A 57,671-nucleotide genomic window follows, 5' to 3' on the forward strand; every position below is an offset into this window, starting at 1 on the left:
TCCGTAATTCTCTCGGTCTGATAATTGAAGCCGCTATCTACGCGCTGCGCCAGCAATTTCAATTGGCACGACAAGTCGGCATTTTCTTTAGTTGTTTCTACAACCTCCTCCAATGGTTGCGTCATACCAGCCTCCCTGCGGTTATGCCTTATTGTTCGCCTTCTGGCGTGGGACCGGTTTGACATGGCGCCAAGACTCCGTGGATCGACACATTCTATTTGACCGCACTACTTGCCAAAGGTTCCCGAACGGATGCTATATAGTGGCTATATCAACATATTGCGGGGAAAAATTGAAACAGAAAGCGCTAGCTTTTGGTGCCGCTTTTGTCGTGGCGGCGATCGGATCTTACTGGTATCTCTCGCCTTACCTCACGCTTAATCACATGCGCACCGCCATCAAAGAACGGGATGCGGACGCGTTCAATGATTACGTCGACTATCCGAAATTACGCGAAAGCCTGAAAGGCGAAATGTCCGTGCGCCTGGCGGATGTGACGGAAAAAGCCCGCTCAGGAAACAGCTTCGAGCAAGCCGGCGCCGCCCTGGGCAGCATGCTCGGCATGGCCGTGATGGATCACATGGTCGACGCGCTGATGCGTCCCGAAATGGTAATGCGCGCCATGGAACGCGGCGCCTTCGATCACGAGAAGCGCCACCGCTCCGACCAGCCAGCGCCAGTCGACGCGCCCCGCGAACGTCCCACCTGGCACACCGAACGCAAGAGCGTCGACAAGCTCCTCGTCTACGCCGCCAAGGATGGCGAGGACGCTTCGGAAAACACCGGCTTCCTCCTCCAGCGCGAAGGCTTCGCCAGCTGGAAGCTGACCGCCATCCGCTTCCCGGCCCTGAAATAGTCCCGCCGTTCGGCCGCCGCGCCGGCTCACCAAAAATTCACGATCTTGCCTACCACAGCAGCAACCAGGGCGCCGCCGAACCCGAGAAATACGCGAGCATAAAAATCCACTTTCTTGATAAGCAAATCAATCCGCTTCGAGACATCGTCAACGCGCTTGGATAGATCAGTCTTCACTTCGGAGATTCGCGCGTCCTGGCGCTGGATGGCCTCATTGGTCTCGCGAAAGCCTGTCTCGGTACGTTGCGTGAGCAGCCGCACCTGGCAGGACAATTCCGGGATCGCTTTTGCCTGCTCATCCTGTCGCGCAACGATGTCTTCCGGCGGCTGCTCCATATAAGCCTCCCTGCGGTTATGCCTTATTGTTCGCCTTCTGGCGTATGGCCGGCTTGACATCGCGCCAACATTCATCTGTCCATCGAACCCGGTCAGACCGCGCTCCAAGCAACAAGTTCCCTGCCCAGTTTTTGAGCAATGGCCGAAACAGCTTATAATGTTGGCTGTTCCGGTTTCTATTTCCCAACGCAACATGCAAGAAGCATCGACCCTGAGCGCGCCCGCAAGCGCCGGCGCGGCACTGCCCGTATACGTCAACATCGCCGCCTACAAGTTCATCACGATGGACAAGCTGGACGAGCTGCGTCCGCAATACCAGGACATCTGCGAGCGCCTGAGCCTGCGCGGCACCATCCTGCTAACCCCGGAAGGCATCAATATGTTCCTGTCCGGCACCCGCGAGAACATCGACGAGTACCTGCAATGGGTGCGCAGCGATGCCCGCCTGGCGGATCTGGAGTGGAAGGAAAGCTTGTCGGTAGATCAATCGCACCGCCGCATGCTGGTGAAGATCAAGAAAGAGATCATCACGATGCGCATGCCGCTGATCAAGCCGGAAGAAGGCCGCGCGCCGCACGTGGATGCGCAAACGCTGAAGCGCTGGCTCGACCAGGGTCATGACGACAACGGCAAGCCGGTGGTCATGGTCGACACCCGCAACGATTATGAAGTGGACGTGGGCACCTTCGTCGACACGGTCGACTACCGCCTGACCAAGTTCACCGAATTCCCGGAATTGATCGAGAAGCATAAGGCCGATTTCGACGGCAAGACCGTGGTGACCTTCTGCACCGGTGGCATCCGCTGCGAGAAAGCCGCGATCCACATGCAGAACATCGGCTATGACAATGTCTACCAGCTGGAAGGCGGCATCCTGAAGTACTTCGAGGAAGTCGGCGGCGCGCACTACACGGGCGACTGCTTCGTGTTCGACTACCGCACCGCGCTGAATCCGCAGCTGGAGCCGACCGAGACCAAGCAATGCTTCGCCTGCCGCGCGGTGGTGACGCCGCGCCAGCAGCTGGCGCCGGAGTATGTGCCGGGCACGTCTTGCCCGAGCTGCGCCGGTAAGCAGTAAGAAAACCCACGGCGGACCCAGGTGTCAGGCACGATGTGCCTGACACCCAGCCACCGCCGCGGAACAGGTGTCTGGCACATCGTGCCTGACACCAGCCCTTCAGGTTCAGGTTTTACCGGCCGCAGCCGAAATCCGCCGAACCTTCCCGCCCCACTCTCCCCGCACACCACCCAGCCATCCCGTCCCGCCGCCTTGGCAGCGTACAGCGCCTCATCCGCCATCGCCAGCAGCGACTCCGGCGTCGTGTTATCCCCTGCAGCCACCGCGATGCCAACGCTTGTCGTCACGCGGATACTGCGTTCCGAACACTCGAAAGGCGTGCGCATGGCCGCCATGATGTGTTCGCCCAACTGTGCCACCTGCGCCTCCTCGGCCAGTTGCTCGAAGACGATCACGAACTCATCCCCGCCCAGGCGCGCCACCAGGTCCGTGCTGCGCACCGCGCGGTGCAGGCGCTTGGCGAATTCAACCAGCACCTCGTCGCCCCCGCCGTGGCCCAGCGTGTCGTTGATCGACTTGAAGTAATCCACATCGAGATAGGCCAGCGCCAGCCGCTGTCCTGAGCGCGAGGCGCGTGCGATGGCCTGCGGCAGCGATTCTTCGAACTTGCGGCGGTTGGCGGCGCCCGTCAGCGGATCGCTGAGCGCCAGCGCAGCCAGCTTGTTCTGCGCCGCGGCACGCTGGCTGGTGAGCGCATAAAACGCGCGGCTCAGGTCGCCGAACTCATCGCGGCGGTCGGTGTCGAAGACGTGGATATCGTCCAGCCCCGCCGTCACCCGCGAAGCGCGCCGGCGCAGGCGCAGCAAGGGACGCATCAGCACGCGCGTCGCCAGCAGCCCCAGCGCACCGCAAGCCACCGCCACGATCACGGAGGACAGCATGGCCTGCCGGCGCAAGCCCAGCACCGGTGCCAGCGCTTCCTGTTCCGAATAGACGGCGCCCACGATCCAGTTCGATTTGTTCAGGCGCTTGTAAGCCACCAGCATGCGTTCGCCGGACGGCTTCGTGCCCACGGCCCGTCCCTCCGTACCGCCCTGTGCGGCAGCGAGCGCTGTCGCGGGGGCGTTTTGCGCAGGCTGCAGGATCAGGCTGGCATCGGGATGATGCGCGATCATTCCATGCTCGCTCAGGATGAAGAGAAAACTGCCTTTGCCCGGATGCAGGGCCGCGATCTGTCCCGAAAAACTCGGACGGTCCAGGTCGATGGCGCCCGCGAGGATGTAGCGCAGCTCGCCGCGCGCATCGAACACGGGCTCCGTCACCAGCACCACCGGCTTTCCGGACAGCGCACTGCGGAACGGTTCCGAAATCAGTCCCTCGTGCTGCGCCACGGTCTGCCTAAAATACCCGCGATCGGCCACATTCAGATGGCTCACATCGCGCCGGTCGCGCAGGCTCGCAAACAACAGGCCGGACGGGTCGATGGCCACAACATTGAAGAAGGCGCTGCGCAGGCTCGCGCTGCGCTCCATCATCGTTTGCAGCTGCTGCGGCGTGACGTTCGGTCCGAAACGCTCGGCCTGTGCCTGCAGCAGTTCACGCTTCGAGGCAAGGTCCTGGTCGATAAAGGCCGCGGCGCTGGACAGCAAAGCCGTCTGCTGCGTGGCGAGGTCTTCCCGCAAGCGGCGCTCGGCCTGCCAGGACAAGGTCAGCGCAACCAGGCCGGAAGCCAGCAGCACCAGTCCCGCCACCAGCACCGCCATGCGCAGGCGGAAGGTGGATGGCATCACGGATGCACCTCATGCAGCGGAATCACGTCGGCCGGATGCATGCCCGAATGCGCAAGGATGGCGCCGGCGATCACCTGCATCACCGACGCCGCACCAACCGGATTGCACACGACCGCGTGGCCATGCTTGCCCGCTTCGGCGGCGTGCGCCGGGTCCGCCAGCAGCAGGATCAGCACTTCGCTGAAGCCGCGCAGCCGGCGCAGCGCCTTCAGCGCGGCCAACGCATCCGTATCGCCGGGTTCATAGGCATAGAGGACGATGTCCGGGCTGAAGTGGCAGGCCACCTGCAGGTCATCCAGGTGCGGATCGAGGCGCACCACGGCATGGCCGGCAGCGCGCAAACTGCCCGCAAGAGCGTCAGCGGCAGCAATATTGGAATCGAGGATAAGTACACGCAGTGCCAGCGCAATCATGATGTCTCCGGAATTGTGGCCAGGTGCTGGCCAGCTTTTCCGGCGGATATGAGGCCGGTACTGTTGGGAGGGGTGCGCCGGGGGCGGAGGCGCGGACCTTAAAGGTCAGCCAAATTCTAGCAGAGTACGACAGGCTGCGGTCAATTGGCATAGCCGAATGTTGGTTTTCCGGCGAACATTACTGGCCTCCTGAACTACCGACGCACGGCTGAATAAAGGTTCACATCAACGCTACGGACGGAACATCCAGCGAAACATTTCTGCAGGCGTACTGCAGGCGTACAATTGCTAGAACGATGAAAGACGCCAGCCAATGACTGGCGTTTTCTTTAACGGCAAAGCTATCAAAGTTGACAAGCGTTTGGTGCAGTTAGTTGGGTAGCTGAATTCAATCCTGCCGCCATTTCCATTAGCTTGGCATCGACTGTTGCCTGGAATGTCGTTGGGCTGGTGGACCGCGTGACCGGTGCGATTAGATTGTAGCCAATTTTCTGTGCGGCACTGCCCGAATAACAATTCACCCAAGCGGCCGTATTCAAGCTGCCAGTGAAGGTCTTCGCCGCGTTGGATTTTGCTCGGAACGTTTCCGCGTCCAGCAGGTCTTGCGCGCTGTTCCCGGCCAAAATGGCAGCAATGATACTCAGTGGTGCGCGGTTACGCTCGAGGTTGCCGCTATTGATCTTGTTGGCCCAAGAATTGATCTCTGTCGGTGTGGCCGTACGGTTGAACGCGACCTGGTGAATTTTGCTCACCAGCACGTTAGTATCGTTGTAGTTGTACAGCACGTGCGATTCGGCACTCGTTGCCAACACGTCCAGCATGGTGCGTGTGTCCAGGCTGATGTTATAGGTGTTATCGAGCCCTTGGGCGGTCAGAACTGGTGCCGGGTTTCCTAGCGGGTCAATCTGAAGGAGCGTGTTAGTGACATTTGCCAACGCCCCTGGATCCATAGGGCGCCCCAAATAGGCCAGGTACAATTGCTGCGCAAGCGTGTGGTGCGCCGCCCGCGCCACCGCATCCGCTGCAGGCTTGAACGAGGCGTCCGGCCTGAGAATGGAATGGCTTTGTTGGTTTTCATCGGCCGACAAGGACATTGACCAGAGCAAGCTGCCGGTGTTTTTTGCGCCAAGTCCCGCGAGGAATTTTTCGAAGTAATGTCCTTTGTCATCATCAGTGACGTTTGGCACATTAGATAAAGTTGTATCGATACCCCATTCGCCAATGATGACAGGACGTGCGCCGAAGGCCTTTTTCAGCTCAGTGATGGTAGCCCCTTGAACATAACTAATCTGGTCGAGGTTAAGCGTTGGAGTACGGTTCTCGTAATTCTGCTTTACAGACAAGTACAGGTGTGGAGTCGCGAAAGAGGAAATATCTTTCCAATATTGCATGTACGGAGTCTGTGCTTCGCCGACAGTAGTCATATGAGTGCTGTCCAGGCTACGCACAAGTTGGTACATTGCGTGCACGCCTTTTACCACTTCGCCAATGTCCGTTTTCGTATCTTGCGTGTTTTGCAAACAACCAAAGTGACCCGCATTCCAAAGTGGTTCGTTCATCACATCCCACGCCAGCAGCGCGGGATGAGTCTTGAAAGTATTGATGATGGTGGTCGCATTTTGCGCAACTTCGTTGTAGCTCGCTTTCCAATAGCAACGCTGCGTAAGCTTGGTGTAGCCGTCGAGCAGAAATACCACCTTGATATCGCGAGCTTGCGCCGCATCCATCACCGCCTGGGCCTGCGCAATAACGTTATTCACGTTCAAGTTATTGTCGGTCATTGACCACCATTCCGAATGCTGAGGCTGCGTACAGATTTTCGGATCATTCACGCTGGGAAATGGAATAACAGGCGGAATAATCACCGGGAGTCGGACATACTTCAGCCCCAACCTCACGGCCTGATCGAGAATCACTGCGGCTTGGGTTGCATCTGGCAACATATTTGTGTGCGCGCACATTTTTCCATCCTCGTAAACCTGATTCAGGATGTTCGCGCCACGGAAATTGCTGCCGAAAAGCCCGGCGCTCGCCGATATCGGGGCTGGAATCAGGCCTGGGACCGCAAACGCTGGATCAACTGTCACGCCGTCCGCCAAGAGGTAGGGCGGCGCATAGAAAACATCGACGTTAACGCTCGGCGCGAAATCACCAAACCACTCGACACCTTCCTTCACCATCAGCCAATTGAATGGATATGATTGCAAGTCACCAGGAGTGCCCTGATGTTGGGGTGCTGTGACTGTGAAAGTGAATTTCTTGACTTGACCGGGGGCGATAGTTTCGCCGGGAGCCAATGCCACCCGGCCAAGCCCCCAATTCGTATTGTTTTCGGGGGATCTCGACGCTAAGAAATACTGGTCGGCAGTCCACGGTTCAGTTCCAGTATTTTTCATTACCACGGAGACTGGGTAAGGCATGCCTGCAGTCATCGTATGTGGCACGCTCTGTGAAATGAACCTGGCGCTGTTGGTGGCCTGCGCAGTCAACGCCCATAAAATACCCGCAAAAAGGAAGATTCTTCTTAAATATCTTGTGATCATGTATACAAGTGAAAGGGGATTCAAAGCTTGGAGTGGTGAAGCACGTGCCAGGGTGCGGCACTGTCAGACAGTGTTGATAATCGGAAACTGCAGGTTTAAACATCCTACTTGGGATAGGCGTTCACGATATGCAAGAAAAAGTGCAGAAGAGCATCATAGTTATTTTTGTCAAAACGTGTCAATTAAAATAATTTCTTTTTGGAATGTTATAATTTGATAGTATTTCCGCGCGTGATTTCGGTTACGGTTGGGCGGAAAGAATTGCAGAAGGCTTTTCGCACGCGTTTGGGATGGCGGGCTTTGTCCGTAAAGACATGTCGCTGAAATCGGATCTCGCCGGCTCTCTGCTCGGGTGACGGCCAAAGACACCGGCAAGTAAGACCGATATTTGGAAGTGAGTCAGTTTGCGTCGGCCTAATACGCGACTTTTGCTGCAGTAGGAGTGATGGCTGCCAGATCGTGCCGCGCGCGCCAACTCTTTATCAGTTTCCTCAACCCAGACGGCTGGAAGACCCTAAGTCGGCTCGCGAGTCTCAATACCTTGAATCGGCTTGGCGTCGTTACTCGCGCGAATGGCTAGCGTGCGGTCGGACATGATTTCACCGCGACCTGTAACAACGCCAAAGATCTGCAGCTCGTAAGCGTTCGCCCCAATTTGCGAACCTTCACGGAAGCGCACGCGCGGCAGCGACTCCAGCGCGAACTGCTTGCGGATTGCTGCGATGCGCTCCATGAAGATCGTCGTCTCACCGCTTACCAGCGGCACAAGGTTGACGCCTACCAGCACTTCCACCGGCGCCACTTTCAGCATGTCGTAATTGTCCTGCTGGCCCTTGTCTTAGGCATCATCGCCCTCCTCTTCCTCAGGTTTGTCGGTAGTCAAGTCCCCCTTCGATGTCGAAGGGGTTAGGTTACGTCCTGCCAGCGGGATTGCTCCTCTGTAGCACCCCGGCCTTACGGCCGTTTCAGGTGTTCATGGGTGGGGGAATTTGACCCGGCCAGAAGTGAAGGAATTTGCCTGGCCAACGGGGCTTGGAATACGGCACACAAGCTGATTTCGTCACCAATGATGAGCTCCGCATACTCGCGGATGCTGCGGATCAGAACGGCGGCATTTTGCCGCGAGCTACCGATTTTCATCCAGCTCCGGACATGACCGTAGCGATCAACTGCGGCAGGATGGTAGGTTCTTCACCACACTGCGGCAGCTGCCTGGACTTTGGGCTCTTACTTCGCCAGCGTCAACTGCATCAGGTGCCCCTTGCCGTTGTACTCCTCGTTCACAGTCAGCACCAGTTGGCCTTGCGGACCTTCCACCAGCTCCGTCACCTGCCCACCAGTGCGGGCAGCGAAACCAGGCAGCTGATCCGAGATATCCGTCCAGGTATCGCCGCCATTGGACGACCAAGCCAGATAAGGCCGCGTATTCGGCTTGTCGAAGCCCGCCACCACGATCACGTTCGGCTGGTTCGAAGGCGAAACAATTTTCCAGATATACGGATAGGTAGCCGAGGCCTCGGAACCCACGCGCACCGGAATAATCTCTGGCTGGCTCAGCGCGTGATGGATCACATACTTGAACGACTTGCCGCCGTCCTCACTGCGCATCAGGCCACCTTCCACGCCGACGAACACGCGATCGGTACCTGCAATGCGTTCGATGAACTGGATATTGCGGTTCTGCAGATCAGGCAATTCGATTGGCAGTGCCGTTTGCGACTTCATGTACAGAGTGTATGGCTCGATAGGAAAAGCGCGGAGATAAGCCGAATCGAGTGGGCATTCGCCGCCAATCAGCAAACGGTCGCCGATAATCTCGAACTTCGCCTCGTAGCAGGCCTGCGCCTTCAACTCTCCCATCAGCACACGCCAGGTCGAGCCAGCTGTCTCTGAGAGCTGCACATTCCAGCCGCCGCCAGCGTTGCCGATCAAGCGGTTACGCAGCCCCTTCAAATCAGTTGGCGACATCGTGATGCAATGGATGGAATTGCATTCGTGCAGACCTTCGTCCTTCGGCACAAAGCTCGCGCCCTGTTCATCGATTTCGCACAACGAATGCTCGTCGTTGCCATCGTAGTGCTGCATCATCCACAGGCTGCCATTCACCTGTTTCAGCGTAGGCCAGCGCGCGCCCGGGCTGCTCTCACTGATCTTGCCAATGGCGCACTTGCCCAGATTGACGGGCGTCCATTTGGCCGCCGATGTCAGCGACTCGCTTGCCTTGACCACGGCCGTACCTTCCGTCTCAGAATTAAAGTAGGAAACGAACGCGGAGCCCTTATGGAATGCGATGCTTTGCATGGCTCGTGGTGAGCTCATTAACTCCGTCACCTTCGTCACTGGCGATGCTGGCGGCGCAGTCGGCGGCACAACCGGTGGCTGTGGCGACACAGTGGGCGGCGTGACGGTTGGCGGCGGCGTCACTGCTACTGGTGGCTGCGGCGCGGGCTGACCTGCAGTCGGGTTATCGCCACCGCCGCAACCTGCCAGCGCGACCGCAGTCAGCACGGTCAACGAAGTCAATCGAATCATGAAAATCTCCAGAAAAAGGCGCTGGCGTCAGGAGTTGGCGGCCAGCTAACAATCCATTTGGGCGGTATTCTATGGACGCCGCCGCTGGAGATCTGCACGTGGATGTCTGTTTAGTGTCGGGAATTTGTATGGGATTGAGCTGCGAAACCTACACTCGCCGCGCGCTCATAAACTGCTTAAACAAATAGAAAAGCCCGTGCACCAATTAGCGCACGGGCTCGTGGTCCTGCTATGTCGAATTACTCGAAGTATGCCGCCAACATTTTCACGTCGTCGGCCGACAACGTGCCGGCGAAGGCACGCAAGCGTAACGATGCCAGCATGTAGCCGTAACGCGCTTGCGCCAGATCACGTTGCGCTGTGTACAGCTGGCGCTGTGCATTCAGCAGGTCCAGATTAATGCGTACACCGCCTTTGATACTTTGCTCCGTCGCGGTGATCAAAAGCTTAGCCGAATCGACCGCCTTGATGAGCGCATCGATCTTTGGCGCGCTGCTGATTACCTGGTTATAGTTGCGGCGCAGCTCAACGAGCACTTTGTCGGTCTGTGCTTCCAGGTCCTCGCGCGCCTTCTCTTTGTTTGCTGCGGCCTGACGAGTCGAAGCACTGACCGCGCCGCCAGCATAGATCGGGATATTCATCTGGAACCCGATGCTTCGCACCACCTGATCCTGCCCCACGGTAGACACTGTTTCCGAGGCGGTCTTGCCATACGTGGCAACGACGTCCAAGCGAGGGAAGTGTGCAGAGCGTTGCTTATTGACTTCTTGATTGGCAACTTCCACGCCTTGAGTCTGGGCTTTGATGTCCGGGTTCTGCTCCATCGCGATGTTCTTCCACGCATCGAAACTCTTGTAATCGCGTGCATCGATACGGAAGCCAGGGCGAAGGTGGTCGAGTTCACCCGGCTCGGCGCCGACAATAGCAGCCAGCGTATCCCTGGACGAAGTCAGGTTATCCTCCGCTTCGAGCAGGCTTGCCTCCGCGAGATCCAGACGCGACTGCGTTTCCAACACGTCAGTTACCGTGCCCTCGCCCTTCTTGTAGAGCAATTCATTAACCTTCTTCTGCTCCACATAGACTTCGCGCTCGATTTTGGCCAGCGCCAGCTGCTCCTGCTTGAACAGCACTTCGAAATAAGCTCCTGCCATGCGCAGAATGACTTCCTGCGACTGGCTCGCAAACTGATATTCGGCGTAGGCGCTTTGGGCCTTCCCCTGCTTGTAGCGAGCAATACCTTCCAGATTAATTACGCCCTGGCGCACCTGCACTGTCGCGGTGCGAGATAGGTAATCCTGCGGTATCTCGCGACCCAAATACGTAATCGTATTGCGGTTCTGGCTACCGCTATAGCTGCCGTTGACCGAAGGCAGCAAAGCGGATCGTCCAAGCGCAAGGCTCTGTTTACCAGCTTCCCCGCTATAGTAGGCGGCACGATACGTTGGATCGTTCTTCAGCGCGGCTTCATAGGCTTGCATCAAGCTCATGGCGGAAGCCTGGTGTCCCTGACACAGCAGGGCTGCGCCAATAGCCACAGGCAGCAGCCGCCTGGCAATCTTCACGGTCGTCACGCTTACTCCTCCGTCATCGAAGTTTTGGCGCGGTCAAAAATCGGCTTCAGCAGATAGCTCATCATCGTGCGTTCGCCGGTCTTTACGAATAGCTCAACCGGCATGCCGGGAACAATATCAAGCTTCTTTGCTGCGATGAGCTTCGCCCCTTCCGGCGTAACTTTCGCACGAACTTTGTAGTAAGAGTTTCCAGTGCGCTCGTCAACGGTGCGGTCAGCGGCCACTTGAATTACCTGGCCCGGGATGTGAGGGGTTTTATTAGTATTGAACGCGGCGAAAATCAACTCAACAGGCAGCCCATGATGTACGCGGTCCACCAAGTTGACCGCCAATTGCCCCTCAACTACCAACGCATCGTCCGAAGGAACAACTTCCATCAGTTTGGAACCTGGAGATACTACGCCGCCCTTAGTGAACACGTTGGAACCGACTACAACGCCGTCAACGGGAGCCTTCACATCAACAGCGGCCACGTCAAATTTCTGACCTTTCAGACGAGCGGCCAACGCTTCAGCTTCTTTGTGCACTTCGGCCAGCTGGGAACGTACTTCTTTCTGATAGTCCTGTGTACGTTGTGCGCGGCGTAGCTTCAGTTCGGCAATTTGACGGCGTGACCGGCCGATGTTGCCCACATCCTCGGAAATAGACCCATTAATCTGAGCGAAGGTTCGTTCAAGCTCCAGTAGGCGGGCACGGGGAATAAAGCCTTCCTTCGCCAAGTCACGGCTGTTGTCCAGCTGCTCCTTCAGGAAGCCGAGCTGGGCCTTTTTGCTATCACGGGATTCTTCAAGACCCTGTGCCTGCGCAACCAAGCCAGCGATGCTCTCGTCCAGCGCACCCAGCTCGCTGCTCAACGACATCTGACGCGAGATCAACAGATCACGCTGCAAAGCTACGTTCTCTTTCACGCGCGGATCATCTTTGTATTCGCTCAAATCCTCGGGGAAAACCAAGGATTTCGCACCCTGCAGCTCTGCCGTCAGGCGCGCTTCAGCCGAGCGAGAAACGATGTATTGGGCGAGCGTGGATTGCAGGATCGAGTTTGCCTGAACATCGTTCATGCGTACCAATACCTGACCGGCCTTCACCACGTCGCCATCATGCACCAAAATGTCCTGCACGACACCGCCGGACAGATATTGCACGGCCTTGCGGTTGCCTTCCTTTGCCACGAAGCCTGGGAGGGGAACACCCTTGTCCAGGGGAGCGAATGAGGCCCACAGCAGGAAGCCGATCACGCCAAAGAGCACGATGAACCATCCCACCTTGGCATATGCACCTGCATCAGTATTTACGTTAAGTGGCGTCACGTCATGCGAAATGACTTCCGCAACAGATTCCGTTTGTTTCTTGATGATGTTCGCCATTGATTACTCCTTGCCGCTTTGCTCAGCTGCCATTTGCTGCTGCGCTGCGATTTCCTCAGCTTGATGAGCCGGCTGTTCTGCCGCGGCCCTTTGTGCAGCTGCCTGCTGTGCGGCGGCTTGGTGTGCAGCTGCTTTTTGTGCTGCAGCCTGTTGCGTGGCCGCCTGCTGTTGGGCCGCACGCTGCGCCTCAACCTGCTTCTGGTTGGATTCTTGCAATGCTTGCAGAACCTGATTAGTTGGGCCAAACGCCGCAACCATGCCGTCGCGCAGCAACAGGAGCTTGTTGGTTGCCGCGATCGCGGAAGTACGGTGCGTAATCAGAACAATGGTCTTGCCGCGTTGACGCAAATCCTGCACTGCCTGCACCAGAGCCGCCTCGCCCACATCATCCAAGTTTGAGTTCGGCTCATCCAGCACGAGCAACGCCGGGTCGCCATACATTGCTCGGGCCAAGCCCAGTCGCTGCTTCTGGCCGCCAGAGAGGCCTGCGCCGCCATCGCCTAGCAGCGTGTCATAGCCTTTAGGGAAGTGCAGAATCATCTCGTGAACGCCCGCTCGCTTAGCGGCTTCGACTACCTTTTCCGCATCTACCTCCCCGAAACGTGCAATATTGTCAGCAATGGTACCGCTGAACAGTTCAATATCTTGCGGCAGATAACCAATACTCGGCCCCAGTTCTGCTTTATTCCATTGATACATATCGGCGCCATCGAGGCGCACCTTGCCCATCACCGCCGGCCACACCCCAACCATCAGACGAGCCAAAGTAGATTTTCCGGAGCCGCTCGGTCCAATCACACCCAACACATCGCCGGCCTGAATACCAAAGCTAACACCACGCAGCACAGGCGCAGGAACACCTGGCGGCCCTGCAGTCACGCCCTCCACCGACATATTTCCCTGCGGCTTTGGCAGTTCCATGCCCGCTTGACGCGCCGGATTCTTCTCGAGCAGTCCGGTCAGTCGCTCATAAGCGCTGCGAGTTGTAGCCCAACTCTTCCAAACAGCGATCACCTGCTGCACGGGCGCCAATGCCCGGCCTACCAGGATAGACGCAGCAATCATCATGCCGGCGGAAATCTTGTTCTCCAGTACCAACAGTGCACCAAAGCCGAGCACCAGGGATTGGAGCGAGGCCTGAACAAACTTCGTCACGCCATTGATGATGCCGGCCTTCTCGCTCGCCTGAGCCTGCAAGTGCAAGAATTTGCTGTGCAACTTGAACCAACGGCTCATCAGGTTCGGAAGCATGCCCATCGACTCGATCACTTCCGCATTGCGCAGATTATTTGTCGCCAAGTTGCCGGACACTATCGCCATCGAATTGGCCTCGGCCAGCGGCTTCTTCGTTACGCGCTCATTGATAATGGCCAATGCAATCAGAACAAGCGTACCGCACACGGAGAACAAGCCCAGCGTTGGTTCAAAAATGAAGATCACGATCAGGTAGATCGGGAACCATGGCGCGTCGAAGAAGGCAAACAGTGCATTGCCGGTCAAGAATTGGCGCAGATTGGTCAGGTCGGAGAGGGATTGGCCCGCATTGCCGCCCGCCGCCTTCAGATTCTGTTCAAACGCTGCAGTGTAGACGCGCTTGTTCAGTTCCATGTCAAACTTGGCGCCAACACGCACGAGCACGAAGCTACGTACCATTTCCAAGACAGACATCAGCGCGTAGCCGCCGAGCATCATGAGGGTCAGCATCAGCAGCGTGATCTCGTTGCGACTACCTAACACGCGGTCATAGACCTGCAACATATACAGCGACGGCACAAGTGCCAGCAGATTGATAATCGCGCTAAACGCTCCTACGGTGTAGAAGGTGCGCTTGAAGGTCGACAAGACCAGTTCGATCTCGTTCTTGTTGGTTAGGAGTTTTTTCATAAACTTGAAGGATTGGGCGCCCGGACAGCAACGCAAAGACTCTTCTTCTCAGGAAAGACGAGACATTATCCCTCAAAGTGAGCAAAAAATGTGATGCGCATCACATATATTTTGAAAATTGCCTGTTTCTTGTGCAGACGCCACAAACGCGGCTGATGAAGAATCCCTAAACAGGCTGCGGATGGCCTAAAGGGGGAACGCAGTGACATTATGCTTCAGGAAGCACAAAATATGTGACGATCATCACTCTTGAGGGATTTTTCTTAGTGCAACGCTAAAGCGCTGACCGAGTCTTGATGCCCTGCTGGGCCGGCAATCCAATCAGGCCATTGAGATAACTGCCAGTCAGCTGCGCAGTCAGCTTGGTGCAGCATTTGAAGCCACTGCCGCAACGCCTGATTATCCAAAGTAAGTCTGAACGAACGCACGCCCTCATCACGAAATGTTAATGCCACATGACGCTCATCGTGAGCCACATCGACAGAAGTTGGCAAAATAGCCTCACATTCTGGTCCAGCCTGTACTGGCGTTGGGGCTTCCATAGAGTCGCGCGCGGCCTGCTGAGCAAACTCTTGTAGGATCTGCCGATGCTCAGGTGAAACCGATGCGGACAACTCGTCAAACCTGCGTAATACCACTGGCAACAACAAAGACAACATGCGCCTGGTTAGCCAGATGACCACTTGCTTACCGCCATTCGTCATGCCAGCCATGCGCATACGATCTTCCGGTGGACAAAATTCCGTAGTCACCCGTTCCAATACCTGCGTCATTTATCGCGCTTTCTGCATCAATCAGCCAAAGTCCAGATCGCCATCTTCGGCAATGCCTTGTGTTATTCCGCCTTCGCCTTCGGCTTGCGCGGGGCGCGCGGCTTTTTGGGCTTCTCGGCCGCAGCACCGACATTCTTGCCCTTTATTGCATCAATCAGCGCATTTACGTATGTATTCCTAGCGGTCTGCACGATTGCGATCTGTTGCTGCAAGCGAGCCAGCTCAGCATCGACGACTTGGATATTAACCGCCTGCATTTTTGCGGTCTCATTCAGGTTTTCGGATGCATAGTTCGTTCCGTTAATCGTGATGTATTGAGGTAAAGTCATTTTTTTCCTTGTAAATTTGTTCGCATCGCCGCGCTGCTTCAGCGGCGAGGAAGCCGATCTGGGCGGCGTGATTGTATGTCCAGCGACCGCAAGGCGCAAATCCTAAGCCGAAAAGCCCTTACGATCGAAGCGACAGCATGCTTTATTGCCGTGCTGCAGCCGCCCCCAGCACTGTGCGCTCTGCCGAGGCGCCATCAAATTGCCCGCGAATTAAATTCTGCACAGGTAGCTCGAAAAGGCGGTAGATGAAATAAGCCGACAGCATGGTTAGGCCCATGAACAACAGGAACAACTTCGTGCTGTGGTAGGGGATTGGCTTGCCCACAGCCGCAAAATACCAAGCAAGGGCGAGCTGGATCGGGAAGTGGATCAAGTAGCTGGAATAAGTCATATTCCCTGCGGCTTCCATCATCGACTGCAATCGCGCCGGAACCGACAGCTTGCGTGCACAAAGGAGCAGCATTGGCGGAAGCCAGAGTAATAGGAACAGGTGAACCACTGGTTCCGTGTTCGGCACGCGGCCATACACGGCCAACGGCGTCAGAACAAGAAACGCCAAGAGCAAAGAGTTCAGCTTCGCTTGGTGCTCAGAGTTCCTCCAATTGCCAAACGCAATGGCGCTGAGTCCACCCGCATAAAAGAACGCGATGCAGTCAACAATTTGTGACGGCACATGCGCCCATTTGGCGACAGCATAGGCAACCAATACCGCCAAATTGACCAGCACAGAGCGCCCGACATGGCGTAGCAGAAGGAAGAATACGACATAAGCAGCAACTTCCACGGAAATCGACCAGATAGGACCGTTGAAGCTGTAGCCCGCCTGGAAGCCCCAGTGGCTGGCTAATAAGAATTGAAGAAGGAAATGCTTCAGGTCGTTGGCCTGATAGACAAAATAATAGCCTTGCTGGTTGTAATATCCAATTTGCAATGCCGCGACTAACAGGAGAGTTATAACATGCAATGGATAAAGTCGCGAAAAACGCAATAAGAAGAACCGGCTGGCGCCAATGCTACCGGCATCAATCGACTGGCGATATTTCCAGAAGAAGATAAAGCCACTCAGGCACCAAAACACCTGAACACCGTAGAACCCATAGTCATAGAACACGCTGAAGTGGCTATACAGCGGCTGGCTTTCCCTTACAAAGTCAACCGGATGGTCACCCACGAACCAGAAGTGCTGATAGTGCCAAAACAATACGGCCAAGGCCGAGATGAAACGGATGACTTCTAGGCCCACCAATTTGTTGGTGTCCCGGATCGACGATGAGGACGGCATTTGCGAAAATGACTTCGGTTTAATTCGGACAATTTTACTATAGGGTACGCAGACGATCCAAAGCAAAGGAGCGGCTGCCCTGAACACTTCCGTGCCTCAAAAAAAACCCGCCTCCGAGGAGGCGGGTTTTGCGCTTACTTTCAGCTATGCAGAACCGAAGCTCTGCGTTGTTTCAACATTAAGCGAAGATCAGCAGAGTGTTGCCGGTATCGCTGTACGAACCTACATTGCTCAGATCGACCAGACCGGTGATCTTCACGATGTTGTCGGTACCGTTCACGAAAGCGGTTACGGCGCCGCTCAGGTGCTCAACAACGTAGGTGTCGCCTTGGTACTGGAACCAGCCAGCGTCGTGGAATGCCGACTCCTTGATGAACTTGTTCACCAAATCCTGGAACACAGCGGTGGAACCGGTAGCAACGCCTGCAGCAACAAACTTCAGGTTACCAGCTTCCAACTTCAGAACGTCGCCCTTCGAGAAGTCGGTGATGGTTGCGTAGTCGTTGACGGTAGCAACAACGCTGCCTGCGCCGGAGATGTCGAAGATGTCGTTACCAGCACCACCGGTCAGGGTCACGCCGTTAGCATACACCGGAGTGCCAGCATTGCTTGCACCACCCAGCTTCAGGGTGTCGCTACCTGCGCCACCGATCAGCACGTCACCCGTGTGGTTCGCGGTGAGGATGTCGTTGCCAGCGCCGCCAGTGATGGTTGCAGCAGCGGTTGCGGTGGTCAGGCTGCCTGCGGTCAGCGACAGGGTCAGCGCGGAACCGTCGATCGAGGTCACAACGTTGGAGTTGTGGGTTACGATGCCACCTGCATCACCGGTCAGAACCAGCGACTTCAGAGCGGCGTCAGAGATGTTCAGGGTATGAACAGCAGTGATCGCCGAAGCAGTAGTATCGGTATCGTCCAGTTGAACCTTCAGGGTCTCGACGCCAGCTGCAGCGACAGTGCCCACGTTGATGCTGGCTGCGTTGGTGATCTTGACGTTCAGGCTATCAGCGGCGCCGGTAGCATCGGTCATGGTCACGGTAACACCAGCACCAGCACCGGTCAGCTCAAGGGTGCCATCGTTAGCCATGTGGGTCAGAGCCAGGCTACCTGCTGCCGCAGCAGCACCGTTAGCGGTTGGCGTTGCGTAGACAGCAGAAATAGTATCTACAGTACCACCACCGGCATTGGTAATCGTGATAGCACTTGGCGCCGCAAATGCAGTACCAGCCACCGCTGCCGTAACCGTGATCGTGTTGTTGGTTGCATTGTACGCAGCAACATACGCCGGATCAGCATCAATCAGTGCTGCGAGCGCGGCACCAATTCCATCTTCGGTCATGATGCCTGCGGCGGTCGTGAACACAGTGCCGCCAACAGTGATGGATGCGGTATCGCCAGCATCAGAAGTGCCGGTGGAGGTGATTACTGCGGTGCTAACTTGTGCCACTGCAGCAGTTGCTGGGCATTAGCCGAAATCACGTAGCTAATGTCGTCCAGATTTGCCAGATCAACAGCGTTGGTTGCGCCAGCAACAACCGCACCCAGGCTCAGCTTCTGGAAGTTGCTGATAGCAGCTTCGAAGTTTGCGTTCAGAGACAGGGTTGCAGCGTCAGCAGCCGCCAGAACCAGGGTGTTGGTGCCTGCGCCGCCGTCGATCTTGCCGTCAACGGTAGGAACATTGGTACCAGTGAAGGTCAGGGAGTCGTCGCCAGCGCCCAGGTTGACTGCCTTGGTGATAGCAGCCGAAGCAACCAGGGTCACATTATCTACGCCAGCGCCGCCGGTGTAGGTAGCCTTGGTGCCGTCGATGGACACAGTCACGGTGCCAGTGGTGCCAGTGGTGTCAACCGACTTCAGGGAACCCGAAGCGGTAGCACCCATGTTCAGGCCAGCGGTGCCGTTCACTTTCACGGATTCCAGATTGCCGAAGGTGGTAGCTACACCGGTAGCGCCGGAGATGTTGGCGGTTGCAGAGCCATCAACAACCAGAGCCTTTGCACCAGTTGCAGTCACGCCGAAGGTCGAAGCGCCAGCAACGTGCATGTTGATGGTTTCGTAGGTCGGAGTGGTCACGGATGCGCCGGTAGCCAGACCGTTGACGGTCAGGTCCAGAGTCTTCTGAACGGTGTTGGTCACAGCCAGGGTACCCGCGCTGTTGGCGATGTTCAGGGTGGTCAGCGCGTCGGAAGCGATGGTCGAGCCCGTAGCATAGCCATTCAGGTTCACGGTAGCGATCTTGTCGACAGTACCGGAGTCGATGATGGTCACTTGACCGTTAGCGATGCCAGCGACGCCGGTCACAGCATCAACGTTGGTCAAGCCAGCAACGGTTGCGCCGGCGGTCGGCTGCACCAGGGTAGCAGAACCAGTACCTTGTGCGGTGGTCGGAGCCAGTGCCGAAGCGGCTGCGGTAGCAGCGGTCTTAGCAGTGAAGGTCACGGTTGCACCGTTCGCAGCTGCGGAAGTCCAGTCGGCAGCGAAGGCGCCGGTGTAGGAACCGTTAGCGACCTTGCCCTCGCCTTGTGCGGCGCTAGCAGCCAGATTTGCGAAGGCGGTAGCTACTTCAGCAGCGGTCAGGTCTTTAGCGGCGGTGAAAGTCAGGCCAGCAACAGTCATGGTCTGGCCTTGCAGCAGCACGCCGAAGGTGTAGGTTGCAGCCTGCTTTACGCCTGCAACAGCGGCAACGCCATCCTTGGCGGTAACAGCCTTGGATTGGTTGACGGTCACGGTGGTAGCAGTGCCAGCACCATCGATGGAAACTGCGCCCTGGGTGCGGGTCGACACGGTGGTGGTGTCGGTAGCAGCATTAGCAGTAGAAGCGTAAGCAACTTGGTCCACTTCGATGGAAGTACCGCCCTTCACGGTGATACCGCCCATGGCTGCGGAAGCAGCAGAAGCGCTGTAGTTACCGCCGGTCACGGACACTTTTACAGCGCCAGTTGCCTGCTGGGTGCCTTGGCCGATGTTAATGGTGTTACCCGTGGTGGCACCGGTGGTGGTCACATTAACGTTTGCGCCGCCGGTGACAATCACGTCATGGCCAGCAACTTGAGCAACGGAGATGGTTACATCGCCAGCGGTGTCGTCACCAGCGGCACCAACAGTTCCGGAGGTCACATCGGCACCAGTAACGGAGATATTCTGGGACTTACCGCCATTGATGTCCACGACGCCAGTGGTCCCGGACACGTTCACAGCTGCGGTGCTGGAAGCGGTCAGGGTAACAGCCTTGCCTTGGGTCACATTCACAGTGGAGACAGACCAGTCAGACACGTCTGCAGTGATGTCAACAGCAGCACGGATGTTTGCGGTTTCAACGTTGGTTACGGTAACACCTGGCAGTTCGGTCAACGGATCGCCAGCGGTCGTACCACCATTCAGGATGTTCAGGTTCAGGGTGTCGTTGCCAGCCTTACCATCGATGGTATCCAGCGAGGTGAAGGTGTTGCCGGTTGCGCTGGTCAGGTCGATAACACCGTTGATGATGTCATTGCCGTTGCCGCCGTTGATGGTGTCAACACCAGCAGTCAGCGTGAGGTTTTGGGTTGGGATAGAGCTGGTAACAACTGCGTCAACGGCAGTAACCACATCAGCGTGGTAAGCGGTCACGTCGGTGTCAGCAGTTACTCCCTTCAGCAAACCAGAAGCGGTTGCCACAGCAGCAGCCGTAGAGTAAGCAGCTTGTTTGGTTGGGGTATCCAGGGAATCGGTGAAGTCGGTAGCCACAGCGCGCTTGTTCAGCACGGTCTGTGCGTCCAGCAGGCCTTGTGGGGTGGTGTTCGACAGAGCACCTTCGGTGATTGCCATTGCAGCGTCAGCGCGACGCAGGTGGCCGGAGGCCAGGGCGTCGAACCAGAAATCGAAGCCTGGGCCAGCTTCTGGCTCACGGCCCAGAACGTTCTGGAATACGGAGATCAGGAACTTGGTGATACCCAGAGCGGAGTTGTCGGTGCCGTACAGGGCTTTTGCTTCGTCGGAAGCGTTGAAGCTGTTGACCAGCTTGGACAGCGCGCCGGTGCCGGCTTTGTCAGCCTGCACTGCAGCGTTCAGCGCCACGAAATCGGTAGGAGCTTTCAGTGCATCCAGTTGTTCGGTGAAGTTCTTCAGGCCGAAGGTGTCGGCCGGACGGCCGAAGTACGAAATGTACAGTTGCTGTACTACTGCGACGTAGTCTTGTGCTGCCATGATGTATTCCTTATGTAATGATGGTGGTTTAAACCAAGTATTCTGCAATCCATGAGCAAACAGCGCTGTCTGCAAATGGACGCTTTTTTTGCAGAAGTGCGAGTATATTGCCATACCCCTAGGCAAATGTTGTGACGGGCGTCACAAACCAACACTTTTTGTGGTAAAAACCGCTGTTTTTTACAGAATGTTTCATGCGAATGCGGCTAACTGCCAATTATTTAAGCAAATCGCTGTGTGATTTGGTGAGAATCGTGCCGCTCGAGTGTTGTACTGCATGCGAAAAAAAAACGGGCGCAAACTCGTCAGTCTGCGCCCCTTATTATTAATTCGAATTAATTTAGATTATTTTTTCCAGGTCGTCGCACCAGTAATCGTAGTGCTTGGGTACGACATGTTTTTGAAGATGTAAGCCGCCTCTTCCGCGCTTGTTCCGCTGAGATAGCCACGGATAGCGGAGGAAGAACTGGAGCTGCTACTCATCAGGCCTTTGTTGTCCACGACGCCCTTGCCATTAACGTTGAAGTGATCGCTATCCGACGATACTACCAAGGCAGTATTAAAGGTGCGGTCAACGAAGTTAATGTCCAGTTTGCCTGAATCGACAGTCGCCAGTTTTTCCGCACCGCCATTCTTTTGAACATACGCCTCGCTATTTTGCAGAGTAAATGCCACCGTACCTTCAGTTGGCATTACCAGTTTTGAATCCTTGAGTCGGCCGATGGCATAGTTGCCGACAAAGCTCGTTTCGAGATCTTTTCCCTTCATCGAGTCCGGCATCACGGCAGCGTTAGCGACAGTCTGCCAACGGCCCCAGAAGATTTCCTGCGGTTTAGGTACAGCCGGCGTCGGATCGACACCAACTACCGGTGGCGGCGTGATAACGGGCGGCGGCGTTGGTGTGGTCTCTGGCGTCGTCGAAGGAGTAGTTGGATTCGACGGCGCGGCTGGACGAACGGCAGCCAGCGACAGCTCGGAGCGTTGCGGATCCAGGTTCACCTGCGTTGGAGCTACCGAACTGCCCTGGCTTACCTTGCCCACTGGCTCATCCGCCCGTGGCTTTTCCGTCTGATCCGGCGCCAGCGTCGGATTATTCAGCAGCTGCGGTGCAGTCTGGCCGCGCTGCACCTGCAGCAGCATGCCTGCCTGGCCGGCGAACAGTTCGCGGCTGGCGTTGCCTTCGCAGGGACCTGCGCCGTCTGCCGAGCAGGCGGCTGTGAATGGGCTCATCACCACGCCGCCGGACACCACCGAAACGCGGGAAGTCAGGTTATCTGTATAGACGATGAAGTCGGTACCGCGCACGCCGATGGCGGCCACGGGAGTATTAAAACGGAAATTCTGGCGGGCCTGCTTCACGCCCTCGCCGGAGATCGCACGGGCCACGCCCTTCTCCAGTTCCAGCTTGACGCGGGTGTTCGCGGGATTCTTCTTGTCGATCTGATACGCGGTCACGCGCGCCTTACTGTTGGGGCGAAGTATCAGAAAGCCGTTATCGACGGTTTTAACGTAGACATAGCCGTCAGCACCGGTGACAATCTCGTCTCCTTCGTTGACCGTCGCATCGAGCACGGCTGCGCGGTTGGCCAGCTGAGCCTGGCCGGTCACAAAGACCACGCGGCCAGCATCGCCGGCCCATGCGAGGGACGTCGAAATAAGCAGGCCAGTGCCGATGATATAGTTGCGTAGCATAAATTTCTCCTTATGCCGTATTGTCCGTCCTGACGGTTAAAAGTCTGTGACTTGCGTCACATCTTACAATTGTTACAGACGCTTACACCCTCTGTCGACATTTAACGCAACACCCGAACGACCCGTTATACTAGCAAATTATTCACTTTTGAATCCTTGCCGCAACACTGCTCCGGCGCGCCGGCTTAAATCTCAATGACGAAACCGGTTCCTCTCAGCGCCCCCTTTTCCCTCGCTTCACTCTTGCGAAGTCTGATCGCCACCGCTGCCGTGGCGCTATGCGTATTGCCGCAGTGGCAAGGCTCGCCTGCGTGGATGCATGTGGGGGATGAGTGGCTGCGTGACCAGTTCGTCAGGTTGCAGGCAAACAACAACTTCGAAGATAGGATCCTCGTCGTCGATATCGACGAAGCAAGCTTGGCAGATCAGCCATGGCCGTGGTCGCGCGACCGCATCGCTGAAATGATCGAGCGCTTACTGGCAAACGGGGCCAAGGGCGTAGCGCTGGACATCCTGCAGGAGAAGCCTGCGGACGCGGGCGGCGATGCCCGCATGGCCATGCTCGCCATGCACGGCCCCGTAGTGCTGGCGCAAATGTTCGACTATGCAGCGCGCACGCCCGCGCTGGCGACCGGCAAGCTGGGCGGCGGCACGCCAACCGCAACCCCGGACGGCGCCGTGCCCGCCACGGGCTACATCGCCAATCACCCCGGCCTGGCGCAATCGCGCTATTTTGGCAATATCGGCATCGTGCCGGACCCGGACGGCGTGCTGCGCCGCGTGCCGATGTCCACTTTTTACAACGGGCAACTTTACCCCACCCTGTCGCGCGCTTTGCTGGATTGCTGCAGCGGCCAACCGCCCCAGCCGCTCACAGGCGGCCATGTTCGCGTACCCTATTCGCGCACTTGGGAATCTTATGACGTTGCCAGCGCACGCGAGGTACTCTCGGGCGCGGTCGGCCAGAAGGATGTGAACGGCCGACTGGTTCTGATCGGCTCTTCCTCGCTGAGCATCGGCGACCGCATCGCCACGCCGTTGGGCGAATCCACGGCGGGCTTGCTGGTGCACGCGGCCATGCTCAGTTCGCAACTGGACGCACAGGCCGGCACGGCGCCGCACCTGTGGCCGGGCCGCGTGATGGCCATTTTGTTCACCCTGAGCGTAGTGCTGCTGGCGAGCTATACGCTGCCGCGGTTCTCGGCGGCCTTGAATACTGCCCTGCTGGCGGGCACGTCGCTGGCCTGGATCACGCTGGCTTATGCGATTGCGCCGCACGATCCGCTGCTGGCGCCGGCGGCGCCGCTGCTGTCGAACCTATTCCTGCTGGCGGTGGCTGTGCCGTTCCACTGGCAGCAGGCGCAGGTGCGCTCGCGGCAACTGCTGGGCACGCTGCGCCAGTACGTTGCGAAGGCGGTGGTGGACGAGCTGCTGCGCAGCGATATGAAAGATCCGCTGGCGCCACGCCTGCTGCAGGTGACCACGCTGATTGCGGATATGGAGGGCTATACCTCGCAGGTGGAATCGCTGTCGCTGGAAGAAGCTGCGCGCCTGACCACCGATTTCCTCGACTGCCTCACCCGCCCCGTGCTGGATAAGCAGGGCACGCTGGACAAGTACACGGGCGACGGCCTGGTGGCCTTCTGGGGCGCCCCGTTGCCCAACGAAGAACACGCCGACCTTGCGCTGGACGCGGCCTATCAAATCCTGAGGGAAGTCTCGCAGTTCAGCGAACGCCGTGCCGAGAAGGGCTTGCCTCCGCTGCGCGTGCGCATCGGCATCGAGAGCGGCGCGGCGATGGCGGGCGACTATGGCACCAGCTTCCGCAGCATCTATACCGCCGTTGGCGACAGCGTGAATACCGCTTCCCGCCTGGAGCAGGCGGCGCGCGATTATTCACATGACGTAATCGTCGGCGAAGGCACGGTGGCGAATTCGCGCCGGCATCGGTTTATTCCTTTGGGCGAGCGCCAGTTACGCGGCAAGGAGAAGCCGATTCGCGTTTATACGCTGGAGTTGCAGGCATGACCGTTGTGCGCCGATTGCCTTCGCTTTTAGTGGCCTTGCTCGCGGTGGCGGTGATGCCTGCTGCCCTTGCTCACGGCGCGTCTGACGCCAGCATCGCTGCTGCGCCGGCGCAAACCGCTGCCCAGCAAGATGTAATGACACTGACTGTGACGAAGCCGGACACGCAGGGGGCGGACGCTGGCGTCGGTGTGCATAAGCGTGGCGGCAAAAAACGTATGCGGGCAAAGACGCCGGACGGCCTGTTGGCCGCCGCTTCGGCGCCCGGAACCGCTGGCGCGCCGGCCGAGGCTGGCGCGGCGCGGGCGGTGGTCGCGGCTGAAGCTGCCGCGGTGCCGGCGGCGGTCGCAGCGGAGGCGCCAACTGCGGCGCCAGGGACGGATGCTGGGACCGGGGCGGACGCAGGGACAGGGGCAGCCGAAGGGCCAGCGACGCACTACGAGCCGGTGAAGCAGGAAGAGCTGTACCGCGCCGCCCTGCGCGCCGTGGCCGAGGGCCGCCTGCAGGACGCGGCCGAGCTGCTGGAGCGCTTCATCGCGCAGGAGCCGCGTCACGCCGGCGCTTTCCTGGAGTTGGCGATCACCCAATGCGAACTGGGCAACGCCGCCGAAGCGGAAAAGCTGTTCAAAACAGTGGAAGAGCGTTTCGACCCGCCGCCGGGCATCAGGGAAGTGATCGCCTCGCACCGCGCGGCGGGATGCGACCGTCCAACGGTCCGTCCGGCCTCCTGGCTGCTCAGCGCCGGCCGTGGACGCGATTCGAACGTGAACCAGGGCGCCAGCGATTCAACCTTCACCATCGGCACGGGCAGTAACCAGACCGATCTGGAACTGTCGCCCGAATTCCTGCCGAAGGCGGACAATTACAACGTGCTCACCGGCTCCTATGTGCGTCCGATGAACACTTACGGCACGCTGGGCATCATCCAGGGCTACGTGCGCCGTAACGACAATATCCACGAGCAGGACACGGCCACCGTGCTGGTCGGCGTCGAGCACTCGCTGAACATCGGCCGCTGGCGCACGCGTGCGACAGCTGCCTTCGGCGCGGCGATGCTGGACAAGCAACTCTACCAGCGCCAGCAGCAACTTCAGCTGCGCGCCTCGCCGCCGATCGGTTTGCCGGCCGGCATGGACTTCGCTGTTGCAGGAAATATCAGTCATGTCGCATATCCGACACGCACCGCCTACGACGCCACAACGCTCGAACTGAGCAGCCTTTTCACCTATCGCGCCAAGCGTGATCAGGTGCAATTTACCGTGAGCAAGTTGCGTGATCACGGCGTCGATGCGCGACCGGGGGGCGATCGCAGTGGCTGGTTCGGAAGTCTGCAATGGTATACTCTGCTCGGTTCCGGCTGGTATGCAGAAGCCGGACTGACGCACCAGCATTGGCAAAGCGATAGCATTTACTCGCCGGGCCTGATCGAGGTGGCGCGCCGCCAGAACCTCTCCAGCGGACGCGCCGCAGTGCAGTGGTATTTCCGTCCGAACGTGAGTTTGCACCTGGAAGGGCGCGTGGTCCGCAACCGCGAGAACATTTCGCTGTTCCAATACAGCAGCCACGCCCTCCAGCTCAGCGTACGCTGGGACAACTTCTGATCGGCCGTTCTGCATCAAACTCGGATTTTGGCTTTATGGCTTGGGAACTGCTTGTCTTTTTGTTAGCGCTGGGCGCTGTCTCGGTTGGATGCCTGCTGCCAGCGGCCTGGTTGCCGCCGCTGCCGAACGATAAACTGCTGCACTTCCTGGCCTTCGGCGGACTGACGCTGCTGGCCTGGCGCGTGGCGTCCGGCTGGGGCGAATTGCTGTACTGGCTGGCGGGACTGGTGATTGGCGGCTGGCTCATCGAGCTCTTGCAAAAGCTGGTGCCCGGCCGCAATTTCAGCTGGCGTGACCTGGGGGCCAATGTTGCCGGAATTGCAGTGGCGGCAGTAGTCATCCTGCTTATACAAGCTATTTGAACAATGACGACGAGCAAGAAAAAACTTCAGGAAGCATCGGAGAAGGACTTGATCCCGCCGGCGGAGGCAGCCCAGGTTGCCGCCGTGGCGGAGGTCGCGGCTGCGCCGGAGCCGCAGCAGGTCAACCTGCAAATCCACCTGCGCAAGATTCCCCTCCTCTCGCAACTGAGCGACGAGGAAATGCAGCGCGTGAAGACCGACCTGCGCATCCGCCAATATGCCAAGCGCGACATCGTCCTGCAAAAAGGCGCGCCGGGCGATTCCCTGCTGTTCCTGCTGACCGGCTCGCTGCAGGTGATCGACATTACCGAGGACGGACGCGCGATCGGCCTGCGCATGCTGCAGCCGGGCGACTTCTTCGGCGAGATCGCCGTGATCAATGGCTCGCTGCGCTCGGCATCCGTGGTTGCGCTGACGCCGGTGCTGGTGGCGCTGCTGCCGCGCGCGACGGCGCTGCACCTGTTCGCGCATTCGCCGTCCGTGGCTAATCAGATGCTGAAGTTTTTGGCTGAGAAGGTGCAGCGGGATTCGGAGTTCCGGGCGCTGCTGTCGATTCATAATACTTCGCGCCGGATCTATACCTTCCTGGATCTGATGAAGAAGAAGGATGATGGCGGCGATGTGCATGTGGTCGAAAACCTGCCTACGCACCAGGATATTGCCAATATGATTAATACCAGCCGCGAAACCGTCACCCGTACGCTGCTCACGCTGGTGCAGCAGGGGATTATCCAGAAGGGGACGCATAAGTTGATTATCATTAAGCCGGATGCTCTTCAGAAGCTGGTCCAAGGCTGAAAACCCACCCCAACCCCTAGTGTCAGCCACGATGTGGCTGACACTCTAGTTAGCGCCAACTTAAGTGTCTGCCACATCGTGGCAGACACTAGCCTTTCCCGGTTTTCACAATTTCCGCCCCGCACCTGCAAACCTGTCCAGCTCCGACGCTGACCTGGCTCAACCCGACGCGCGGAACCCAGCCAGCGCCATCTCATCAAACTGGCATGGCTCATCGAACCTGCGATTACGACAATTCCTGGAAAAGCGCTTTGATGTGCTACTTCCAGGATTTCATGTCGCTCTACTTTCCATCGGCGAGCAATGCGATTGACTGGTCACGCGAGCCCTCTTTCCTGGACCAGGAGTTAGCCGAGGCGTGTCCCGCGTCCGTGGTGGGGAATCGCCGCGTTGATAAGCTAGTCCAGGTCACGGGAATATGCGGCAGAACGCATCTGATCTATGTGCATATCGAAGTCCAGCGCACTCGCGAACGAGATTTTTGTGAGCGGATATTCACCTACCATTTCCGCCTCTATGACCGCTTCCGCTGCCCGATCGCCAGCATGGCCGTCCTTGCCGACAGGCACTTCAGCTGGCGGCCGGACTGCTTCCGCTATGAGTCGCTAGGCTGCTGCGCAAGCCTTCAGTTCCCAATTGCCAAGGTCATCGACTTCGCGCCTCACATCCAGACACTCCTGGCCAGCGACAATCCGTTTGCCCTGTTTACCGCCGCAAATCTGTTAACTATGCAAACCTGCAAGGCTCCTGAACAGCGCCTTGCCAGCAAAATTAAGCTCGTTGCCCTGATGTATGAACGCAAGTGGTCCGAACAGAGGATTCTGGAAATGCTGGACGTCTTGAATTGGTTAATGCGGCTGCCGCGGGAACTTCAAGCCCGTTTCATCGTCCAAATCGAACAACTGGAAGGGAGCAATGCCATGTCCATGTCATTCGTCGAATCACTAAAGCGCAATGCCCAGAAACAGGGCTACCGCGAAGGCCGAGAAGAAGGCTTTCAGGCAGGCCGCCGGCAAGCCATGACGCAAATGCTGAAGGCTCGATTCGGCCGGATACCAAACGCCGTACAGCAGCGGCTTAATGAAGCTAGCATTGCTGAACTGGACCAGATAAGCGCAGCCGTTCTAAAGGCAAATTCACTGGCTGAGATATTTGGTCAATAATGATAAATAACTCACAACCTGCCTTACCATTGGACACAATTTCGAGACCTTTGGAGAAGGTCTAAATAGTTGCAGATGCTATAATTTCGCCTTTTGTCAGCACGCGAAACTATGAGCAAGCCGCCTACGTCCTCCGCCAGGGAGACCGCATGATCTCCCGCAATATGCTGGGTGGGATCTGGCGTTACCGGGGCTTTATCAGTGGCAGTGTGAAACGCGAGTTCCAGGCCAAATACCGCAACTCGCTGCTGGGCGCCGCCTGGACCATCCTGAACCCGCTGGCCATGATCGTGGTGTACACGGTCGTCTTCAGCCAGGTGATGCACAACCGCCTGCAGGGCATGGACTCAACCTTCGCCTACAGCATCTACCTGTGCGCCGGCGTGCTCACCTGGGGCCTGTTCGCCGAGATCACCTCGCGCAGCCAGTCCGTCTTCCTCGAAAACGCCAACCTGCTGAAGAAGCTGCAGTTCCCGCGCATCTGCCTGCCCATCATCGTGGTGCTCAACGCGCTGGTCAACTTCGCCATCATCTTCGGCCTGTTCACCGTCTTCCTGATCGTTTCCGGCACCTTCCCTGGCGTGAGCTTCCTCGCGCTGTTCCCCGTGCTGGCGATCCAGATCCTGTTCGCCATCGGCCTGGGCATGATCCTCGGCGTGCTGAACGTCTTCTTCCGCGACGTGGGACAGTTCTTCTCCATCCTGCTGCAATTCTGGTTCTGGTTCACGCCCATCGTCTACCCCGTCACCACGCTGCCGGACACCGTGCGCGAACTGCTGGTGTGGAACCCGATGGCGTCCGTGGTCGCGGCCTACCAGAACATCCTGGTGCGCGCGCAGATGCCGCAGTGGGGCACACTGATTCCCGTTACCGTACTGGCGCTGTTCTTCTGCGCCGTGGGCCTGCAACTGTTCCGCAAGCGTGCGGGTGAAATGGTGGATGAACTGTAATGGGCAGCATTATCGTCAGAGGCCTGGGCAAGGCATACAAGCAGTATCACAATCAGTGGGGCCGGCTCGCCGAGTGGGTCCTGCCCGGCAAGCATCCGCGCCACAACCTGAAGTGGGTCCTGCAGGACATCAATTTCCAGCTGGCGCCCGGCGAAGCCGTCGGCATCATCGGCATCAACGGCGCGGGCAAGAGCACGCTGCTGAAAATGATCACCGGCACCGCGCAGCCGACCACCGGCAGCGTGACCATCACAGGCCGCGTGGCCGCCCTGCTGGAACTGGGCATGGGCTTCCACCCCGATTTCACGGGACGCCAGAACGCCTACATGGCCGGCCAGCTGATTGGCCTGAACGTGGACGAGATCACCAGGCTGATGCCGCAGATCGAATCCTTCGCCGAAATCGGCGACTACATCGACCAGCCGGTGCGAGTGTATTCGTCCGGCATGCAGATGCGCCTCGCCTTCAGCGTGGCGACCGTGGTGCGGCCGGACGTGCTGATCGTGGACGAAGCGCTGTCGGTCGGCGACGCCTACTTCCAGCACAAGAGCTTTCAGCGCATCCGCGAATACCGCCAGCAAGGCACCACGCTGCTGATCGTGAGCCACGACCGCGCGGCCATGCAATCGATCTGCGACCGCGCCATCCTGCTCGATCGCGGACGCTTGGCCAAGCAAGGCACGCCGGAAGAAGTGATGGACTACTACAACGCCCTGATCGCTGAACGCGAAGGCTCCACCGTGCAGCAGACCGTGACGGAAGAAGGCCGCGTGCAGACCAGCTCCGGCACCGGCGAGGCCACCGTCACCGAGATCGCGATTGAGAACGAGGCCGGCGAACCGCAGGAAGTTCTGAACGTGGGCGTGCCCGTCACCCTGCGCGTCAAAGTGCGCATGAACAAGGCCGTGCCGCGCCTCGTGCTCGGCTACATGATCAAGGACCGCCTGGGCCAGCAGATCTACGGCACCAACACCCATCACATGGACCAGCCGCTGAACGACCTGCGCGCCGGCGAAGAACTCGAATACCGTTTCCGCTTCCCGCTGAACCTGGGCGCCGGCAGCTATTCGATCACGACCGCGCTCACCAGCAGCGAAACCCATCTGGCCGATAATTACGAATGGCGCGACCTGGCCGCGCTGTTCATCGTCATGAACATGAACCGGCGCGAGTTCGTTGGCAGCAGCTGGCTGGAACCGCAAGTGGAGATTGCAAGATGAATCAACCCTTCTATCGCGCTTTCGAGGACCGCTACCGCGGCTCGCGCGACACCATCAAGCAGCGCCTGCGCGCCTATGCGCCTTTCCTGGCCGCCCTGCGCGGCGATGCCGCTGCACCGCGCGCACTGGACCTGGGCTGCGGCCGCGGCGAATGGCTTGAGCTGCTGGGCGAGGAAGGCTTCGCGGCGCGCGGCATCGACCTCGATGAAGGCATGCTGGCCGCCTGCCACGAACGCGGCCTGGACGTTGAACTGAAGGATGCGCTGGCCGCCCTGCGCGAAGCGCCGACCGCGAGCCTGTCGCTGGTCTCTTCCTTCCACCTGGTCGAGCACCTGCCCTTCGACCTGGTGCGCGAACTGATCGCCGAAGCCCTGCGCGCCCTGCAGCCGGGCGGCCTGCTGATCATGGAAACGCCCAATCCGGAAAACCTGACCGTGGGCGCGACCAGTTTCTACATGGACCCGACCCACCTGCACCCGCTGCCGCCAAGCCTGCTGTCCTTCGCGGCCGAGCATGCGGGCTTCGAGCGCGTGAAGGTGGTGCGCCTGCAAGAAGACCCGCGTCTGCACACGGATGCGCAGCTTGGCCTGATCAATGTGCTGGAAGGCGTGAGCCCGGACTATGCCGTCGTCGCGCAAAAGGCCTCCGAGCCGGCAGCGCTGGCCGCCTCCTCTGCCGCCTTTGACCGCGACTTCGGCATCGGCCTCGGCACGCTGGCCCAGCGCTATGAAGAACAGGGTGCCGCGCGCCATGCGGAGATCCACCACGTGCTGGGCCGCCTGTCCAATGAAAGCGGCCAGGCCGGCAAGGCCCTCGGCGAGCTGCGCCAGCGCCTGGATGCGCACGACCACCGCTCCGGCGTGATCGAGCAGCGCGCCAATGAACAGGAACAGCGCGCCCACGCCCTGGAGCAGCGCATCGCGGCCGCCGAACAGCGTGCCGACGTCTACGCGCAGCAAGTGATCGCGCTGATGAGCAGCAGCTCCTGGCGCATCACCGCGCCCTGGCGCTATGTGGGCGGTGTTGTGCACCGCCTGAACGCCGCGCGCCGCGAGCGCCGCATCCTGCGCGCCGTGAAGAACCGCGCACGCCGCACGCTGCACCGCACCGGCGGCTACGTGCTGGGCAACCGCCGCCTGAAGGCCATCGCGCTGTACGTGCTGCGCTTCATGCCGGGCCTGCGCACCCGCCTGTTCAATCTCATGCTGTCCCATGACGCCGCGCCGGCGCAGCCGCTGCTGGTCGAAGGCGGCTCCGGCCTGTCACCGCGCGCCTCCCGTGTGCTGCGCGAACTGCAAGCGTTACAAGCAAGGAAACAAGATGCGCATCGTCATTGATCTGCAAGGAACCCAATCGGAAAGCCGCTTCCGCGGCATCGGCCGCTATTCGCTGGCACTGGCGCTGGGCGTGGCCCGCAACGCCGGCGAGCATGAAATCTGGCTGGTGATGAACGGCGGCCTGCCTGCCGCCATTGAGGACTTGCGCGCCCAGTTTGCCGGCCTGGTGCCGCCGGAGCGCATGCGCGTGTTCGACATCCCGCAGCCTTGCGCCGAACGCAGTGAATCCAACAGCCCGCGCGCGCGCGCCGGCGAGCTGCTGCGCGAGCACTTCATCGAACAGTTGCAGCCGGACGCAGTGCTGGTCACCAGCCTGTTCGAAGGCTATGTGGACGATTCCGTGGTGTCTGTGGGCACGCTGGCCGGCGCCGACCACACCGCCGTGGTGCTGTACGACCTGATCCCCTTCCTGAATCCGGCGGCCTACCTCGGCCACCCTACCCCAGCGCAGCTACTACGAGCGCAAGATCGCTTCGCTGCGCCGCGCCGGCCTGCTGCTGGCCATTTCCGACTACTCGCGCCAGGAAGCCATCGACGCCCTGGGCCTGGAACCGGACAACGTAGTGGCAATTTCCACCGCCGTGGACGACACCTTCCAGCCGGGCGAGCCGGATGCCGCGCAACTGGCCGCGCTGCGCCAGCGCTTCGGCATCGAACGCGAACTGGTGATGTACGCGCCGGGCGGCTTCGACCACCGCAAGAATATCGATGGCCTGATCACCGCCTTCAGCATGCTGCCTGCGCCGCTGCGCGCACGCCACCAGCTGCTGGTGGCCAGCAAGATTTCGGACAGCGAACGCATCAAGCTGGAAGACCACGCGCGCTCCTGCGGCGTGAAAGCCAACGAAGTGATCTTCACCGGCTATGTCAGCGACGAGGACCTGGTCACGCTGTACCGCAGCGCCGCCCTCTTCGTGTTCCCGTCCAAGCACGAGGGCTTCGGCCTGCCGGCGCTGGAAGCCATGGCCTGCGGCGCCGTGGTGATCGGTTCGGATGCGACCAGCGTGCCGGAAGTGATTGGCACGCCGGACGCCCTGTTCGATCCGCTGCAGCCGGCCGCCATTGCGGCCAAGATTGAGCAGGTTCTGGAAAGCCCGGACCTGCAGCAGCGCCTGCGCGCGCATGGCCGCGTGCAGCGCGAAAAATTCAGCTGGGACCATTCCGCACGCAAGGCTATCGCCGCGCTGGAGGTGCACCATGCACGCTCCGTGGCGCAGCAGCAGGCCCAGGACGCAGCACTGCGCTCGGCCGGCGGCATCCCGGCCGGCACGCCGAAGCGCCGTGTGGCCTTCGTCTCGCCGATGCTGCCGGAGCGCACCGGCGTGGCCGACTACTCGACCCGCCTGCTGCCAACCCTGCTGCCATGGTTCGACATCGATATAGTGGTGGACCAACCGGAAGTGAGCCTGCCGCCGGAGCTGAAGCACCTGCCGGTGCGCGATATCGCCTGGCTGCGCGCCCATGCAGACGAAGTCGATCACATCGTCTACCAGATCGGCAACAGCCCATTCCACAGCTATATGGTGGACCTGCTGCGTGACCATCCGGGCGCGGTGGTGCTGCACGACTTTTACCTGAGCGGCATGCTCTCCTACGAGCAGATGACCGGCCGCTCGCCGGATGTATGGACGCGCGCCCTGCTGCATTCGCACGGCTACGCGGCCGTGCGCGACAGCGTGGGACAGGACGGCTACGATATCGGCCGCCGTCTCTATCCGTCCAACCTGGATGTGCTGCGCGACGCCTCGCACGTGATCGTGCATTCGGACTTCGCGCGTACGCTGGCCAAGCGCTGCTATGGCCCGGAAGCCGCGCGTGACTGGAGCTACGCCCAGCTGCCGCGCGCCGTGCCGGCCGAGCATGACCGCGCCGCAGCGCGCGCAGCCCTCGGCATCGGCAAGGCCGATTTCGTCGTCGCCAATTTCGGCTTCGTAGCGCCGACCAAGCGCTGCCTGGAACTGTTGAAAGCCTGGCTGGCCTCCTCGTTGCACGACGACCGCCAGTGCCACCTGGTATTTGTGGGCGAAAACCACGGCGGCGACTATGGCGCCGAACTGACGTCCATCATCAAGGCCGCGGGCAGTGGCCGCATCAAGATCACCGGCTGGACCTCGGACGAAGACTACCTGCGCTACCTGCAGGCGGCCGACGTGGGCGTGCAGTTGCGCACCGATTCGCGCGGCGAAACCTCGGGCACGGTGCTGGACTGCATGATCTACCGCCTGCCGACCGTGATCAACGCCAACGGCTCCATGGGCGAATTCCCGCACGATGCGGTGTGGATGCTGCCGGACAGCTTCAGCCAGGAGCAACTGGTGGAAGCGCTGGACACCCTGCGCCACAACACGGCGCGCCGCGAGGCGCTGGCCGCCGCGGGCTTTGCGCTGATGGGCACCCGCAATAGTCCTGAACGCTGCGGCTGGCTGTACAAGCAGGCGCTGGACCGCGACCTGGCTGCCCGTCCGGCGGGCCGTCGCGCGCTGCTGCAAGCACTGCTGGACGTGCCGGGTCTGCCGCAGGACGAGCCGACGCTGGAGAATCTGGCGCGCTGCGTTGCGCGCTCGCCGGATCCGCTGCAGCAGCGCCAATTGCTGGTGGACGTGACCAGATATAGCCCGTCACGACTTGAAGACCGGCATCGAGCGCGTGGTACGCCATCAGTTGCTGGAACTGCTGCAGCTGCCGCACACCAGCGGCTGGCGCGTGGAAGCGGTGTACTTCAGCGACGAAGGCGGCGTGCCGCACTACCGCTATGCGCGCCGCTACGTGACCGAACTGCTGGGAATCAGCAATGTGCTGCAGGGCGAAGATCCGCCGCTGGACCTGCAGGCGGGCGATGCCTTCTACAGCGCGGATCATGTGCCGAATAAGGTCATGTCGGCCGCCAAGGCGGGCGTGTACGCGGCATGGCGCGCGCGCGGCCTGTCGGTCAACTTCCTGGTGCATGACCTGCTGCCGGTGCTGCGTCCCGAATTCTTCCCATCCAATACGGACATCGTCCATGGCGCCTGGCTGCGCTGCATGGCCGCCGAAGCGGACAGCATGATCTGCATTTCGCAGGCGGTTGCCGATGAACTGGATGGCTGGCTGAGCGAGCATGAAGTCGTCCGCCGCCCCGGCCTTCGCCTCGAAGTCCTGCACCACGGCGCTGACATCAGCGGGCCGGTGCCGGATGCGGAGCAGGATACCGACCTGCTGAAGCAGATCGCATCCCGCCCCAGCTTCCTGATGGTCGGCACCATCGAACCGCGCAAAGGCCACCTGCAGACGCTGGACGCGTTCGAGAAGCTGTGGGCGGACGGCGTGGATGCGCAACTGGTCATCGTCGGCAACGAGGGCTGGAAGCCGCTGCCCGAGAACGAGCGACGCACCATTCCGCGCATCGTGCAGCGCCTGTCCAATCACGCCGAGCGCGGCAAGCGCCTGTTGTGGCTGACCGGCATCGACGACGCCACGCTGCAGCAGATTTACCTGGCCAGCGCCTGCCTGCTGTCGCCAAGCGAAGGCGAAGGCTTCGGCCTGCCGCTGATCGAAGCCGCCCGCTACGGCCTGCCGCTGCTGGTGCGCGACATCCCCGTGTTCCGCGAGGTCGCGGGCGAACGCGCCGCCTACTTCGGCGGCATGTCCGGCGACGATCTCGCGCGCGCGATCCGCGAGTGGCTCGCCGCCCGCGCCGAGGGCACGCATCCGCAGTCGGTCGGCATGCCATGGCGTACCTGGCAGCACAACGTGCTCGATCTGCTCACGCTCGTCCAGCCACCAGCCTCCCCAACGGCCCTGTCCCTCGCCGGCACCGCCGCTCCCGCGTCCGCCACCGCGTCCTCCACCGCGCAGGAGTCCACCGCCGTCCCAGCGCAGCCGCGCGCCTTTGATGCGGACGCCGCGGCGCACGCGTCGGCTGGCGCTGCGGGCTCGACGTCCGCTGGCCCAACGGCTGCAGCTTCGGCCGCCACCAGCCCGACATCTGCTAGCCCGATGTCTGCCGGCGCTGCAGGGACGACTGAGGCCGCAGCGTGAGGGATGACCGCCCGACAGCGTCCGCGCCAGCCACACAGCCAGCGCGGACGCCGGCAGCAGCGAGTCCGTCCCCACGAGCCGCGGGAAGCCGCGCGCGTGGCAAACGCCGCCGCGCCGGCCAGCTGGCCATGCTGGCGGCCATCTTCACGCTAAGCGCCGCCCCCGCAGCAATGACCTGGCTGAACGCCAATCCGGAGCTGCAAACCAAGCTGCAGCAGCAACTGAGCGCAATCCCCGGCTACGACGAAGCGGCAGAAGCCTACAAGCACGCCAACACCCCAGTCGAAGAACTGCGCAAGATGGCTGAACTGCCGACCGCCTGGGAAGGCAAATGGCACGCGGTAGACAAGAACTACGCCCGCTTCGAGCACTGGTTCGCCGACAACCTGGGCATGCGCAGCCTGATGATCCGCACCAAGAACGAGCTGGATTACCAGCTGTTCGGCTGATCCAGCCGCGTCTACTTTGGCGCCAATGGCGAACTCTATAGCCGCCGCCAGACAGACGTCGAACTGCCGGCCACCGAATTCGTGCTGGCCACGCCCGAACAGCGTAAGGGAGTCGTGCAAGGCCTCGCCAACTACGCGCGCAAGCTCAAGGAGCAAGGCGTGACGATGGTGCTCGTGCCGCCGCCGTCCAAGCACTACTTCACCGGCGAGCGCCTGCCCTGGTTCGCGCCGCGCCTGCCGCAGCCATCGAGCTTCATGCAGTTCTACGGTGAACTGGTAAAGACACAAGAACTGAATATGATCGACGTGAACGCCATCCAGCGCGCCCACGAAAAGGAATTCCCGATCTACTTCCGCGAAGACTTCCACTGGACCGACGTGACCGCGATGACCGTGGCTGCCGCCGCCGTGGAACGGATCGCGCAACTCGAAGGCTCGCCGCTGCGCTGGAAGCACGAGCGCAAGTTCGAGTTCAAGCCCTTCATCGGCGTCGAGTCCCGCTTCGCCAGCCGCTTGCAGGAGCGCGAGGGCACGATCGAACCACAACTGGTGAAAACCTGGGAAGAGCGCGAACGCCACCAGAAGGATCCGGCCACCACCAGCCTGGAATTCGACATCGCGCCAAGCAACGACGCCAGCCTGCTGCCGTCCACCTGCCTGTACGGCAACAGCTTCAGCGACGGCATGCTGCGCGCCGGCCTGCCCGAACACTTCCAGCAATTCACCAAAATCAGCCGCAATGTCACGCTGCCCGCCCTGCCCGCGCTGGCGCAGGGCAACCATTGCAAATACCTGATCGTGCAGGTGCTGGACACCCAGACCGGCGTCTGGCTGCTGCGCTAAGGATTTTCAAGCATGGTCTTTTCGTCCCCCGCATTCCTGTTCCTGTTCTTCCCGGCCTTCTTCGCCATCTACTTCCTGATGCCGCGCGGCTGGCGTAACGCCTTCGTGCTGGCCGCCAGCACCGCCTTCTACGTGCTCGGCGCAGGCGTGATGACGGCCGTCGCCGCCTTCATGCTGGTCGCGAACTGGAGCCTTGGCTTCGTGCTGGCGAAGCTGCGCGAACGCGCGCCGGACCGCGCGAAGCTGCTGCTGATCATGGCCGTCATCGCCAACCTGCTGCCGCTGGTGTTCTACAAATACCTCGGCTTCCTGGCACAGATCGCCGGCGACCTGCTGCACCTGCAGCTGACAGACAAGGTGGCGCAACTGGGCCTGATCCTGCCGCTGGGGATCTCGTTCTACGTGTTCCACTTCCTGTCCTATCTGTTCGACGTCCACTCGGGCAGCATCCGCCCGGAACCGCGCCTGCACAAGTTCGCGATCTACATCTTCCTCTTCCCACACCTGATCGCTGGGCCCGTGGTGCGCTACGCCGAAGTGCGCGAGCAGCTCGCTCTGCGCCACCGCCGCCTGGTGCGCAGCGATATCTTCTGGGGCTGCGTGATCTTCGTTCTCGGCCTGGCCAAGAAAGTGCTGATCGCCGACCCGCTGGGCAGCGTGTCCGACCAGTTGCACCAGCCGGGCGTCACGCTGAGCACTTATGCCGCCTGGCTGGGCGCCATCTGCTACTCCTTCCAGATCTACTTCGACTTTTCCGGCTACACGGACATGGCGATCGGCATGGCGCGCATGATGGGCTTCCGCTTCCCGCGCAACTTCAACCGCCCTTACGCCGCAAGCACCATTACCGAATTCTGGCAGCGCTGGCACATGACGCTGTCGCGCTTCTTCCGCGACTACCTCTATATCCCGCTGGGCGGCAACCGCGCATCGAACCTCGCCACCTACCGCAACCTGGTGATCGTGTTCGTGCTGTGCGCCCTGTGGCATGGCGCCGCCTACACTTTCCTGATCTGGGGCATTGGTCACGGCCTGCTGCTGGTGGCCGAACGCGCGGGCTGGCTGTCCATGCAGCGCTGGCGCCTGGGCAGCCTGCCGCTGTTCCTGTGCGCCACCCTGCTGTGGGTGCCCTTCCGCGCCACGGACCTGACGCAAACTACTCACTTCTGGCGCGCCATGTTCGGCAACGCGCCCCTGTGGCAGGACGACAACCGCGCCCTGGCCGATCCCAAGGTGCTATTCCTGCTCCTGCTCGCCGGCGCCATCTGCCTGCTGGGCGACCGACTGTTTGGACGCCTGCGCGGCAAGGTGCTGCGCCGTCCCCTGTGGCTGGGCGGCATGACCGCAGGCCTGTATCTGCTGGCGTGCGTGTCGGTGGTTGAACATGGGTTCAATCCCTTCATTTACTTCCAGTTCTGACGACTCATCTTATAATCTTTGCACCATGAACGACCTGTCCATCCCCGTTAGCCCATCAGTAGCAGTGGTCCTGCCCTGCTACAAGGTGACCCGCCACATCCTGGATGTGATCGCGGCGATCGGCCCTGAAGTGACCCACATCTTCGCGGTGGACGACTGCTGCCCGGACGGTTCCGGCAAGCTGGTACAGGAAAAGTGCCGCGATCCGCGCGTGCGCGTGGTGTTCAATGAGCAGAACCAGGGTGTGGGCGGCGCCGTGATGAACGGCTACCGCGCCGCCATCGAAGCAGGTTGCGATGTGATCGTGAAGGTCGATGGCGACGGCCAGATGGACCCTTCGCTGATCCCCGACTTCATCGAACCAATCCTGTCCGGCGAAGCCGATTACACCAAGGGCAACCGCTTCTTCGACCTGGAGCAGATCGGCCAGATGCCGCCGATGCGCCTGTTCGGCAACGCCATGCTGTCGCTGCTGACGAAACTGTCGTCCGGCTACTGGAACCTGTTCGATCCGACCAACGGCTACACCGCCATCCACGCGGACGTGGCGCGCCACCTGCCCTTCAACAAGATCAGCAAGCGCTACTTCTTCGAGACGGACATGCTGTTCCGCCTGAATACCCTGCACGCCGTGGTGATCGATGTGCCGATGGACGCGAGCTACGGCGATGAAGTGAGCAACCTGAAGATCTCGAAGATCGTCACCGAGTTCGCCTTCAAGCACATGCGCAATTTCTTCAAGCGCGTGTTCTACAACTACTACCTGCGCAATATGTCGCTGGCGTCGATCGAGGCGCCGCTGGGCCTTCTGTTGCTGCTGTCCGGCGGCGGCTACGGGCTGTGGAACTGGATTCATCACGCCCGCCTGAATCAGGCCACGCCGGCCGGCACGGTCATGCTATCCGCGTTGCCGGTGCTGATGGGCGTACAGCTTCTGCTGGCCTTCCTGGCGCAGGACATCGCTTCCGTGCCGCGCCGCCCGATCCACAAGACCAAAAAGCGCCGCCAGGCTGCGGTGGTGCGCAATGGTTAAGCTGCTGATGCGCCAGCACCAGCTGCTGAAGTACCTGATTGGCGGCGGCCTGAGCGCCGTGATCGATGTCGGCCTGCTGCAAGGGCTGGTCTGGCTGGGCGCGCCGCTGGTGGTCGCCGTGTCGGCCGGCTTCCTCGGCGGCCTCGCTTTCAATTTCCTGTTCCACGCCCACCTGACCTTCCAGCGCGGCGCCGGCACCGCCGTCTTCGTGCGCTATCTGTGCGTGGTGGCTGCCAACTATGTGCTCACGCTGCTGTGCGTCAGCGCTTCCGTGTCCCTGAGCGGCTCTCCGCTGCCGGGCAAGCTGCTTGCCCTCGTGCTGGTGGCCGCCAACGGCTACCTGCTCGGCAAGCGCTGGATCTTCCGCTAAATCCATGAAAGACTATTTGTCGCGACTCCCCCGCCCCTCGTTCGGGCTGGCCGCACTGTCCGTGCTGGCCCTGGCCTTCCTCTACATGACGCTGCGGAACATGGGTATTTATCCCAGCATCTTCGGCGACGAGTGGACCTATAGCAGCGCCGCACGCCTTGAGCCATTCAGCGCGGCCATCATTCCGAACTACCTGTATTACAGCGCCTACGCCGTCACCGGCCAGTGCGGCACCGCATCGCTGGAATGCGCGCGCAGCCTGAATGCGCTGTTCTATATCGCTGCCGCTCCTTTCATCTATCTGATCGCGCGCCAGCTGGCATCGCGTCCGGTCGCCGCGATCGTGGCGCTGCTGGCCGTGGTGCGTCCGGCCAACAGCTATACCGCCTACTTCATGCCGGAGGCGATGTATTACGCCGGCTTCTGGCTGCTGACGTGGACCTGCTTCAACTACCTGCGCCGCCCATCTGCATTCGCCATGTTCGGCAGCGCGCTGGTGCTTGGGCTGCTGACGATGGTGAAGGTGCACGCGCTGTTCCTGCTGCCGCCGTGGGTGGTGTTCATGGTCTACGCCTCCTGGTCCGCCAGCCGCGCCGCCACCTTGGGCGCTTCGCCCGAGTTGGCGCCCGCCGCGTCGCGCTCCGCGCCTCACGCTTCCGGCCTGCTGCTGCGCAGTTTCGGCTGGCTAGCCGCCGCGTTGCTCGCCGCCGCTGTCGTGCGATTTGGCGTTGGCTACCTGTTCGCTGGTAAATCAGGCCTGCATTTACTCGGCGTAATGTACTCCGGCCAGTCGCAGGGCAAGCCCGCGCTGATGTCCGTGATCCCCGCCGCACTGCAGAACCTGGAAGGCCATATGCTGGGCATCGTCCTGATGCTCGGCCTGCCCTTCGCTGCGCTGTTGCTCGGCGTGAGCCCCGCCCTGCGCCGCACGCCGCAACAGCGCACGCTGGCGGCCATGGGCGTGTACACGGTGCTGATGTTCGGCGCCCTGCTCGCCATCACCACCCTGTTCACCGCCAGCGTGGCGGGCCACGGCGCCGAAAGCAACGCCCGCCTGCATATGCGCTACTACGACTTCGTGCTGCCCCTGCTGCTGCTGATCGCCGCCGGCCACACGACGCCCGGCCCCGAGGCATGGTCCTCACGCCCCGCGCAGGAGCCGAGCTTCGTTGCGCGCCTGCTGGCCGCTGCACCGGCTGTCGCAGTGGCTTTGTACGGCGCCACCTACCTGCTGCCCGCCTTCGTGCCAAGCTATATCGACAGCCCGGAACTGTTCGGCATGACGCGCGATCCGCAAATCCTCGATTTGCTGGCCACCGCCAGCCTGGCCTGCCTGCTGCTGTGGACCGTGTCCCGCCGCTGGGGCGCGCTGCTGTTCCTGTTCGTCTATGCGCCGCTGTTTGCCGCGCTGGCCGGTGCGCAACTGAATCAGCGCGTGCGCTGGGCGCAGCAGAGCGACCCTTATGTCCGCGCCGGCCTGTTCGCGCGCGAGTACCTGAGCCCCGACGAAATCAACAACCTGACCCTGGTCGGTCGCGACGCTGGCGATCTGTTCAAGACGCGCATGCTGATCGATAACCCGAAGGTCAAGCTGATCGTGCTGCCGCACGAAACGGCTATCGATCCGGATTCGCTGGGCGGTCCGCGCAGTTATGTGCTCACGATCGGCAACTACCGGGCGCCCGAAGGCTCGGACCCGCTCGTGCACCGCCGCGAATTCTCCCTGCTGCGCCTGCGCGCGGAGGAGGACCGCAATGTCGTGCGCTTTGATCGTCCAGAACACGAGTGGGGAACCACGTATGTGCAGGGTCTGTCCGGTCCCGAGCCCTGGGGACGCTGGTCGGACAAGCGCGAAGTCGTGATCGAGTTCGCGGCCCCGCTGCCGCCAGCCTTCACGCTGCGCATGGACGCAGCCGCCTTCGGCCCCAACGTCGGCAAGCCTTTCGTGATCCGCCTGGGCAAGCAGCAGCGCACCGTGGTGCTGCCTGAGAAGCATGGCGAGGTGGCGGTGGAGTTCGACGGCGATGCCGAACAGGTGATGACCATCGAAGTTCCGCAGCCGATTTCCCCGCGCGAAGTCGGCGCCGGCGACGATGGCCGCCAGCTGGGAATTGCTCTATACCGCATGCAGATCGAACCGCGGCCGTTTTCGCGCGCCGGGGGGCACCGTACGCACGGCGGATCAATGATCCGCCCTACAGCCCCTTTGGGGCCAGACCGCGCGCCGTAAGCATGGACGCACGGCGGAGCAATGCCCCATCCCACAGCGCCTCCGGGGCCAGATCCGCGCGCCGCGGGCACCGCACGCACGGCGGATCAATGATCCGCCCTACGCGGCGTTGGTGGTCCTTGGTTCGGGTGACGCCGCGGACGGCACCCACATGGCGGATCAATGCCCTCCACAGCCCCCTTGGGCGAGATCCGTCGACGCAGCGTAGGGCGGATCATTGATCCGCCGTCTATCCGCCGCCAGGGGCGTGTCCGTCAGTCGGCCTTATTGGCATACGCAGTCAACTCCCAGGCATCGCGATTAAAAATCTTGCCCGTCCAATCGGTATCCTGGTATTCCAGCTTGACGAAATTGTGCACGGCCGGCGAATACCAAAGTGTCTCGATCAGGTTTCCGCTACCGCCATTGGTTCCGACTTCCCGCCCCTGGTAAAACGCCGTCACCACAATCTTCATCGTCTCGAACTCGCCGGCCTGCACTCTGATCTTTTCCCAGCCAAGCGCCTTGCCTTTGATCTGATAACGCCAGCGCTTGCCCGCCGCGGCATTTTCGCCGGTCGCATCACTGCGCCATTCCTTGCCTGCCTCAAGCGGAAAAGCGTACCGCGTGAACGAAGGCGCGAAGTGCATTTTGCCGCGCTCGATGGGATTCATGTCCCGGCTGAAAAGCTGATGCAAGACCAGCGCCCCGCTGGCGGCGCGCTTGACGTCAACCTCGATGCCACGCTCGTTGATGGCCGTGACTTCCAGCCGATTCAGGTTTCCGGGCTGGTTTTTCCAGACGTCCGTGTACTGATAGGTCCAGCTGTCACCTACCGCCACAACCGGTGCAGCAATGGGCGCGTGCCCGTCCGCCGCCGCAGCGAGGCCGGAAACGAGCAGGCCCAGGACCATCACGGTCCTGTTCAGAAAATGCTTCATACGATAACCGCCGCAGTAACGGGCGAAACCAGCGTCCACCCAATCGCCTCGTAAAGCGCGCGCCCCTGCTCCGTGGCGACCAGCACGCCAACTCTTGCGTCCTCAGCGACTGCGAGGTTGCCAAGAGCCGACATAACGACCCGTCCCAGCCCCTTTCTCTGATGTGCGGGTTCCGTCACAATCTGGTCAAAAGTGGCGATGCCATCGGCGTGCGCCACTCGCCCCTCGCTGCCACGTTCCCCTCCAGGTCCCTGAGTTCCGCGTCGGCGACTTTGCCAGTTGTGGACAGAAACAGCCGGTAGCCGTCCGGTGTGACTGCTGCGGTTTCATTCACGGGCGCCGCCATCAGATATTCCGGCGCCTGGACCTGCCAACGCTCATGCAAGAGCGGGGCGACCTGTTCCGGGTGCGCGCACACTTTGAGCCACGTTCCCCGAGCCTGTAGGCTATCGGTCAGCTCGCGCAGGATTTCCGCGTCATAGTCGAACACCACATGACGTACCAGATGCTCGGGAAATCCCAGGTCAATCGTGCAACCGTAGGGTTGACAGACGGGGGATGCTTTGTTTCTGGTAAGGGCCCAACCCGCAGACCATGCTCTCACGACTGGAATAGTGCTCAATTTCGTCCTTTCCATCAATTGTTGTCCAGCACTCTACAGCAGTAAATTGCGCGGAAACACGCACTTTGTCACGGCGGCGTCTTGCATGTGAAAAGCCTTCGGGCGCACCGCGATAGCGATTGCCTGTATAGTTAAGCAATCAGAACGCCGCGACAACAAGTCCGGCGACATCGGCACCTGACCAAGGAGCAATCGATGGAAACAGAACTGAAACTGAAGGTTGCGCAGAGCGATCTGGTTCGGCTGCGCCAGCATCCACTGCTGAAGGACCTGGCAATCGCCATCCCCCAGGACAACCAGCAGTTCGATGTTTATTACGACACACCCAAGCTGGATCTCTGGAACAATGGCCTGACGCTGCGAGTACGAGCGGAAGGCGGCAAGTGGGTCCAGACCGTGAAATCGGCTGCGGAAGGATCGGCAGCCCTGCACGAACGCTGTGAATGGGAGTCGGAACTGAGCAGTTCCAAACCCGATCCCGCATCACTGGCGCGCCAGATCAAGCCTGAGCACTACGCGAAGCTACTGCGCTCACCCGAGGTTGTCGATGGGCTGGGTCCCATCTTCAATAACAAGACACGGCGCACAAGCTGGAACATCCAGATGCCCGACGGCCAGATGGTCGAATGCGCGCTGGACGCCGGTGAAATCCACGCCGGCAGCCGCAACACTGCAATCGGCGAGCTGGAATTCGAATTGAAACAAGGCGATCCGACGCAACTGTTCGAACTGGCCCTTGCGCTGCATGAAGAAATCCCGCTGGAGATTGCCAACGACAGCAAGGCCGCGCGCGGTTATGCGCTGCTTACCGGCGAACCGCCGCAACCGGTGAAGGCCAGCCCGGTCGAGCTGAGGAAAAAAATGCGGCTGGAAGATGCGTTCCAGTGCATGGGGCTTAACTGCCTGCAGCAATTGGAGGCGAACGTGCCCGGTGTGCTGAAACAGAATGTGGAAAGCCTGCACCAGATGCGCGTCGGCCTGCGGCGCCTGCGGGCGCTGCTCGACATGTTCGAGGAGCTCGCTCCCCTGCCCGCGCCGCTCAGCGACAATGTCGAATGGCTGGCCGGCGAGCTGGGTTCCACACGCGACTGGGACGTGCTGGCTGGTTCAACGATCCCCGAAATCAAAGGGCCGGACCTGACTGCGCTGCGCAGCGAAGCCGAGAATCGGGCGCATGTGTTGCACGTTCATATGCTGCAGACCTTGCACCAGCCACGCTACACGCAGACGATCCTGCAGCTGAACGGCTGGTTCCACGGCCGGCATTGGCGCGATACGGCCAAACTGCCGAAAGATTCGCAACTGGCGCGGCGTGCCGACGCCACCATGGGCCCCTTGTTGCGCAAGGCGCAGCGCCGCCTGCAGAAACGCATCGATGCCCTCGACGTGAGCGATGCGCCGGGGCGCCACCGGGTGCGCATCGCTGCCAAGAAGGCGCGCTACGCCGCTGAGTTCTTCCGCGACCTGCTGCCGGCAAAGCCGGTGCGGCGCTATATCCGGTCGCTTTCGGGGCTGCAGGATAAGCTCGGGCACTTGAATGATCTGGCAGTTGCGGAACGGCTGCTGGCGGAGTTGGAGGATGGCGGGACGTCACACGATGCTGTTTATGCACGAGGGTATGTGACGGCGGAGTCGGAGGTGGAGAGCAGGCATTTGAGGTCGTCGTTGAATGCGATGGAGCATTTGAAGATGACCAGTTAGGGCCGCGGGCGGCGCATGCACGGCGGATCAATGATCCGCCCTACGCTGCGCTGGGAATTTTGAATTTCGGAGGCGCCGCGGACGGCGCATGCACGGCGGATCAATGATCCGCCCTACGCGGCGTCGACGGTTCTGGCCCCGCAGGGGCTGTAGGGCGGATCATTGATCCGCCGTGTGAATGCCGCCTGCGGCTTTATTGCGGCCGGCGCAATGTGCAAAGCTGGTACGGCGCCTTGTCCGTGCCAATCGCCGCGCGATACTGGCGGCATGTGGACACGTCGGCTTGCAGGCCATAACGCCCCAGGGTCTCCTGCCCGCGCGCCAGCGCGTCGGGGACCGGGTTGCAGCAGCACATACCAGCCAGCCTTGCGCTCCTCCAGCATCGCCTGCACGCGATTGCGGTAGCCATCCGACTCCGGGAATCCGGCGCCAAGCGAAACCACGGCCATCGAATCCGGGAAGAAGGACGCCAGCCAGCCGGACGGCGGCTGCACCATCACCAGCATGCTGCGCTCCGGCGCGGCGAGCGTTGGCACTTCCACGTCGAAGGCCTTTGTGGTCCAGCGTCCATGACCCCAGTTGCCGTGGCCCGCCTTGAACAGGAGCACGCCAGCCAGCGCGGTGAAGGCCAGCACGCGGCCGACGAGCCGCGCGTTCCATCCCTGCAGCAGCAGGAAGAACATCAGCGGCCCAATCAGCTCCAGCGGCACCAGGTAGCGGTAGATGCTGAACAGTTTCAGCCACAGCAGATAAGACAGCACGCCGAACGCCAGCACCAGCCGCGCCCCCGGCGCGAGAAGCAGCGTTTGCGGCATGGGGCGCCGGCGTGCCAGCGCCAGCAGCGCGGCCACAGCCGCCGCGATCACGGCCACGTACAGCAAAGGCCACAGAAGGTGGCGTAGCGGAATCTCGCAGACGCGCTTCGGATCGAGGGTGAACAGGAAGGGCCAGAGCCAACTTTCGAGAGCGGACTTTGGCAACCAGCCAGTGTCACCGATGCCGATCGGCGCGGCCATCGGACTCTGGAAGCGGTCGTTAAATTGCGGGAAGAGCGGGTTGGCGAAGACGGTCCACATGCGCCAGTACCAGTGTCCCGCGCTCACAGCGATGCCGGCCAGGACGCCGATGCCGAACAGCCAGCCGGCGCGCACGAAGGCAAGCAGCCCGCGTCCCAGTGCGAACAGGGCGAGGCAAAGGGCCAGCGCGTAGGTAGCGTTGGTCAACTTCAGGCCTGTGCCGATGCCCATTACCAGGCCGGCCAGCAGAAGTGGGCCGGCAGCTGCGGCTTTTTCACGCAAGGCGCCGCCGGGCAGCAGCGTGGCGCGCACGATCAGCAGCAGGCTGACCAGCACGCACAGGGCGGTCATATTGTCGCCCATCGTGTTGCCGACTTCCGACAGGAAGGCAGGACCAAGCGAGCCGGCGGCCGCGAGCAAGAGCGCAACGCGATACCGCGGCCGCGCGCCCACCGCGTGGGACGGTGCGGCGCCCAGCTCGCGTCCGAAGGCATGGGCCGCGTCGGGCGTGGAGCTGGCCGCTGCGGTGCGCCGCGACGGCATATGCGACGCAGATGCCCCCAGGCCAGCCAGCGCCGGCGCGGCCGTGGCGGATGCGCTCGCAGTGGCGCGCAGCGGGGGCAGCCACTACGGGCGCGGTGACGGCACCCGGCAGCGATGCGCGTGCGGGCGCGAGGCTGGCAACGGCGCGGCGCGGCAGCAGGTGCAGCGCGATATAGGCGATCAAGACGAAATTGAGGCCGTGCAGCGCGCCCATGATGGCGCCCACCAGGCGCGCGGGCAGCGTGGTAGCCAGCCCGTAGTAGAGCAAATCCAGCGTGGGATTGAAGTAGCTTTGCCACACGCCGGGCGCGAGATCGAAGCCGATCTTGCCGTGCAAGAGGGCGAAGGGGTTATAGAGGTGGTAGTTCTGCAGGTCCCAGTTGCTGTCCTGCCCGTAGGACAAGGACAGCAGGGCAAAGAACAGCGGGCCGGCAAACAGGGCAATGCGCCAGCCGCGCGCCGTATCGAGTGCGGCCCAGAAGCGCGCCCGGCGCGAGGCCGACGGTTTAGTCATGGCCCGGTGCGGGCAGGGACAGGTAAGCGAAACGTTTCTGCTCGATGCGGCCGCGCGTGACCGTGTCGAGGATCAGGCCACAGGACAGCAGCACCGCGCCGAACAGGGTCAGGCCGGTGCACAGCACGGCGGTCGGCATGCGCGGCACCAGGCCGGTTTCCAGCCAGGTGCTCACCAGCGGCACGGCCAGGCCGAGCGCGGCCAGTCCGCACAGCACAGCGCCGATCGAGAAGAAGTGCAGCGGCTTCTCGTTCTTGAACAGCTTCAGGATCATCCACATGATGCGCATGCCGTCGCGGTAGGTATTCAGCTTGCTGAACGAACCTTCGGGACGCGACTTGTACACGGTCGCCACCTCGGCCACCGGCATGCGCAGCTCCAGCGCGTGCACCGTCAGCTCGGTTTCGGTCTCGAAGCCCGCCGAGTGCGCGGCGAAGGACTTCGCATAGCGGCGCGAGAACACGCGGTAGCCGGACAGCATATCGGTAAAGGTATCGCCAAACACCATGGCCACGCAGCCCGTGAGCATGCGGTTGCCGAAACGGTGGCCGAAGCGGTAAGCCTCCTGCTCCTCGGTCACGCGCGTGCCGACGACCATGTCCAGCCCCTCGCGCACCAGCTTTTCAGCCAGCTGCGGCGCCACGCTGGCGTCGTAGGTATTGTCGCCGTCGACCATGATGTAGATATCGGCATCCACGTCCGCGAACATGCGGCGGATCACATTGCCCTTGCCCTGCAGCGGCACGCGGCGCACGATGGCGCCGGCCTGCTGCGCCACCTCCACGGTGCGGTCGGAGGAATTGTTGTCGAAGATGTAGACCGGCGCCTGCGGCAGGCAGGCATTAAAGTCGCGGACGATGTCCGCTACGGTCAGTTCCTCGTTGTAGCAGGGAACGATGATGGCGATGCGCTTGTTGGCTAGGATGGTCACGGCGGAATTCACTTGCAAAGGTCAGGGCAGCGGTATGCTGCCGGGCGGGCAAATATTTTACCAATTAACAATTATCGTAATTGTCACCCATTGTCTCCCTTTGTCACAAGAAAAAAATGCCCGCTGGCAGCGGGCATTTCTTCTGATCAGGATTTTGGCAATCCGCCCAACAGGGCCGCCACCTTCGGCTTCGGCTTGCTGACCGGCGCCGGGGCGGCCTGGACCGCTGCGTTCGCGCTACGCGAAGGCTCATATGGCTTCAGGAACCACGGATCGACCTTGTCGCGGCGCGGCAGCGGCGGTCCGTCGCCACGGCCGGAACCGGACGGAGCGCGGCGCTCGCGGTCGCCGCCACGGGCGTTGCGCGCATCGGACTCGGTGCGGTTGCGGCGGCGGTCGCCGTGGCGCTCGTCGCCATGGAAAGTCGCCGGCGCGAAGCCATCCAGCTGGCCGCGGGTGATGTTCTGCTTGATCAACTTCTCGATATCGATCAGCAGGCGCTCGTCCTTATCCGAATAGATCGAGATCGCGTCGCCGGATGCGCCGGCGCGGCCGGTACGGCCAATGCGGTGCACATAGTCTTCCGCGTTGTACGGCAGGTCGTAGTTGACCACGCAGGGCAGATCCGAAATATCGAGGCCGCGGGCGGCCACGTCGGTCGCCACGAGGACATCGATATCGCCCTTCTTGAACGCGTCCAGAGCGGCCATGCGCTCCTGCTGGGTCTTGTCGCCGTGGATGGCAGTGGCCTTCATGCCTTCCTGCTCCAGGCCGCGCGCCAGGCGGGAGGCGCCGATCTTGGTGTTGGAGAACACGATCACCTGCTTCAGCTCGCGCTGGCGCAGGATGTGGGCGACAGCGTCGCGCTTGTGTTCTTCGGCGACCTTGTAGACGACCTGGGTCACCTTGTCGGCGGTGGCATTGCTGCGCGCCACTTCGATGGTGACCGGCTTGTTCAGGAAGCTGCCGGCCAGTTTCTTGATCTCGGGCGAGAAGGTGGCCGAGAACATCAGGTTCTGGCGTACCTTCGGCAGCATATTGATGATGCGCTGCAGGTCCGGCAGGAAGCCCATGTCCAGCATGCGGTCGGCTTCGTCCATGACCAGCATTTGCACCTGGCCCAGGGAAATATTCTTTTGCTCGACGTGGTCCAGCAGGCGGCCCGGCGTGGCAATCACGATTTCCACGCCGCGGCGCAGGATTTCCGTTTGCGGCTTCATGTCCATGCCGCCGAACACGACGGTGGAACGCAGCGGGGTGTGCTTGGAATAGGCGGCCACGTTTTCGGCCACCTGCACCGCCAGCTCGCGGGTCGGCGTCAGTACCAGGGCGCGCACCGGATGGCGCGCCGGACTCATGCTCGAGCTCGCCTGCGGCAGCAGGTTCTGGATAATGGGCAGCGAGAAGCTGGCAGTCTTGCCGGTACCGGTCTGGGCGGCGCCCATTACGTCGCGTCCCTGCAACACAATCGGGATGGCCTGGGCCTGGATCGGAGTGGGATGGGTATAGCCCTGCTCGGTCAGCGCGCGCAGAATGTCCTGCGACAGGCCGAAGTCGCTGAAGCGGACTTCGCTTGGGGCGGCAGCTGGGGTAGCGGGGATGATCTCAGTGTCAGACATAAAATCTTTTTCAAAATGCAGAGCGGCCAGAATTCCGGCCAACCATGGATGATACCTGTTTCAGCACCACTGCGCACGGAAACAGCGAGTTTTGGAGAGAAACTATTGCAGAAATGGAATGTATAATGTAACGATATGTATTGTTCCCGCCAGCCTATCCGCTCCCTGATCCGCCTGTTTACGCTGCTCATTTTGATGGCAGTGGCCGGCGCTTGCCTGGCCGCGCCGCCCTCCCTGCGCTTCAAAAAGCTGGGGCCGCTGGGCGGCGATGAACCGTCCATGCTGTCCTTATTGCAAGACCGGCAGGGCTTCGTGTGGATCGGCACGCATACCAACGGTCTGTACCGCTACGATGGCTACCGCGCCATTCGCTACAAAGCGAACAAGCCCGGCTCGCTGCCGCATGACCGCGTTTCGGCACTCTTTGAGGACCGCCAGGGCAATATCTGGGCCGGCACCCAGGATGGCCTGGCCCGCTTCAATCCGGTGGGCGGCGATTTCACCGCGTTCGCACCAACGGGCGGCCCGAACAATGCCCGCGTCATCAAGAACATCATCAGCGACGGCCGCGACGGCATGTGGTTGGCCACCTGGGGCGGCCTGCAGCACTTCGATCCCGCCACAGGCCACTTCACCATCTACGCCCACGACCCGGCCAAGCCGGGCAGCCTGGCCAGCAATGACCTGAACGCACTGGCGCGCGACGACGAGGGCGGCGTCTGGACCGGTACCTGGCCGGGCGGCATCGATTACCTGGCGCCGGGCGCCAAGGAATTCGTCCACTACCGCACGGGGCCGGAAAACGACCCGCGGGCCCGCAGCAATATCGTGCGCGCGCTGGCCTTCGACCGCCAGGGCCGGCTGTGGATCGGCACCGAGGCGGGCGTCATGCGCTGGGATCGCCGCCAGCCGTGGCCGGCGCGCGACATCATCCCTTCGCCCAACAGCCGCGTAACCAGTTTCTTCATCGACCAGTCCGGCACACTGTGGGCCACTACTCTGACTGCCGGCCTGCTGCGCTGGGATGAATCGTCCGGCCGTTTCGACCAGTTCCTGCACCAGGCGGACGATCCCTACTCCCTGCCCGGCGACAACCTGCGCGCCATGATGCAGGACCGCGGCGGCATGCTATGGCTGGCGTCCTTCACGGAGGGCATCGCACTCGTCAACCTGAACAGCAGCGGCTTCGAGCGCACCGTGCCCTACCGCATCGACGGCAAGATCGCGCCTGCCAGCAACGCCCTGCTCAGCCTGTCCACTTCGCCGGACGGCAAGCTCTGGCTGGGCGGCAATTCCGGGCTGGGGCTGTACGATCCGGCCAGCGGCAAAGTGCTGCGCCGCTACATGGGCGACGGCAAGTCCGGCTCGCTAAGCCACAGCATCATCTACAGCCTCTACCAGGGCGCCAGCGGGCCGCTGTGGGTGGGGACGTCGAGCGGACTGAACCGGCTGGACCGGCCCGACGGCGAGTTCAGCGTCACCCACTTCGGCAACACGGCCAGCGACTTCATCAACGCCATCGCGCCCGGCAAGGGCGGCGTGCTGTGGCTGGGCACGGGCAACAGCCTGATCCGCTACGACATCGCGGCGGACAAGTACCAGACCTACCTGAACGATCCGAAGAATCCGGAAAGCCGCGGCGTGAACGGCACCACCACCGTGTTGGAAGACCGCAAGGGCCGCGTGTGGATGGGCTCGGAATGGAATGGCGGCGGGCTGGACCTGCTCGATCCGTCCACCGGCAAGTTCCGCCACCTGCGCGCCAAGCCGGAGGGGCTGCCGGACGACAACGTCACCAGCCTGCATGAAGACGCCACCGGCCGCATCTGGGTGGGCACCGCGCGCGGCCTGGCCCAGCTGGTGGAAGGTCCGGACGGCAAGTACAGCTTCCGCTCGCTGGCCGCGGCCACCAACAACCTGAAAACGCTGGCCATCCAGAGCGACCAGGAAGGCCGGCTGTGGGTGAGCACGATTGCCGGCCTGTTCCGCATCGATCCGGCCGAGAGCTCGGCCCAGCTGTTCACGCCGTCCGACGGGCTGACGGATGGCTTCGCCGCCAACTCCTCCGCGCGGGCGGACGGCCTGCTCTACTTCGGCGGCGTGCACGGCATGACGGCGGTCGATCCCAAGGCGGTGAAGCGGGTGTCGGTGGCGCCGCAGATCGCCATCACGGACATCAAGCTGTTCAACCACTCGATCAATGAAGGCCAGTTGCCGGAAGGCGTGCAGCTGGCCGGTGCGCCGACTGCGCCCACGTCGCTGACGCTGTCGGCGCAGGTGCCCACGTTCTCGCTGGAATTCTCGGCCCTGCACTACACCGAGCCCATGCACAACCGCTACGCCTACCAGCTGGAAGGCTTCGACCGCGAATGGGTGGAGGCCGACGCCGAGCACCGCGTGGCGACCTATACCAACCTGAATCCCGGCCATTACGTGTTCCGCGTGAAAGCGTCCAACCACCGGGGCACCTGGAATGACGAGGCCGCCTCCTTGCGCATCACGATCACGCCGCCGTTCTGGCAAACCTGGTGGTTCCGCCTGGCGGCCACGGCGGGCGTGCTGGGCGGTCTGTGGGGCCTCTACCACTGGCGCATCCGCCGCCTGACGCGTCAGCAGGCCGAGCTGGAAAAGCTGGTGGCCGCGCGCACGGCGGAACTGGAAGAGTCGAACCGCAAACTGGCTGCGCTGAGCACCACCGACGGGCTGACCGGAGTTTCGAACCGCCGCGGCTTCGACCTGGCGCTGGACGAAGAATGGCGGCGCGCCGCGCGCACCGGTCAGTCGATTGCGCTGTCGATGCTGGACGTGGATTACTTCAAGAAATACAACGACCGCTACGGGCATATCGCCGGCGACGCCACCCTGCGCACCGTGGCGCAACTGATCACCTCGCACGGCCGGCGCAGCACCGACCTCGTCGCGCGCTACGGCGGCGAAGAATTCGCGCTGCTGTCCGCCGCCACCGACGTTTCCGACGCCTTCGGCGTGGCCCAGGCCATCTGTTCCGAGCTCGAGCGCCTGGCGCTGCCGCATGCCGACTCGCCGTTTGGCCACGTCACCATCAGCATCGGCGTGGCCGTGCTGGTGCCCACCGATGCCAGCAGCCCACAAAAACTGATCGAACTCGCCGACCAGGCCCTCTACCGCGCCAAACAGCGCGGCCGCAACCAGGCCCTCCTCGCCGTCCCCGAGCAATAATATAACCATGGGGTCAGATCCGACATTCAGACACGAGCACAGCCGTAGCAAGGGCGAGGGCGGGGCGCGTCCCTCTGTGGGGTCAGATCCGACATTCGGACACGAACTCAGCCGCAACACCGCCTACGGCAAAGCTCGTGTCCGAATGTCGGATCTGACCCCGGACCTGGCCGTCCCTCTGGCGCATTTCACCTCTGCCCCAGACAAGCGCCGAGCTCGTGTCCGAATGTCGGATCTGACCCCAGGGTTGGACCCGAAGCCGGTGGCGCCAACGCCGCCGGGGCCGGATGATTGCTGCCACAGCGGCTGCACCTGGTGCGTGCTGGATCTTTACCAGGAGGAGCTGGAAAAATACCGGGAGGCGCTGAAGCAGTGGGAGGCGCGCCAGAAAACCCGGCAACGCTAAGTTCGTCAGCGAACGGACGCCCACCCGCCCGCCGCCTAGCATCGGCGAATGGATCAGCAAACCACACTGCCCAAAGCCGCACCGGACGACGCCGGCAAAGCCACCGATAAAGAGGAATCGTGGCTGTCCAAACTCGGCCCTGGCCTGATCACGGGCGCTGCCGACGATGACCCGAGCGGCATCGCCACCTACTCCCAGGCCGGCGCCCAGTTCGGCTTCGGCCTGCTGTGGATGGCCTTCCTGACCTATCCGCTCATGGTCGGCATCCAGGAAGTCAGCGCACGCATCGGACGTATCAGCGGCCGCGGCCTGGCCAGCAATATCCGCCGCCACTATCCGCCCTGGCTGCTGTACACGATGGTCGGCCTGCTCCTCATCGCCAACACCATCAACATCGCCGCCGACATGGCCGCCATGGGCGACGCCCTGCGCCTGATCGCGGGCGGCAAGCCGCAGCTGTATGCGCTCGGCTTCGGCGTGCTGTCCATGCTGCTGCAGGTGTTCATTCCCTACACGCGCTACGTGAGCATCCTGAAGTGGCTCACCCTGGCCTTGCTGGCCTACTTCGCCACGGCGATGGCGGTCAAGGTGCCGTGGCTGCAGGTCGTGAAGAGCACTTTCGTGCCGCACATGCAGTGGAAGACGGAGTACCTGACCACCATGGTCGCCCTGTTCGGCACCACCATCAGTCCCTATCTGTTCTTCTGGCAGGCGGCGCAGGAAGTGGAGGAACTGAACGCGGACCCTGAGGCCCAGCCCCTGAAAAAGGCGCCGGAGCAGGTCCGCCCCCAGCTGCGCCGCATCAAGGTGGACACCGCCATCGGCATGGGCTTCTCCAACCTCGTGGCCTGGGCCATCATGCTGACCACGGCCGTGACCCTGAACGCCCATGGCATTCTGGACATCCAGTCGTCCGCCCAGGCGGCATCGGCCCTGCGGCCCATCGCCGGCGACCTCGCCTTTTTCCTCTTCAGCATGGGCATCATCGGCACCGGCCTGCTGGCCATTCCCGTGCTGGCCGGCTCCGCCGCCTACGCAATGGCAGGCGCCTTCAACTGGCGCAGCAGCCTGGAACTGGAACCGTCGGCCGCGCGCAAGTTCTACGGCATCATTGTTGCCGCCACGCTGGGCGGCGCGCTGATTGGCTTCCTGCCGCTGGACCCGATCAAGGCCCTGTACTGGAGCGCGGTGGTGAATGGTGTGATTGCCGTCCCCATCATGGTGGTCATGATGCTGCTGACTACCCACAAGGGCGTGATGGGCGGCGTGAAAATGACAAGGCGCGTGCGCCTGCTCGGGTGGGCCTGCACCGCCGTGATGGCGACAGCGGCCATCGCGATGTTCGCCACGATGGCCGTGACTGGGGTAAGCTAGCGCTTCAACACGCAACCCTGGCCGAACCCACCATGCATAAACGCCGCACGCTTTTAGCTCTTGCAGGACTGACGGCCGCAGTCCTGTCCCTGCCTGCCCTCGCCGATTCGCCCGACCTGGCGCCGCGCGAATTCCCGCCCAACGCCAAGCGCGGCAAGATGACGCCGGGCTATCACCCGGAGATTTACATCGATGGGAAATTGCGGCACATGGCGCCGTCCAGCCGCATCTTCAATCAGGACAACCTGATCGAGATGTCCGCCACCTTGCGTGGCAAGGACATCGTCGTCAATTACACCGAAGACCGCGACGGCAATATCGACCGCGTATGGATGCTGACGCGCGAGGAAGCGCGCCAGAAGCTCAATTAAAGGTAGTAGATCGCCGCGGCCACGCCCACGATCAGGCCAACCTTGGTGATCTTGTACACGGTCTTGTTCCAGGCCTTGAAGGCGCGGCGGTATTTACCGGCGTAGAAGGAAACGCGGAACAGCTTGGACACCAGGCCCACCTGGTCGCCCGATTCGTTCGGCGACGCAGCCGCCGTCATCATGGTCTTGCCGAGGAAGCGGTTGATCGCCTGCGCCCAGCGGAAGCGCATCGGGCGCTCCACGTCGCAGAACAGAATAATGCGGTCGCTCTCGCTGCCGTTGATCGCCCAGTGGATATAGGTTTCATCGAACATCACGCCCTGGCCGTCGCGCCAGCTGTGACGGATGCCGTCCACGTCGATGAAGCAGCGGTCGTCGTTCGGCGTGGCCAGGCCCAGGTGATAGCGCAGCGAGCCGGCGAACGGGTCGCGGTGCGGATTCAGCTTGCCGCCCGGCGGCAGCTCGGCAAACATCGCGGCCTTCACGGTCGGAATGGACTTCAGCAGCGCATAGGTCTGCGGGCACAGTTGTTCGGCGGACGGGTGACTCGCGTCGTACCACTTCAGGTAGAAGCGCTTCCAGCCATTCTTGAAGAAGGAATTGAAGCCGGCGTCGTCGTTCTTTTCGGCGGCCTTGATCTTTTGCAGGCGCAGCAGGTTCTCTGCTTCGGCACGGATAACTTGCCAGTTTTTCTGCAGGGGCTCCAGTTCCTTGAAGTCTTCCACCTTCAGGTAGGGCGTGGACGGCACGCGCGAGAACCAGTGCATGAAGATGTTAATGGGCGCCATGAACGACGAGTGGTCGAACAGCTGGCGTCCGATCGGCAGGCGCACCTTGCCGCGGAAGTGAATGTGCAAAACGGACAAGATATAAAAACCGATAACAGCCCATTTCATCGCGCTACACCTCAATCAGATCCAAACCGATCATTTTAACGCAGTCTGTACTGCTGAGCTGCTTCGCGACAATTAGTGACTTTTTCATAATGAGTTTATGCTATTGTCGTCGGCGGATTAACGGATGGAGTGGGCATGGTTTGTCTGGTTTGCAGCGCCGAAGCCCGGCGCGGTTTGTCTGAATGGCACAGTTGCTGCAGCAGCTGTGGATATGAAGCCGCGGCACTCACCGTGGCCATCAACGATTCGCAGGCGCATGCCACCATCGATGAGGCGCAGCGCGAGGCGTCGCTGAAAGCCCTGCGCATGGAGAATTTCTCCACCATCGTCGGCTGGGCGCGTGAACAGGCGCCCGCCGCGCGCACCCTGCTCGACGTGGGCAGCGCCCATGGCTGGTTCCTGGAAGCGGCCGCGCCTTATTTCAAGGTGGCGGGCGTGGAGCCGGACGCGGAAGTGGGCGGCAAGTCCATCGCGCGCGGCCTGCCCGTGCGCCTCGGCTTCTTCCCGGATGCGCTGGCGGCGGACGAGCGTTTCGACGTGATCGTCTTCAACGATGTGATCGAGCATATTCCGCCAATCCGCGCGGCGCTGCAGGCTTGCCATGAGCGCCTGAATCCGGGTGGCATCCTGATCCTGAATCTGCCGAATTCGCGCGGCCTGTTCTACCGGCTGTCCAAGGTGTTCGCAGCGCTCGGCCTGCGCGGCCCCTTTGAACGCATGTGGCAGAAGGACATGCCTTCGCCCCACGTCCACTACTTCAACCCGGCCAACCTGACGAAACTGGTGGAGGGCATGGGCTTCGATCTACGCTTCTCCAGCGAACTGGAGGCCATCAAGGCGGACGGCCTGTATGAGCGCATCGCCTACGCCGGCGGCAGCGCGCTGAAGAATCGCCTGCAGTACCTGGCCATCCTGTGCGCGCTGCCGGTGCTGAAGCTTTTCCCCAGCGATATCATCGTCTGCATCTACCGCAAGCGCTGATCAGGCTTGCCACAGTGCCCGGGCTTCCTGTGCGATCAGGTCCGGGCGCTCTTCGGGCCAGAACAGTTTGGCGCCCTCCAGCCGGCGCACGCCTCTGAAGTTGCCGAATGCCCTGGACAGGTGATCGGCGCCGTGGGGCAGGAAGATGTCGTCCGCCATGCCCCACAGGACGCGCACCGGCGCCTGGCTGGCCTT

At 61.3% G+C, this 57,671-nt stretch carries 48 protein-coding genes and 2 pseudogenes (2 of these 50 cut by a window edge); 24 read left to right on the forward strand and 26 right to left on the reverse strand.

Annotated elements, in window-relative coordinates; translation table 11 throughout:
* Positions 1–125 carry the beginning of a hypothetical protein gene (locus tag ACHMW6_RS29165; RefSeq protein ID WP_395408801.1) on the reverse strand. It extends 151 nt beyond the left edge of the window, so the window shows 125 of its 276 coding nt (coding positions 1–125); the start codon lies at positions 123–125; its stop codon lies off the left edge, out of view.
* On the opposite strand from ACHMW6_RS29165, the gene ACHMW6_RS29170 reads away from it, so the two are divergent.
* A complete protein-coding gene (locus ACHMW6_RS29170) occupies positions 113–856 on the forward strand; it encodes a DUF2939 domain-containing protein (protein ID WP_395402236.1) in 744 nt (247 codons plus the stop codon). The genes ACHMW6_RS29165 and ACHMW6_RS29170 overlap by 13 nt on opposite strands.
* A 26-nt stretch (positions 857–882) precedes the next feature.
* Here ACHMW6_RS29170 and ACHMW6_RS29175 read toward each other — a convergent pair whose 3' ends face one another.
* Entirely contained in the window at positions 883–1,191 is a 309-nt protein-coding gene (locus ACHMW6_RS29175) for a hypothetical protein (protein WP_395402238.1), read from the reverse strand.
* 193 nt (positions 1,192–1,384) lie between these two features.
* On the opposite strand from ACHMW6_RS29175, the gene ACHMW6_RS29180 reads away from it, so the two are divergent.
* Complete coding sequence (locus tag ACHMW6_RS29180; protein ID WP_395402240.1) at positions 1,385–2,269, forward strand: sulfurtransferase; 885 nt, start codon at positions 1,385–1,387, stop codon at positions 2,267–2,269.
* Between the two features lie 179 nt (positions 2,270–2,448).
* Here the strand turns inward: ACHMW6_RS29180 and ACHMW6_RS29185 are convergent.
* The 15 genes and pseudogenes from ACHMW6_RS29185 to ACHMW6_RS29255 form a co-directional block, all read right to left on the reverse strand.
* Positions 2,449–3,996 (reverse strand): annotated as a pseudogene (locus ACHMW6_RS29185) (diguanylate cyclase domain-containing protein); the annotation flags it as partial.
* Positions 3,996–4,412 (reverse strand): hypothetical protein, encoded by a 417-nt coding sequence (locus tag ACHMW6_RS29190; protein ID WP_395402242.1) that lies wholly within the window; start codon positions 4,410–4,412, stop codon positions 3,996–3,998. The gene ACHMW6_RS29190 and the pseudogene ACHMW6_RS29185, both read right to left, overlap by 1 nt.
* Positions 4,413–4,756: 344 nt before the next feature.
* Positions 4,757–6,955, reverse strand: a complete 2,199-nt coding sequence (locus ACHMW6_RS29195) for a glycoside hydrolase family 2 TIM barrel-domain containing protein (protein WP_395402244.1) — start codon at positions 6,953–6,955, stop codon at positions 4,757–4,759.
* Positions 6,956–7,469: 514 nt separating this feature from the next.
* Positions 7,470–7,769, reverse strand: a pseudogene (locus ACHMW6_RS29200) (FHIPEP family type III secretion protein); the annotation flags it as partial.
* A gap of 140 nt (positions 7,770–7,909) precedes the next feature.
* Entirely contained in the window at positions 7,910–8,095 is a 186-nt protein-coding gene (locus ACHMW6_RS29205; protein WP_395402246.1) for a hypothetical protein, read from the reverse strand.
* An 87-nt stretch (positions 8,096–8,182) separates the two neighbouring features.
* Entirely contained in the window at positions 8,183–9,487 is a 1,305-nt protein-coding gene (locus tag ACHMW6_RS29210; protein ID WP_395402248.1) for a hypothetical protein, read from the reverse strand.
* 239 nt (positions 9,488–9,726) lie between these two features.
* Positions 9,727–11,058 (reverse strand): TolC family outer membrane protein, encoded by a 1,332-nt coding sequence (locus ACHMW6_RS29215; protein ID WP_395402250.1) that lies wholly within the window; start codon positions 11,056–11,058, stop codon positions 9,727–9,729.
* Positions 11,059–11,060: 2 nt separating this feature from the next.
* Complete coding sequence (locus tag ACHMW6_RS29220; protein ID WP_395402252.1) at positions 11,061–12,425, reverse strand: HlyD family type I secretion periplasmic adaptor subunit; 1,365 nt, start codon at positions 12,423–12,425, stop codon at positions 11,061–11,063.
* 3 nt (positions 12,426–12,428) lie between these two features.
* On the reverse strand, positions 12,429–14,309 hold the full coding sequence (locus ACHMW6_RS29225; protein ID WP_395402254.1) for a type I secretion system permease/ATPase: 1,881 nt from the start codon (positions 14,307–14,309) through the stop codon (positions 12,429–12,431).
* Between the two features lie 263 nt (positions 14,310–14,572).
* Positions 14,573–15,082 carry a hypothetical protein gene (locus tag ACHMW6_RS29230; protein WP_395402256.1) on the reverse strand — a complete coding sequence of 170 codons (510 nt, stop codon included), beginning with the start codon at positions 15,080–15,082 and terminating at the stop codon, positions 14,573–14,575.
* A 62-nt stretch (positions 15,083–15,144) separates the two neighbouring features.
* Positions 15,145–15,510: a hypothetical protein gene (locus ACHMW6_RS29235; RefSeq protein WP_395402258.1), complete on the reverse strand. Its 366-nt coding sequence runs from the start codon at positions 15,508–15,510 to the stop codon at positions 15,145–15,147.
* A 43-nt stretch (positions 15,511–15,553) separates the two neighbouring features.
* On the reverse strand, positions 15,554–16,780 hold the full coding sequence (locus ACHMW6_RS29240) for an acyltransferase family protein (protein ID WP_395402260.1): 1,227 nt from the start codon (positions 16,778–16,780) through the stop codon (positions 15,554–15,556).
* Between the two features lie 91 nt (positions 16,781–16,871).
* Positions 16,872–18,137, reverse strand: coding sequence for a hypothetical protein (locus ACHMW6_RS29245; RefSeq protein ID WP_395402262.1), 1,266 nt, complete (start codon positions 18,135–18,137; stop codon positions 16,872–16,874).
* Positions 18,113–20,950 (reverse strand): DUF4214 domain-containing protein, encoded by a 2,838-nt coding sequence (locus ACHMW6_RS29250; protein ID WP_395402264.1) that lies wholly within the window; start codon positions 20,948–20,950, stop codon positions 18,113–18,115. Before ACHMW6_RS29250 ends, ACHMW6_RS29245 begins: the two co-directional genes overlap by 25 nt.
* A gap of 270 nt (positions 20,951–21,220) precedes the next feature.
* The gene (locus ACHMW6_RS29255; protein ID WP_395402266.1) at positions 21,221–22,567 is read right to left on the reverse strand and encodes a FecR domain-containing protein; all 1,347 of its coding nucleotides are present in this window, start codon (positions 22,565–22,567) and stop codon (positions 21,221–21,223) included.
* Between the two features lie 243 nt (positions 22,568–22,810).
* Between ACHMW6_RS29255 and ACHMW6_RS29260 the strand changes: the two genes are divergently transcribed.
* From ACHMW6_RS29260 to ACHMW6_RS29335, 16 genes are all read left to right on the forward strand, one after another.
* Complete coding sequence (locus tag ACHMW6_RS29260) at positions 22,811–24,595, forward strand: CHASE2 domain-containing protein (protein ID WP_395402268.1); 1,785 nt, start codon at positions 22,811–22,813, stop codon at positions 24,593–24,595.
* Between the two features lie 134 nt (positions 24,596–24,729).
* Positions 24,730–26,193 (forward strand): tetratricopeptide repeat protein, encoded by a 1,464-nt coding sequence (locus tag ACHMW6_RS29265; RefSeq protein ID WP_395402270.1) that lies wholly within the window; start codon positions 24,730–24,732, stop codon positions 26,191–26,193.
* Between the two features lie 35 nt (positions 26,194–26,228).
* Positions 26,229–26,555 (forward strand): VanZ family protein, encoded by a 327-nt coding sequence (locus ACHMW6_RS29270; protein WP_395402272.1) that lies wholly within the window; start codon positions 26,229–26,231, stop codon positions 26,553–26,555.
* Between the two features lie 48 nt (positions 26,556–26,603).
* A complete protein-coding gene (locus ACHMW6_RS29275) occupies positions 26,604–27,353 on the forward strand; it encodes a Crp/Fnr family transcriptional regulator (protein ID WP_395402274.1) in 750 nt (249 codons plus the stop codon).
* Positions 27,354–27,559: 206 nt separating this feature from the next.
* Complete coding sequence (locus ACHMW6_RS29280; protein WP_395402276.1) at positions 27,560–28,516, forward strand: DUF4351 domain-containing protein; 957 nt, start codon at positions 27,560–27,562, stop codon at positions 28,514–28,516.
* 149 nt (positions 28,517–28,665) lie between these two features.
* Complete coding sequence (locus ACHMW6_RS29285; RefSeq protein WP_395402278.1) at positions 28,666–29,466, forward strand: ABC transporter permease; 801 nt, start codon at positions 28,666–28,668, stop codon at positions 29,464–29,466.
* Complete coding sequence (locus ACHMW6_RS29290; RefSeq protein WP_395402280.1) at positions 29,466–30,686, forward strand: ABC transporter ATP-binding protein; 1,221 nt, start codon at positions 29,466–29,468, stop codon at positions 30,684–30,686. Before ACHMW6_RS29285 ends, ACHMW6_RS29290 begins: the two co-directional genes overlap by 1 nt.
* Positions 30,683–32,023, forward strand: coding sequence for a class I SAM-dependent methyltransferase (locus ACHMW6_RS29295; protein ID WP_395402282.1), 1,341 nt, complete (start codon positions 30,683–30,685; stop codon positions 32,021–32,023). The genes ACHMW6_RS29290 and ACHMW6_RS29295 overlap by 4 nt, the downstream gene beginning before the upstream one ends.
* 563 nt (positions 32,024–32,586) lie before the next feature.
* A complete protein-coding gene (locus ACHMW6_RS29300) occupies positions 32,587–34,893 on the forward strand; it encodes a glycosyltransferase (protein WP_395402284.1) in 2,307 nt (768 codons plus the stop codon).
* A 151-nt stretch (positions 34,894–35,044) separates the two neighbouring features.
* On the forward strand, positions 35,045–36,040 hold the full coding sequence (locus tag ACHMW6_RS29305; RefSeq protein ID WP_395408742.1) for a glycosyltransferase family 4 protein: 996 nt from the start codon (positions 35,045–35,047) through the stop codon (positions 36,038–36,040).
* Positions 36,041–36,168: 128 nt separating this feature from the next.
* A complete protein-coding gene (locus tag ACHMW6_RS29310; protein ID WP_395402286.1) occupies positions 36,169–36,489 on the forward strand; it encodes a hypothetical protein in 321 nt (106 codons plus the stop codon).
* A 114-nt stretch (positions 36,490–36,603) separates the two neighbouring features.
* The gene (locus ACHMW6_RS29315) at positions 36,604–37,332 is read left to right on the forward strand and encodes a hypothetical protein (RefSeq protein ID WP_395402288.1); all 729 of its coding nucleotides are present in this window, start codon (positions 36,604–36,606) and stop codon (positions 37,330–37,332) included.
* A 12-nt stretch (positions 37,333–37,344) separates the two neighbouring features.
* Positions 37,345–38,751 (forward strand): MBOAT family O-acyltransferase, encoded by a 1,407-nt coding sequence (locus ACHMW6_RS29320; protein WP_395402290.1) that lies wholly within the window; start codon positions 37,345–37,347, stop codon positions 38,749–38,751.
* A 25-nt stretch (positions 38,752–38,776) separates the two neighbouring features.
* Positions 38,777–39,784, forward strand: coding sequence for a glycosyltransferase family 2 protein (locus ACHMW6_RS29325; protein ID WP_395402292.1), 1,008 nt, complete (start codon positions 38,777–38,779; stop codon positions 39,782–39,784).
* The gene (locus tag ACHMW6_RS29330; protein WP_395402294.1) at positions 39,777–40,154 is read left to right on the forward strand and encodes a GtrA family protein; all 378 of its coding nucleotides are present in this window, start codon (positions 39,777–39,779) and stop codon (positions 40,152–40,154) included. Before ACHMW6_RS29325 ends, ACHMW6_RS29330 begins: the two co-directional genes overlap by 8 nt.
* Positions 40,155–40,170: 16 nt before the next feature.
* The gene (locus tag ACHMW6_RS29335; protein ID WP_395402296.1) at positions 40,171–42,384 is read left to right on the forward strand and encodes a DUF7024 domain-containing protein; all 2,214 of its coding nucleotides are present in this window, start codon (positions 40,171–40,173) and stop codon (positions 42,382–42,384) included.
* Between the two features lie 254 nt (positions 42,385–42,638).
* Here ACHMW6_RS29335 and ACHMW6_RS29340 read toward each other — a convergent pair whose 3' ends face one another.
* Genes ACHMW6_RS29340 through ACHMW6_RS29350 form a run of 3 tightly spaced genes read right to left on the reverse strand, consistent with a single transcriptional unit; the run spans position 42,639 to position 43,797 of the window.
* Positions 42,639–43,304 carry a hypothetical protein gene (locus ACHMW6_RS29340; protein ID WP_395402298.1) on the reverse strand — a complete coding sequence of 222 codons (666 nt, stop codon included), beginning with the start codon at positions 43,302–43,304 and terminating at the stop codon, positions 42,639–42,641.
* Positions 43,301–43,438, reverse strand: a complete 138-nt coding sequence (locus tag ACHMW6_RS29345; protein WP_395402300.1) for a hypothetical protein — start codon at positions 43,436–43,438, stop codon at positions 43,301–43,303. Before ACHMW6_RS29345 ends, ACHMW6_RS29340 begins: the two co-directional genes overlap by 4 nt.
* Before the next feature lie 41 nt (positions 43,439–43,479).
* Positions 43,480–43,797 (reverse strand): hypothetical protein, encoded by a 318-nt coding sequence (locus tag ACHMW6_RS29350; RefSeq protein WP_395402302.1) that lies wholly within the window; start codon positions 43,795–43,797, stop codon positions 43,480–43,482.
* Between the two features lie 324 nt (positions 43,798–44,121).
* Here ACHMW6_RS29350 and ACHMW6_RS29355 point away from each other — a divergent pair, with 324 nt between their 5' ends.
* Positions 44,122–45,627 carry a CHAD domain-containing protein gene (locus tag ACHMW6_RS29355; protein WP_395402304.1) on the forward strand — a complete coding sequence of 502 codons (1,506 nt, stop codon included), beginning with the start codon at positions 44,122–44,124 and terminating at the stop codon, positions 45,625–45,627.
* A gap of 113 nt (positions 45,628–45,740) precedes the next feature.
* Here the strand turns inward: ACHMW6_RS29355 and ACHMW6_RS29360 are convergent, their stop codons facing one another.
* The 4 genes from ACHMW6_RS29360 to ACHMW6_RS29375 all read right to left on the reverse strand — a co-directional run bounded on the left by ACHMW6_RS29360 (position 45,741) and on the right by ACHMW6_RS29375 (position 50,250).
* On the reverse strand, positions 45,741–47,006 hold the full coding sequence (locus tag ACHMW6_RS29360) for a hypothetical protein (RefSeq protein ID WP_395402306.1): 1,266 nt from the start codon (positions 47,004–47,006) through the stop codon (positions 45,741–45,743).
* Positions 46,918–47,700: a hypothetical protein gene (locus tag ACHMW6_RS29365; RefSeq protein ID WP_395402308.1), complete on the reverse strand. Its 783-nt coding sequence runs from the start codon at positions 47,698–47,700 to the stop codon at positions 46,918–46,920. The genes ACHMW6_RS29360 and ACHMW6_RS29365 overlap by 89 nt, the downstream gene beginning before the upstream one ends.
* Complete coding sequence (locus tag ACHMW6_RS29370; RefSeq protein WP_395402310.1) at positions 47,693–48,631, reverse strand: glycosyltransferase family 2 protein; 939 nt, start codon at positions 48,629–48,631, stop codon at positions 47,693–47,695. Before ACHMW6_RS29370 ends, ACHMW6_RS29365 begins: the two co-directional genes overlap by 8 nt.
* Positions 48,632–48,777: 146 nt before the next feature.
* Positions 48,778–50,250, reverse strand: coding sequence for a DEAD/DEAH box helicase (locus tag ACHMW6_RS29375; protein WP_395402312.1), 1,473 nt, complete (start codon positions 50,248–50,250; stop codon positions 48,778–48,780).
* Positions 50,251–50,385: 135 nt separating this feature from the next.
* Here ACHMW6_RS29375 and ACHMW6_RS29380 point away from each other — a divergent pair, with 135 nt between their 5' ends.
* From ACHMW6_RS29380 to ACHMW6_RS29395, 4 genes are all read left to right on the forward strand, one after another.
* Positions 50,386–53,448 (forward strand): diguanylate cyclase, encoded by a 3,063-nt coding sequence (locus tag ACHMW6_RS29380; protein WP_395402314.1) that lies wholly within the window; start codon positions 50,386–50,388, stop codon positions 53,446–53,448.
* 226 nt (positions 53,449–53,674) lie between these two features.
* Positions 53,675–53,854, forward strand: coding sequence for an oxidoreductase-like domain-containing protein (locus ACHMW6_RS29385; protein WP_395402316.1), 180 nt, complete (start codon positions 53,675–53,677; stop codon positions 53,852–53,854).
* 48 nt (positions 53,855–53,902) lie between these two features.
* Positions 53,903–55,228, forward strand: coding sequence for an NRAMP family divalent metal transporter (locus tag ACHMW6_RS29390; protein WP_395402318.1), 1,326 nt, complete (start codon positions 53,903–53,905; stop codon positions 55,226–55,228).
* Between the two features lie 32 nt (positions 55,229–55,260).
* On the forward strand, positions 55,261–55,599 hold the full coding sequence (locus ACHMW6_RS29395; RefSeq protein WP_395402320.1) for a hypothetical protein: 339 nt from the start codon (positions 55,261–55,263) through the stop codon (positions 55,597–55,599).
* On the opposite strand, the gene lpxO is transcribed toward ACHMW6_RS29395, so the two are convergent.
* Positions 55,596–56,495: a lipid A hydroxylase LpxO gene (gene lpxO / locus ACHMW6_RS29400; RefSeq protein WP_395402322.1), complete on the reverse strand. Its 900-nt coding sequence runs from the start codon at positions 56,493–56,495 to the stop codon at positions 55,596–55,598. The genes ACHMW6_RS29395 and lpxO overlap by 4 nt on opposite strands.
* A gap of 231 nt (positions 56,496–56,726) precedes the next feature.
* On the opposite strand from lpxO, the gene ACHMW6_RS29405 reads away from it, so the two are divergent.
* Positions 56,727–57,476: a class I SAM-dependent methyltransferase gene (locus ACHMW6_RS29405; protein WP_395402324.1), complete on the forward strand. Its 750-nt coding sequence runs from the start codon at positions 56,727–56,729 to the stop codon at positions 57,474–57,476.
* On the opposite strand, the gene ACHMW6_RS29410 is transcribed toward ACHMW6_RS29405, so the two are convergent.
* Positions 57,477–57,671: the 3' end of an alpha/beta fold hydrolase gene (locus tag ACHMW6_RS29410; protein ID WP_395402326.1), read on the reverse strand. Its footprint extends 768 nt past the window's final position; only the last 195 of its 963 coding nucleotides appear in the window; the start codon falls outside the window, past its right edge — the gene reads right to left on this strand; its stop codon occupies positions 57,477–57,479. It abuts the gene before it with no gap.

The sequence above is a fragment of the Pseudoduganella sp. UC29_106 genome (genome assembly GCF_044055365.1).
Taxonomy (GTDB): domain Bacteria; phylum Pseudomonadota; class Gammaproteobacteria; order Burkholderiales; family Burkholderiaceae_D; genus Rugamonas.

What these genes read in the sequence shown, in the direction of transcription:
- ACHMW6_RS29170 (WP_395402236.1), top strand. Translation starts at nt 113, where the DNA reads ATGGTTGCGTCATACCAGCCTCCCTGCGGTTATGCCTTATTGTTCGCC.
- ACHMW6_RS29175 (WP_395402238.1), bottom strand. Translation starts at nt 1,191, where the DNA reads ATGGAGCAGCCGCCGGAAGACATCGTTGCGCGACAGGATGAGCAGGCA.
- ACHMW6_RS29180 (WP_395402240.1), top strand. Translation starts at nt 1,385, where the DNA reads ATGCAAGAAGCATCGACCCTGAGCGCGCCCGCAAGCGCCGGCGCGGCA.
- ACHMW6_RS29190 (WP_395402242.1), bottom strand. Translation starts at nt 4,412, where the DNA reads ATGATTGCGCTGGCACTGCGTGTACTTATCCTCGATTCCAATATTGCT.
- ACHMW6_RS29195 (WP_395402244.1), bottom strand. Translation starts at nt 6,955, where the DNA reads ATGATCACAAGATATTTAAGAAGAATCTTCCTTTTTGCGGGTATTTTA.
- ACHMW6_RS29205 (WP_395402246.1), bottom strand. Translation starts at nt 8,095, where the DNA reads ATGAAAATCGGTAGCTCGCGGCAAAATGCCGCCGTTCTGATCCGCAGC.
- ACHMW6_RS29210 (WP_395402248.1), bottom strand. Translation starts at nt 9,487, where the DNA reads ATGATTCGATTGACTTCGTTGACCGTGCTGACTGCGGTCGCGCTGGCA.
- ACHMW6_RS29220 (WP_395402252.1), bottom strand. Translation starts at nt 12,425, where the DNA reads ATGGCGAACATCATCAAGAAACAAACGGAATCTGTTGCGGAAGTCATT.
- ACHMW6_RS29225 (WP_395402254.1), bottom strand. Translation starts at nt 14,309, where the DNA reads ATGAAAAAACTCCTAACCAACAAGAACGAGATCGAACTGGTCTTGTCG.
- ACHMW6_RS29230 (WP_395402256.1), bottom strand. Translation starts at nt 15,082, where the DNA reads ATGACGCAGGTATTGGAACGGGTGACTACGGAATTTTGTCCACCGGAA.
- ACHMW6_RS29255 (WP_395402266.1), bottom strand. Translation starts at nt 22,567, where the DNA reads ATGCTACGCAACTATATCATCGGCACTGGCCTGCTTATTTCGACGTCC.
- ACHMW6_RS29265 (WP_395402270.1), top strand. Translation starts at nt 24,730, where the DNA reads ATGACACTGACTGTGACGAAGCCGGACACGCAGGGGGCGGACGCTGGC.
- ACHMW6_RS29270 (WP_395402272.1), top strand. Translation starts at nt 26,229, where the DNA reads ATGGCTTGGGAACTGCTTGTCTTTTTGTTAGCGCTGGGCGCTGTCTCG.
- ACHMW6_RS29280 (WP_395402276.1), top strand. Translation starts at nt 27,560, where the DNA reads ATGGCTCATCGAACCTGCGATTACGACAATTCCTGGAAAAGCGCTTTG.
- ACHMW6_RS29285 (WP_395402278.1), top strand. Translation starts at nt 28,666, where the DNA reads ATGATCTCCCGCAATATGCTGGGTGGGATCTGGCGTTACCGGGGCTTT.
- ACHMW6_RS29290 (WP_395402280.1), top strand. Translation starts at nt 29,466, where the DNA reads ATGGGCAGCATTATCGTCAGAGGCCTGGGCAAGGCATACAAGCAGTAT.
- ACHMW6_RS29295 (WP_395402282.1), top strand. Translation starts at nt 30,683, where the DNA reads ATGAATCAACCCTTCTATCGCGCTTTCGAGGACCGCTACCGCGGCTCG.
- ACHMW6_RS29305 (WP_395408742.1), top strand. Translation starts at nt 35,045, where the DNA reads ATGGCCGCCGAAGCGGACAGCATGATCTGCATTTCGCAGGCGGTTGCC.
- ACHMW6_RS29310 (WP_395402286.1), top strand. Translation starts at nt 36,169, where the DNA reads ATGCTGGCGGCCATCTTCACGCTAAGCGCCGCCCCCGCAGCAATGACC.
- ACHMW6_RS29320 (WP_395402290.1), top strand. Translation starts at nt 37,345, where the DNA reads ATGGTCTTTTCGTCCCCCGCATTCCTGTTCCTGTTCTTCCCGGCCTTC.
- ACHMW6_RS29325 (WP_395402292.1), top strand. Translation starts at nt 38,777, where the DNA reads ATGAACGACCTGTCCATCCCCGTTAGCCCATCAGTAGCAGTGGTCCTG.
- ACHMW6_RS29330 (WP_395402294.1), top strand. Translation starts at nt 39,777, where the DNA reads ATGGTTAAGCTGCTGATGCGCCAGCACCAGCTGCTGAAGTACCTGATT.
- ACHMW6_RS29340 (WP_395402298.1), bottom strand. Translation starts at nt 43,304, where the DNA reads ATGAAGCATTTTCTGAACAGGACCGTGATGGTCCTGGGCCTGCTCGTT.
- ACHMW6_RS29345 (WP_395402300.1), bottom strand. Translation starts at nt 43,438, where the DNA reads ATGTCGGCTCTTGGCAACCTCGCAGTCGCTGAGGACGCAAGAGTTGGC.
- ACHMW6_RS29355 (WP_395402304.1), top strand. Translation starts at nt 44,122, where the DNA reads ATGGAAACAGAACTGAAACTGAAGGTTGCGCAGAGCGATCTGGTTCGG.
- ACHMW6_RS29360 (WP_395402306.1), bottom strand. Translation starts at nt 47,006, where the DNA reads ATGGGCGACAATATGACCGCCCTGTGCGTGCTGGTCAGCCTGCTGCTG.
- ACHMW6_RS29365 (WP_395402308.1), bottom strand. Translation starts at nt 47,700, where the DNA reads ATGACTAAACCGTCGGCCTCGCGCCGGGCGCGCTTCTGGGCCGCACTC.
- ACHMW6_RS29375 (WP_395402312.1), bottom strand. Translation starts at nt 50,250, where the DNA reads ATGTCTGACACTGAGATCATCCCCGCTACCCCAGCTGCCGCCCCAAGC.
- ACHMW6_RS29380 (WP_395402314.1), top strand. Translation starts at nt 50,386, where the DNA reads ATGTATTGTTCCCGCCAGCCTATCCGCTCCCTGATCCGCCTGTTTACG.
- ACHMW6_RS29385 (WP_395402316.1), top strand. Translation starts at nt 53,675, where the DNA reads ATGTCGGATCTGACCCCAGGGTTGGACCCGAAGCCGGTGGCGCCAACG.
- ACHMW6_RS29390 (WP_395402318.1), top strand. Translation starts at nt 53,903, where the DNA reads ATGGATCAGCAAACCACACTGCCCAAAGCCGCACCGGACGACGCCGGC.
- ACHMW6_RS29395 (WP_395402320.1), top strand. Translation starts at nt 55,261, where the DNA reads ATGCATAAACGCCGCACGCTTTTAGCTCTTGCAGGACTGACGGCCGCA.
- lpxO (WP_395402322.1), bottom strand. Translation starts at nt 56,495, where the DNA reads ATGAAATGGGCTGTTATCGGTTTTTATATCTTGTCCGTTTTGCACATT.